We start from the raw sequence: 56,589 nt of genomic DNA, 5'->3' as shown, positions 1-56,589 counted from the left end.
GTCGAGCCCGGCGGATACGTCTCGCGGATCGCCCGGTTGAGCATCGGCCGGTCCGGGTCCGCGGTCAGCCGCCGCCACGCGTCCGCCGCGCCCCGGCCCGTCCCCGCGAACTCCCCGGGGTCGTACGACGGCGTCGACACCAGCGCGAGGATGCGCCCCGTCGACGGCTCCACCGCCGCGACCGCCCCCTTCTTCCCGCCGAGCCCCCGGAACGCGGCCTCCTGAGCGCCCGCGTCCAGCGTCGTCTCCACGTCCCCGCCCGCCTCCCGCGAACGCGACAGCTCGGGCCAGAACGGGAACGGAGCGAGCAGCGGGTCCGTCCCCGACAGGATGTCCTCCTCGGCGCCCTCCACGAACGACGAGCCGTACGTCTGCGAGGCGTACCCGGTGACGGGGGAGTACAGCGGCCCGTTCTTGTACGTCCGCTCGAACCGCAGCGCCTGCCTGCTGTCCCGCGACCCGGTGACCGGCTTGCCCTGCACGAGGATGTCGCCGCGCGGCTGGGCGTAGCGTGCGATGCTGCCGCGCCGGTTGGCCGGGTTGTCGTCGAGGGAGCCCGCCTGGAAGACCTGCACCCGCGCCGCGTTCACCAGCAGCGCGACCAGCAGGACCAGGCAGAAGGCGCAGGCGCGCCGGATGTACCGGGTCATGCGCGGGCCTCCTGCGCGCTCCGCGCCGCGTCCGGCGCGGGCAGCGACCGGTGGGCCGAGTCGCTGAGGCGGACCAGGATCGCCACGATGATCCAGTTGGTGACGACCGACGAGCCGCCCTGCGCGAGGAACGGCATCGCCATGCCGGTCAGCGGGATCAGCCCGGTCACCCCGCCCGCGATGACGAAGACCTGCAGAGCGACGATCGAGGCGAGCCCCGTCGCGAGCAGCCGGCCGAACGGCTCGCGCAGTTCGAGCCCGGCCCGGTACCCCCGCTCCACGAGGAGGGCGTACAGCAGGTAGATGGCGGTCAGCCCGACCAGGCCCAGCTCCTCGCCGGCCGTGGCCAGGATGAAGTCCGACTTCGCCGCGAAGCCGATCAGGACGGAGTGTCCGAGTCCCAGCCCGGTACCGAACATGCCGCCCGCCGCGAACGCGAACAGCGACTGTGCGAGCTGACCGGGACCGTCGCCCGCGGCGATCGACGCGAAGGGGTGCAGCCACACCTCGACCCGCCCGTGCACATGGGGTTCGAACGAGGCCACCACGACCGCGCCCGCCGCCGCGAGCAGCAGCCCGATCGCGATCCAGCTCGCCCGGCCCGTCGCGACGTACAGCATCACCACGAACAGGCCGAAGAACAGCAGCGACGTCCCGAGGTCCGTCTCCAGGACCAGTACACCGACGCTGAGCGCCCAGATCGCGAGGATCGGCGCGAACACCCGCATCGTCGGCAGTTGCAGCAGCCAGATCCGGCGGCCCGTGTACGTGAGCGCGTGCCGGTTCGCCGCGAGGTAGCTGGCGAAGAAGATCGCGAGGAGCACCTTCGCGAACTCACCGGGCTGGATGGACAGGCCGCCGATCCGGATCCAGATCCGGGCGCCGTTCACGGCCGGGAAGAAGCCCGGAAGGATCATCAGGCCGAGCGCCGCGGCCACCGACAGGTACGCGTACCGCTGGAGCACCCGGTGGTCGCGCAGCAGCAGCACGAACACGATGAACAGGGCCACGCCGATCGTCGACCACACCAGCTGGGTGGGGGCCGCGTCGTCGTGCGGGGTCTCCAGGTCGAGGCGGTAGATCAGCACCAGGCCCAGGCCGTTGAGCAGGACCGCGATCGGCAGCAGCAGCGGATCGGCGGCCGGGGCGCGCAGCCGGACCGCGAGGTGCGCGAGGAGGGCGAGCACGCCGAGCCCGGCGCCGTAACCGGCGGCGCCGGGCGGGACCGCGTCGTTCCTGGCGAGGCCCACGGCGCAGTAGCCGTAGACGCTGAGCAGCACCGCCAGGACCAGCAGGGCGAGTTCGGTGCCCCGGCGTCCGGGGACGCGCACGGCGGGCACCGAGGGGGGAGCCTTCGTTCCCGGTGCGCCCGGAGAACCCGTGGGTGCGGTCATACCGGGAACGTAGCAAGCAAGTGCTGGATATCCGGTTATGTCAGCACCAGCGGGGCGCCCGCCCGATGTTGTCGATGTACTTCGCCGAGCCCCAGGCCCAGGTGCCGTCGGTCAGCAGGTACCAGAGGTGGTTGCCGCCGACGTTGTCGCCGCTCGTCTTGCAGTAGATCGGGACGATCGCGTGGTACGGCTCCACGCGGACCACGCGGCTGCCCCGGGTGGGCGCGTCGCGCAGCAGCAGCCCCGACTTGGCGGTGACCCGGCCCTTGTAGACCGGCGGGTGGTGGCCGCCCACCGCGCTGTCGTCCGCCAGCGCGGGCGAGGCGGTGGCCGCGAGCGTGGCGGCGGCGGCGACGGCTATGCCGACGCGGGTGCTGACGGTCCGTACGGACATGCGAGCCATGAGGTCTCCTCCTGGGCGGTCGGTGAGGGGTTCCGGACCGGTTCCCCGCTCTCAGCCAAGCCCCCAGGACGCCCCCGCGCACGGCGGCCGCCGCCGCCGGGGTGACCACCCGGACGGCGGACGGGACGTTCGGAACACGCCTTATCCGGGCCAGGCCGAGGGCTGTTCGTACGGCAGCGTCAGCGTCGCCACCGCGCCGCCGTCCGGCGCGTTCGTGAACCGCAGCCGGGCGCCCAGGACTTCGGCCTGGCCCAGTGCGATCGTCAGCCCGAGCCCGTGCCCGCGCGCGCCGCCCTCCGTACGGAACCGCTGCGGCCCGTGCTCCACCAGGTAGTCCGGGAAGCCGGGGCCGTGGTCCCGCACCGTGATCACCGGTCCGTCCACCGTCAGCCCGACGGGCGGGCCGCCGTGCCGGTGCGCGTTGGCCACCAGGTTGCCGAGCACCCGCTCCAGGCGGCGGCGGTCCGTCACCACGCACACGTCCCGCACCACCGACACCGCGGTCTGCGGGCCCGCCGCCCGCACCACCCGCTCGGCGACCGGGCCGAGCCAGGTGTCGTCCAGGTCGACGCGCTCGCTGCGCGCGTCGAGCCGGGAGATCTCCAGCAGGTCCTCGGTCAGTGTGCGCAGCGCGGCGACCCGGTCGCGCACCAGCTCCGTGGGCCGGCCCGGCGGCAGCAGCTCGGCCGCCGCGTGCAGCCCGGTCAGCGGCGTGCGCAGCTCGTGCGCGACATCCGCCGTGAACCGCTGCTCCGTCAGGATCCGCGCCTGCAAGGACGACGCCATGCTGTCGAGCGCGGCCGCGACGTCCGCGACCTCGTCCTGGTGCCGCGCCGGGTCCCTCGTCCGCCGGTCGCCGACGCGCGCGTCCAGGTCCCCGGCGCTGATCTTGCGCGCCACCCGCGCCGTCGTGTGCAGCCGCCGCGTCACCCGCGTCACCGCGAACGCGCCGACCAGCAACGTCGCCCCGATGGCCAGGACCGACGAGCCGAGGATCGCGTTGTCCAGGCCGTCGATCGTGCGCGCCCCCTGCGAGTAGTCGATCCGCACGGCCAGCGCCCGCCCGCCGGAGGCCGGGCCCGCCGCCCACATCGTCGGCGCCGGGTCGTCGGCGCCGATCATCGTGCCGCGCTCACCGCCCGACGCGAGCTCCCGCAGCGCGCCGGGCAGGCCCGGCGGGTCGACGCCCGCGCCCGGCGGCAGCCGCCCGCCCGACTCGTACCGCTTGCCCGCGTCCTCCAGGAGCGAGAGGGCACGGTCCCGGGCCTGACCCACCGTCTGGTTCGTGACGGAGACGTGCACGAGGACGCCGAGCAGCGCGGTCAGCGTGCAGCACATCACCGTGATGAACGCGGCCGCCTTCCACGTCAGCGACGCCGTCCACGCGGGCAGCCGCAGCCGACGGCGCGTCATGAGCGCCCCGGCGAGGGGGAGGGCGCGGCCGAAGGCGTCAGCGAGCGGGTCGGGCGCGGCGTCGGGGTGCCCGGCGGGCCGGTCCGGATGATCTCGTCGCGGGTCGGCAGCATCGCCTTCTGGTGCGTGTCGTACGACCACGAGGTGCGGTACTCGTACCCGGGCAGGTCGGCCGCGGCCCGGACGACCAGGCTGTGCCCGGCGAGCTGCACGTTGATCACCGCGTCCTTGTCGTCCATGATCTGCGTCAGCCGGCCGCCGGCGTACATGTAGACCTGCGTGTACAGCTGGCGCTTCGGGGCGCGCACGGCGATCAGCAGATCCGGCTTCCCGTCGCCCGTCAGATCCGGGTAGTACGCGCGCAGCACCGGGCAGCCGGACGCGCCGGACGTGTCGCACGAGCCGAGCGCGTCCATGACGTCCGCGTACTCCTTCGGGTCCGCCTCCAGACGGGCCCGTACGACCGCCACCGGATCGGCCCGGCGCAGGTCGCCGCCCGGCACGGCGACGCCCTCGACCCGGGCGGTGTCGCCCGCGCTGTAGTCCTCGGCGGGGCGGGTGGCGGGCGGCAGCGTCGGCCACAGCGTGCGCGGACCCACCGCGGTCGGCGTCGGGCCCGCGCTCTCCAGACCGCCCGCGTCCCCGCAGCCGGCCAGCGCGGCCGATCCGGCCAGGAGCAGGACGCTCGCGGGGACGACACGCACCGCGCCGGTGCGGCGCCCGGACGGGCCTCGGGACGTCACCGCACTCCCGCCCGCACTCCTGGCCGCGCACCCGCCTGCACTCCTACCTGCACACCCGCACTCCCGCCTGAGCTCCCGGCCGCGGACCGCTCGCCGTGCGCCGATCCCGCCTCCGGATCCTAGAGTCCTCTCGCCGGGGCGCCCCGCAGGTCCCGACCGGCCGGTGTCCCACCGAGGCGCCCGCCCGAGTCCTTTGTAGACAGCCCGCCGGTCCCGCGCACCTCGGGCGGGCCCCGGGCGCCCGGGGCGTCAGCGGTCGGCCCGGCCGCGCCGCACCGTCGAGTACACGAGGCCCGCGGCCCCCGCCGCCGTCATCGCGCCGCCTGCCGCCAGGAAGTACGGATTGGTCGCGACGGGGTCGTCCGGCCCGCCCGCGGCAGGGCCCTCCGGCACGGCCCCCTCGTGCGGGGACGTGGTCGTCGCCACCGGCTGCCGTCCCGCGCCGTCCGGCAGCCCGCCGTGCTCCGAACCCTGCGCGAACGCGCTCGCGGGCACCAGCAGGGCACCGGCGGCGGCCGCGGTGACGAGGGCACGGCGCAGCAGGACGACGGCACGCATGACGAGGACTCCTTCCGGGGGCGGTACGTCCACGCTAGAAGCCGGCCGTCACGGCAGCTCGGCGACTGTGTAACAGCGGCCCGTCGCTCCGCACCCGAAGCCGTGACGACGGCGCCCGCCGCCCGCGCGCGCCCCGCCTGCCCCCTTATCCGCCTTCTTGCCCCGCGCCGGGCTTGCTGCTCCCATGGTCGGGGGGTGATGGACATGAGCGGATCGCACCACGGCCCGGGCGGCAGGAGCCGGCTGCGCGTCGTCCCGTCCTGGCGCCACGGCCAGGAGCGGCTGTACGTCCGCGGGAGCGACGGCAGGAACGTCGCCTGGTACGACCGGGACGCGGCCCGGGTCAATCTCCTCGGCCCCGACGAGACCGTCCGCGAGGCGGTGCTCGACGCACTCGGGCCCTTCCTGACCGGTTCCGTGACGGTCGGGCCGCCGCCCGTGCCGACCCCCGCCGAGCTGGCCGTGCTCAGCCTGCACCCCGACGACGACCTCGCGCCGAACCGGCCCGGCGAGGACCTCCTCGTCGCCCTCGACCGCACCCCGGCGCCGCACGCTCGGCTCCGCAGCGACCCGCGCCGCCGGGCGCTCGCCGCCCAGCAGCGGACCGGGGAGATCCTCGACGGGCTCGACCCGGCGGGCTGGCGCGTGCTGCACTCCGTGCCGCTGCCCGGCGCCGGCCGCATCCACCATCTGCTGATCGGCCCGGGCGGACTGTTCGCCCTGCACGCGCTGCCCGCCCGCAAGCGCCGGGTCCGCGTCGACGACCCGCTCGTCGGGTCCGGCCGCGGCGAAGCTCAGCCCCTGCTGCGCCGGGTCCGCGCCGACGCCTCCCGCGCCGCGCTCGCCCTCACCGCGGAGGTCCGCCCCGCGCTCGTCCTGGTGGAACCGGCCGCGGTGGAGACCCCGGGCCCGCCCCGGGACGTCCGCGTCCTGACGGACACGGACCTGCCGTCCCTGGCGCGCACCGGCGGCCTCCTGAAACCGGCGGACGTGGAGGCCCTGTACGCCATGGCCCGCGACCGCCGCGCGTGGGATCGCGTCTGACGTCTGACGTCTGACGTATGGCGTCTGGCGCGGGCGCGGCCCCGAGAGTGCACCGCCACACCCGGCCCGCGACCACCGAAAGCGCACACCCACACCAGGCCCGCGATCACCGACAGCGCACCGCCTCACCGGAAGCGCACCGCCGTCGCCGAGAACGCGCCGTGCCGCGTCGTGCGCTGGGTGACCTCCAGCGTCGGTCTGCCGTCCTCCGGCAGCACCCGGTACGGGACCTCGCCCACCCCGACCGCCGTGACCACCGCCTCCTCGCCCGTCCCCGGCGGCAGCACCCGGGCCGCCTCGGCCCGCAGCCCCGTGGGCAAGGGCGTCGTCAGGACCGGGGTGCCGTCGCCCGGCAGCGCCACCACCAGGGCGCGCGGCCCGCTCGGCGGCCCCGTGAACCCGACCACCACCGCGTCCCGCGTGTCGCTGTGCCGCAGCTTCAGCCAGCCGCGCCGCCCGGCCGGGTAGGGCTCGTCGACCTGCTTGGCCACCAGCCCCTCGATCCCGCTCGCCGTCAGCGTCTCGTACCAGGTCACGGCTGTCTCCCGGTCCGTCGTGGACGGCACCGGCTGCAACGGCGGACCCAGCGGGCCCAGCAGCTCGACCAGACGTTCCCGGCGCTCCGCGTACGGCCGCCGACGCAGATCCGTGCCGCCGAGCACGAGCAGGTCGAACGCGGCGTACGAGGCCGGCAGCTCGCGCGCCAGGATCCTGGCCCGCGCCCCGGACGCCGCCGCCGCGCGCCGCTGCACCGCGGCGAAGTCGGTCCGCCCGTCGTGCCAGACGACCACCTCGCCGTCCAGCACGGTCCCGGCGGGCAGCGCGGTCGCCGCCGCCACGAGATCCGGGAACGCCCGCGCCACGAGCCGCCCCGAGCGGGCCTGGAGCACGACGTCCGCGGACTCCCTGCACACCACCATCCGGTGCCCGTCGAACTTCGGCTCGAACGCCCATCCCGTACCGGCCGGCAGCGCGTCCACCGACCGGGCCAGCGCGACCTCGACCCGCGGGTCGCCGGCGCGCGGCGTCATGGGAGGGGCCTCGCGCGGTTGAGGTTGATCAGCGGGGCGAGCAGATCCCCGTGCGCGGCGAGGCGCGGCGCGATGTCGTCGGGCAGGAAGACCAGCTCCTGCGCGTCCGTGCAGTGCTCGACCTCCGCCCACGTCACGGGCGCGGACACGGTCGGCTCCTGGCGGGCCCGCAGCGTGTACGGGGTGGCCGTCGTCTTCGCGGCCGCGTTCTGGCTGTGGTCCACGAAGACCTTGCCTGGGCGCAGCTTGCGGGCCATCCGGTGCACGACGAGGCCCGGCAGCGCCGCCTCCGCCTCCTGGGCGAGCGCCTTCGCGTAGGCGCTGACGCGGTCGGACGGCGTCGGCACGAGCGGGGTCAGCAGGTGCAGCCCCTTCGACCCGGAGGTCTTCGCGTACGCGTGCAGCCCGTCCGCCGCGAGCCGCTCGCGCAGCCACAGGGCCACCTCGCAGCACTGCACGATGTCGGCCGGCGCCCCCGGGTCGAGGTCGAGGACCAGCCGGTCGGCCCGGCCGGGCGCGTCCGCCTGCCACTGCGGTGTGTGGAACTCGGTGACGAGGTTCGCCGCCCACACCAGCGAGGCGAGGTCCTGGACGAGGATCTGCCGGGCCGGGCCCTGCGCGTGCGGCACCTCGGCGGTCTTCACCCAGGCGGGTGTCCCCGGCGGCACGTTCTTCGCGAAGAACCGCTGGCCGTCGGGCCCGTCCGGGAACCGCAGGAAGGACACCGGCCGGTTGTACAGGTGCGCGAGCAGCGGCCCGGCCGTCGTCGCGTAGTAGTGCAGCAGCTCGCCCTTGGTGAACCCGGACGCGGGGTAGAGCACCTTGTCCAGATTGCTGAGCGTGAGCCGCCGCCCCTCCACTTCTGTGATGGGCGCCATACCGTAATACTCTGGCAATCCGACATTTCGGCACATCTCGTACGGCACGTGCGGCACGGACGCCTCGTGCGGCGGAGCGAGAGCGAACCGGGAGGTACCCCGTGCGCTCCATATGGAACGGCGCCATCTCCTTCGGCCTGGTCAGCATCCCGATCAAGCTGGTCAACGCCACCGAGCACCACGCCATCTCCTTCCGCCAGATCCACCGCGAGGACGGCGGACGCATCCGCTACCGCAAGGTGTGCGAACTGGAGGACAAGGAGGTCGGCGCCGCCGAGATCGCCAAGGGGTACGAGGAGGCGGACGGGTCGATCATCCCGATCACCGAGGACGACCTCGCCCAGCTGCCGATCCCCACCGCCAAGACGATCGAGATCGTCGCGTTCGTGCCGGCCGACCGGATCGACCCGCTCCAGATGGACACGGCGTACTACCTCGCGGCGAACGGCGTCCCCGCCGCCAAGCCGTACACGTTGCTGCGCGAGGCCCTCAAGCGCAGCAACAAGGTCGCCATCGCCAAGTTCGCCCTGCGCGGCCGTGAGCGCCTCGGCATGCTGCGCGTCGTCGACGACGTCATCGCCATGCACGGCCTGCTGTGGCCGGACGAGATCCGGGCCCCCGAGGACGTCGCCCCCGACACCCATGTCACGGTCCGCGACGCCGAACTCGACCTCGCGGACGCCCTCATGGACACGCTCGGCGAGGTCGAGCTCGAGTCCCTGCACGACGACTACCGCGAGGCGGTCGAGGAGATGATCGCCGCGAAGGCGGCCGGCGGCGGCACGGAGGAGACACCCGCCGCACCCGCCGCGGAGGGCGGCGGCAAGGTCATCGACCTCATGGCCGCCCTGGAGAGCAGCGTGCGCGCGGCGAAGGAGGCACGCGGCGCCGACGGCGACGAGCCGTCCGGGGCGGCCGAGCCGGCCGAGGTCACCCACCTCTCCAGCCGCGGCCGCGCCGCCAAGAAGACGGCGTCCTCCGCCGCGAAGAAGAAGACGGCCGCGGGGAGCGGCAAGAAGACCGCGGCGTCGGCCGCGAAGACGGCCAAGGCGAAGCCGCAGCCCGCGAAGAAGCAGACACAGAAGAAGGCGGCCGCGGCCAAGAAGACCACGACCGCCAAGAAGACGACCGCGCCCCGCAAACGGGCGTCCGCCTAGGCCCCGAGGGGCCCTGAGGGGCCTACGACCGGTCCGGACTCCGCCCGGACCCGGCGGCAGCACCCTGCGCGCTGGACCCGCTCCGGCGGAACGCCCACTCCATCTTCGGCTCCATCACGAACCGGAAGGCCCGCTGCACCGGTGGCGTGCACAGCACGGTGATCACCGACATCGCGAACACCGTCACCGTCACCTCGCCCCACGGCGTGTGCACCCAGTCCGCGTCGTACCAGTCCCCGAACCGGGACCCCTTCGCGAGGAACCCGTGCAGCAGGTAGCCGTACAGCGTGCCGGCCCCCAGCGCCGTGAACCACAGCTTCCGCCCCGGCACCCAGGCGAAGAAGCACGCCACGAGCACCACCGAGCAGCCGAACATGGCCAGGGTCATCACGGCCCCGCTCCATCCGGGCGCCGCCAGCTCCTGCGCGCTGTCACGCCGGTAGAACCAGGCCGCGTTCATCCGCGGAGCGGCCCAGTACGCGAACAGCAGCGCCGCGGCGAACACCGGGACCGCCGCGATCCGCGCCTCCTTGCGCCGGACCAGCTGGAAGTGCTCCTGCTTCAGGCACAGACCGAGCACGAAGAACGGCAGGAACTGCAGCACGCGCTGGAGGTCGAGGTCGTCCCCGATGTCGGGGGAGACCGACGCGAGGACGGCGATCGCGAGCGACAGCGGCAGCGGCCAGCGCACGATCTTCCACAGCGGAGTCGACAGCCGCCACACGAACAGGGCGATCAGGAACCAGGTCAGGTACCAGGGGTCCAGCAGGCTGATCGGGTAGTCCGGGTCGTCGCCGGCCGTCCGCTTGAAGAACGTGTACGCGACCTCGAACACTACGTACGGCACGGCCACACCCGTGATCAGCCGCTTCAGCCGCCCCGGGCTCGCGTCGAACGACCGCGAGAAATAACCGGAGATGACGATGAACGCCGGCATGTGGAACGTGTAGACCGTGATGTACAGCGCCGAGGCCGCCCGGCTGTCCCCGCGCAGGGGTTCCCAGGCGTGCCCCATGGCGACCAGCACGATCGCCAGGTACTTCGCGTTGTCGAAGAACGCGTCCCGCTTCTTGCCGGGCCCCCGCGCGGTGCCCGCGGCACCCTGGGCGGCGGCTCCCGGCGGGGAGGGCACCGTGGCGTTGTGCGCGGGCAGCGGGCTCCTCGGAGCCGCGATCCGGACCTGGTCGCTCACGATCCCTCCCGTATGGAACCTCGAATGGAACCTGGGTGCCCGAAAGCTCGTCTTCCAGAGTTTGCGAGGTTCAAGTGGCTGCGAGACATCTCAGGCACCGTAGTCACCGAGGGTGGCCGCCGTAAACCCGAGCCGGTCACGCGTGGCATGCCTCACTACGACGAGCCACCGACGACAAAAAGGGACGACTGGGGCGAACGCGCACCGGCGGGTGACGCCAACCCCGGCGTGGCCAGGGCGAGATCGAGGCGCAGGTGTCGATCGCCCTCGGCGCGACGACCGGCCCGGTCACGCGGGCTCCGACCGGGCGACGGTCCTCGCGGGCGCTCCCATCTGGCGGTCCGTCACCACCGCCGACCCGCGGACCGCCCTCCAGGGGTGAGCCCCGCTCGGCCGAGCCCCCTCTGCAGCCTGTCAGGTGGCCGGCAGCGAGATGGTTCCGTAGAGCGTCCAGTGGTCCGAGGAGCCGGTGGTCGCGGAGACCGCGCACGTGAACGAGGTGTTCCGCGGTGCGAAGATGTAATCGATCTTCTGGGTCGCCTCACCGGCCGCGTTCTTCACCGCAGTGGACGGGCCGGAGCGGGGACTGTTCAGATCCGCGCCCTGGGCGCATTCGCGGTAGGAGGCGTAGGTGCTCACCAGGGCGGTGCGGTTCACGTCGCCGCCGTCGTCCCCGGTCGAATCCGGTGCCACGGAGTTCAGATCTCCACCGAAGACGGCCCGGTACCCCGAGGGCGCCTGATCGGCGAGCTGCATCAGTGCCGCGGCTTGCTTCGTACGGTAAGCGCCCTTCGGGTCGTCGTACCCCTTACCGGCGCTGAAGTGGGACGTGCACACATGAACGGCGTGCTCGGGCAGGTCCGCGCAGAGAGCCGGACGCTGTTCGGCCTTCTTCGTGGGGTCGCGATCCAGCTGCGCGGCAGGCGATTCCAGCGTGAAGCCCCGGTAGTAGGTGTTCGATGCCGGTACGGCCAGTGCGACCCCGAAGGCTCCGCGGTCGAGTCCGTCCGCCTTGGCGCATTCCTTCTGCGCCTTCACGCCACCTGGCAAGGACTGGCCGAGCTTCCCGATGTCGTACTGGGTGGGGGCGAAGCGGACGTCCCACTCGCGGCCGGTTCTGGCCTCCAGGGCCGTCTCCACCGGTTTCGCGTGCTTCTCGCAGAATTCCTGGAAGAAGATCACGTCGGGCAGGACCTCGTGGTCGCTCCCAGGCTGGGCCAGCCGGTCGATGATCTCCGCGGACAACTGGTCCTTTCCGGCCCAGTTGTCATCCCAGCAGTTCGGGTTGTTGTTGGCGCAGACGTTCCAGGTCATGACGTTCAACTTGGACGCGGATCCAGCGGTGGGGGCCGGACTGCCCCCGCTCGTTCCGCGCTGCCCCTGGGGGACCAGCGTGAATCGCTCCCAGCTTCCGACCGTGGTCGACCGGGCTCTGAGCATGTCCTTGTCGTCGCCCAAGGACGCGTGTTCCACGGTGACGTACTTGTCGTTGGCCACCGACTTCAGTGCGACCTGCATCGGCCCATCGGATGCGCGCGACTCGACGACGAACTGCTGCCATCCGCCGATGTCGCCGCCCCGGGCCTGCATCATTCCCTCGTAGGCCCCACTCGCCCCCAGCTCGGACGTGGCGAAGAAGCCGGTCGCCTCGGAGCGCAGAGCGATGTTCCAACCGGCCTGGTTGGTGTGCAGGGTGAACCGCTCCCACGAGCCCACGGACGACGCTTTCGCCGTCATTCTCCCGTTGTTGTCCGGATCCGCAGACACGTACAAGCCATTGGCTTCGGACCGCAATGCATAGCGTTCCCCCGCGGACTTGGAAACGTTCTCGGCATCAGCCGAGACAGTTGCCGCCCGAGCGGGCGCCGCAGGAATTACTGAGATCCCTATCGCCATGGCCAGAACGGAAAAAAGAATCGAGAGTCCTCTTCGCACCGAACCCCTCCCCTGGTCGAGTCGCCCCGCAGCGTACCTCCAAGATCATCTTGGTGTCCGGGGAGGAGGTCCGGAGTTCGCGAATCCGAATCCGCGCCGAGTGATGAACGGCCCGTCCCTGAAAGGGGCCTGTCGAGGACCTGCCGAGGTCGGACTGCAGGGCCGACGTTGTGCGAGCCCTCAGGGGCATGAGAAGAGGGCGGGAGTCAGTGTCACTGACTCCCGCCCTCTTCTTCAGGCATCCGCTCTGGTCGCCTACAGAATTTCGTAGGTGATCCGGCGAGTGCCCCCGGCAGGATTCGAACCTGCGCACACGGCTCCGGAGGGCATTCCTCGCCACAGCCAAAACCGCGCCCTGACCTGCCAACTCTCCAAACCCGCAGCGGCCACGACGCGATCTCTATCGCATACCATGCGCAGGTGCCGTCGAAGGGCACGGTTTCCGGCGAGTACGGTTCCCAGGTGCTAGCACTCTTCGACCTCGACAACACTCTCATCGACCGCCAGGCGGGGCTGGATACCTGGGTGCGCCAGTTCGTTCGGGCCCGGGGCCTTGAGTGCGGAGCCGAAGTCATCATTCGCGAGCGGCTGAGCGAGCGGGCCTACCCCTCAGACTTCGAGACCCTGCGCGCACGGCTGGGTCTCGCGGAGCCCGCAGATGCTCTGTGGCAGGAGTACATCTCGGGCGTCGCCCGGTCGGTGCGGTGCTTCCCCGGTGTCCCTGAGGCGCTCTCCACACTCCGCGCGGAGGGCTGGACCCTGGGCATTGCCACGAACGGCGCTGGAGAGATTCAGCGGGCCAAGCTCGCCGCGACGGGGCTGGCGTCCGCGTTCGACGGGATCTGCGTCTCCGAAGAGATCGGCTCCCGGAAGCCGGAGCTGGCGCACTTTGAGGCGGCAGCTTCGCTGTCCGGCCGGCGCCTCAGCGAGGGCGGTTGGATGATCGGGGACAACCCCACGACGGATATCGGCGGAGCGTGCGCGGCTGGCCTTCGCACCGCGTGGGTGTCGCACGGGTGCGCTTGGGCCGAAGGCCCCCACGTGCCCGACATCGAAGCAGAGAGCGTTGTGGGGGCCATCGAGGCGCTTCGAGCCCGGGAGCGCTAGGACTCGCTCGATTCGTTGTGCAGGCTGGCGATGGCCTGCGACAGGCTTGGAGGCGAATCCCGGAACTCGGTCCACCGGCTCATGGCCGTAGCGGATGCTTCGGCCAACTCGGAGGGGAGCCCTGCCTCGCGCATTGCCTGGGCGACCTCCTGCATTTCGGGGCCCCAACGCCAAGAGCGCGCTGCCACCTTGGGGAAGTAGTCGGTCTCCGCGAGGTAGCTACTCGTACGCTGTTGCGCGATATCGAGCAGTTCACCCTCCACGCCGTGCTCAGCAGCGAGCGCGTACGCAACTGCTGCGAGTACGCGGCTCGACTTCTGGTAACTGCTGTAAGCGAGCTTCAGCGCCGACGCTCTCCCCAGTCCCCCCGCTAGCGGGTAGGGGTGTACGGCGGAGTCGGCGAAGAGGGCGGCCACTACGGAGAGAGCGTCCTGCGGGCCTGAGAGATACAACCGCGTGTTCTTCGACGTGGATGGAGGGGAGCCGACGATCGCCCCGTCGACCACCACGGCGCCTGACCGGCGCATGAGTCCACCGATCCGCTCAACGGTGCCAGGTGCGACCGCGTTGCCATCCACGTACGTTCCCGAGAACCCGCAGGCCGCGACCTCCGCCGCGACCTGCTCCGCATTGGCCGGCGGGCAGATACTGAGGATGATGTCCGCTCGTGCGGTCAGCTCGCCGACGCTGGCCACGGCCTTTAGGCCCTGCTGCCCAGCCCGCCGCATGGTCGCTTCGCTACGCCCTGTTGGGCACCAGAGGACTTCGTACCCGCCGAATGCGGCCTGGCCCGCGACGGCCGCGCCCATGCTGCCGGGGTGGAGAACACCGAGAACGGTCACTGCACAAGTCCTCGGATATCGCGCTCTACCGTGCCGGCGCCATCCTCCACGGCCGCCTCGATGATTCGCGCAGCTTCCGAAGCGGTGAGCCGATCGGTGTGGAGTACCGCCGACCACGGTTCCGCTGCGTGGTCCAAGAGATCCTGTCGGGTCTCGTGCCAGACCTTGAGCCGGGCCTCTACATCCTTGTCGCCACGGCCCTGGCAGCGATCGGCCGTCACTGCGAGCGGGCACCACAGGAGCACCTTCACCCAGCGCAGCGGGAGCTCGCTGACAGCGCTCACGCCTGCCACCTGCCCCATGTGCAGCACAGGGATTCGCCCGGCGCCGGTGAGCGCGGAGAGCTCGGGGCGGTCGATTGCGTATTCAGCGTCGTACCGGGCGTTCCGGTACAGAACCTCACCTGCGCGCGCCAGCTCCTCGATGCGTTCAGATGTGGTGACTCGGTATCCGGTGGTCCTGCCCGGTCCTGCCTTGAGTCGTTGAAACAGGACAAACTCAGGATTCAGAGAGGACAGTTCACCAGAGATGGTGTCCTTTCCGGAGCCTGGCGGACCGTACAGGATGACACCGGAAGCACTCACAGGGTGCCGCCGTTCAGTACGTCCCGGGCTTCGTCCACGAGGGTTACGGCTCCGCCAAGTCGGTTGTCCACCACGAAGTGCGAACCTTGAGGGCGCATATTCAAGTCAAGCGACCCGAGGTAGTCATCCCACGCTTCCATCTTCCACATGTCGCGTGCCGCGCCACGGAACTCGATGTACTCGCGCATGGATTCGGCGTCACATTCGACCCAAATCGTGGAGAGCTGAGCCTGGCGGGGTCGGCAGAAGTTCTCAAATCGCCGCATCCAATCCGCCTGCGAGAACTCTGCGACGAACGGGGCATCGAGGATCACGGAAATTCCGTTGCGGATGTTTTCTTTCGCCACCTCAATGAGGCAGTGATATTCGAGCGGGCGGACCTTCTCGCGGTACAGATCCGAGCTGCGGTCGTGCGCCTCGCCGCCGAGGGCCACGAGGAGCTGATCCACGAGCCGCCGCGTGAGAGTGTCCTTGTCCAGGATGGTCCACCCCGTAAGGCCGCCCAAGAACTTGGCGAATTCCGACTTCCCCGAACCGGCAAACCCTCCGACCAGCACCACCGATGGGCCTGACGCCACACTTCCTGTGCCGGTAGTCCGATGGCGCCACGCGTCGATTACGCACTCTCGGAGGGCGTCAGCATCCGCGTCACCCGTCCCCGGATGAATACTCCCCAGCGCCCTCCTGATTGCCTCAGACGGCTCGACGAGCGTTCGTTCCAAATGTGCGGGAGCACTTATCACTTGAGGTCCTTCTCCGGGGAGCGGCGGTCGGAACCCGAGTTCTGCCTCACTGCGGCGGTAGAGGATGCAATAGGCGCGCCGGTAATGGACGTTGGGGCGGGTACCGTTCTCGTGATTCCAGATGGTTTGGAAGTTCGCGGCGACGTTCAGCTTGTGTCGCTCTGCGATATCCCGCAGCTTGTCCCCCACCTCTTCCAGGGTGAGTTGAAACTCATCCCGAAATTGGCGCAATGGGTTCGTCTTTACCGTGCTAGCCATAGTTCCCCCTGGGGTAGCTGCCTGGAGCCGCGAGTGTAGCGGCCTGTGTAGCTCAGCGAAACCTGGTGATAGAGCGCGTATAAGCGAGCGTTTAAAAGAGCTGAGACTACGTCAAGTAAGAGTTCGTGATACCGAGTTACGGCCTCCCGTTGTGGAATTGAGCACATCCAAACCGGAGGTGCTCATGAACCAAAGCGAGAGTGCAGCGACCGGTCGCCGGCGCCTCGGATGGCAACGGCGGTCACTGAGACTCAAGCCGGGCGAGACGGTCGCGAAGTTCACTGACCGACGTACGGAGCTGCCCGACCTCATCGCGCAGTTCCGCGATGGCGGCCATGGGGTCCGTTCGCTTCGCAGCCTCAGCGGCGTCCGGCGTGAGGAACGCACCTTTCCCCTGGTGGCTGACCACGAGTCCGTCGGTCTTGAGCTGCCGGATCGCCTCGCGAACCGGAGTGACCGTGACTCCGTACTCGTCAATGAGGTCGGCGATCGAAGGAAGCTTCCCGTCCTTCGCGAACTCGCCCTTGGCGATTCTGCCTCGCAGGGCATCCGCCACTTGCTGATAGGCGGGCTTGCCCGTCCACTCGACCATCTGCACCCCAAATCTCCTGACGTTCTCTGCCTCATAGTGCCCAAGCGCAAGAGGTAGAACCAGCGCCCGACGCGGCTTGTTCCGCAGGAGTACTTGACTGACTCTGCCTCACAGTGCACTCTGAGGCAGAGTTAAGTAGTCGCTCAGCCCACCGCGGCAGAGCGCGCTACTAGCCGCTTGACCTGCAAAACAACTGGACAGTGATCGTGCGGGGCTGACGCGAGAGCCGCGGTCGCGGTAGGTGCCTAGGGCGAGGGTCCGGGGGCAAACCGCTGTGATGGACGTGGCTCTCCCCCTACGCGCTTGGCAGCGCCACCTGACTTTTCGGGTGTGGGGAGGTACAGCTGGGTCCCAACGCATGAGGCGGCAAGAGTGAGACCGCCCCCGTGTCGGCCGGGTGATGTCGTCGGCGGCAATGCCAAGCCCATCAGTTCGGAGTACACCCCATTTGATCTCGGGGTTCACCGTCTGGTGTGGGCCGCCCTGCTGACGTCAGAGCAGTGATGCTGACGTGTTTCATCGCCCCGATGGTCGTAGGCCGGGTTCGACTCCCGGCCGGGGCGCTCTCTTTCCGCCCAGGGGCGGGCGCCATCTCTTCCACAAGCCGCGCCCGCCTCTGGATCTCTTCCATCCCTCCAGTGATCAGGAGTTTCGTCATGCGTGCGTACATCAACGGCCAACAGGCCCTGACCGGCAACGACTTCATCGAACTGGCCCTTGGCACCCCGGTTGAGCTGTGGCTGGGGGTGGAGGGCGAGAGCGAGATGGAGCGAGCGGCCCGCCTGGACGCGGCCCGCGACATCCTCGCCGACAACCCCGGCCTGCCGGAGGACGCGTTCCGCCTCGCCGCCACGGCGATCGAGGAGCGCGCCGATGACCTGTTCAACGTCGTTCCGCTCGCCCGTCCCGTCACCCGTGCCCGTCGGGTCCGGAAGGGGGCGGCGGCATGATCCGCATCGTCACCAGGAAGCGTCTCGCGTTGCTGGAGGCGGACAGGCACGCTGCGTTCGAGCGGGCCCGTGAGGCGACCGAGGCAGCGAGGGCGGCGTCCCGCCGGCACATCACGGAGCTGTTCGCCGTCACCGACCGTGCGGAGCGCGCCGAGGCAGCTACCGACGAGATGCGCTATCTCCTGGCCAACGCGGTGAAGGAGGCGAGCGCGGCCGAACAGCGGACGCTGCTCGAACAGATCGAACTGCGTCGGCTGCGTGAGGAGCTGGCGGCTGAACCGGTGGAGGGGCAGGCCATCACCGTGCTGTTCCACTACGGCGAGCCGCACGCCGTCTACGCCTCCCGCGAGGCCGCGTACGCGGACATGTCGGTGCACGGCTACCCGGCCGATCACGTGTGGGGGCCGCGCGGTGAACGCTCGCCGTACGAGTGCCAGTGGTCGTGTGAGGCGTTCATCTACAGCGCCGCCTCGAACGGGTTTCGCCGCGTGTATCGGGCAGTCGCGGAGTCGATGCGGGGGGCGGCATGAACAGTGTTCAGACGCGTTCAGCAGAGCGCGCCCTGTCGGGTGGCACGTGGTTGATCGTGTGCGGGGCGATGCTGTACTCGATCCTCACCGTCACGCCGTTGATGGCTCGGCATACGGCCGATGACTGGGACTGGACCGCGCCGATTCTGCCGCTCGTGGTTGATGCGGCGGTGGTGATCGTGGTCAAGCTCGATGACGTTCTGTCGCGCCTGGGCGGGCACGGTGGCCGTTGGCCGGTCGTGCTGCGCTGGATGACCGGTCTCATGACGTTGGCGCTCAACACGGCGGACTCTGCGCTGAAGAAGGACCTGGTCGGCGTGGCTGTCCACTCGGTCGCCCCGCTGCTGCTGATCGTCACGGCGGAGGCGAGCCTCGCCTACCGCCGGGCCATCGCCGCCGCTGAGGCGACGCACAAGGCAGCGGAGGATGCGGAGCGCGAGCGGCGCGCACAGCAGCGTCTGGCGGATGCCGAGCGGCGCCGTCAAGACGAGCGGGAGCAGCGCGAGAACGCCGCCGCGCTGGCTCGTGAACAGCGAGAACATGAGGCCGCTTTGGCCCGTGAGCAAGCGGAGCGGGAGGAGCGTCGGGCCCGCGAGGAGCGCGAGGCCCGCGAGCGGGCGGAAGCCCTGGAGCGGGAGGCTCGTGAACGCCGTGAACACGAGCGTGAACAGCGTGAACACGAACGGCAGATGCTTGAACGCCAGGTCCGCGAGCGGGCCGAGGCCGAGCAGCAGGAGCGGGATCGGGCCGCGGCTCGTGAACAGCGTGAACGCGAGGACCGGATCACCCGTGAACGCGCCGCGCTCCTGGAGCGCGGGCCCGCCGCGGGCAAGCTGGACGAGGGCGAGGCGCGCCGGATCGTGACCGTGGCGTTCGGGGCTGGTCTGTCGGTGCGGCAGGCGGCCGAGTTGTGCGGCTGGTCGGTCGGCTGGGTCTCCGGTCGCTACGCCGGCCTGCGCGACCCGGAGCACACCGGGGCGCCGCTGGCCATCGCGAGCCAGTGATGGCCACGGATCTCAAGCCTCGGTGGCGCCGGCCGCGTGTGCTGGATCTGTTCTGCTGCGCAGGCGGCGCCTCGATGGGCTACTGGCGGGCCGGGTTCGACGTCGTCGGCGTCGATATCGTCCGGCGCTCTTCGTACCCGTTCCCGTTCGTCGAGGGTGACGCGCTGGACGCGGCGCGGGAGCTGTGCCAGGACTTCGACCTGGTCCACTACTCCCCGCCGTGCCAGGCGTCGTGTGCCCTGACCAAGGGCACCAACCGGGGTCGCCGCTCACACATCGACCTCATCCCGCAGGTCCGGCAAGTGTGCGAGTGGTACGGCGTCCCGTACGTCATCGAGAACGTCCAGGGCGCCGACCTGCGCAAAGACCTTCTGCTGTGTGGGGAGATGTTCGGGCTGGCGGTCCTGCGCCACCGCTACTTCGAGCTGGGCCTGTACTGGCAGCCCACCGCCGCGCCGCACAAGCCGCATCGTGGCCCGGTGCGGGGCTGGCGGCACGGCGTGTGGCGCGATGGCCCGTACATCGCCGCGTACGGAAAGGGCGGTGGCAAGGGCAGCATCCGCGAGATGCAGCAGGCCATGGGCATCACGTGGACCGACGTCCACGAGGAACTCACCGAGGCCATCCCGCCCGCCTACACCGAACACATCGGACGGGACTTCATCGCTGACGGATGGGGAGCACGAGCCGTCCCGAACCAACCGGCTCGGCTCCGTCATCTCGCCCGCCGCGAGCATCATCCCGCCGAAGTGGAGGTGGCTGCCTGATGGCCTCGCTGCCCGTCTACCGGTGGCGCCTGGCCCCGGATGGCTACGCCACGGTGCGGCAGTTGCGGGCGCTTGGTCTACGCCCGGGAGGCCAGGACGTAGCCGCACAGCTAGAGCGCCCGCGCCGCCGCCGTGGCCCGCTGGTCGCGCATTTGTACCGGATCGACCTGGCCAAGCCGGTGCGTCCGATGACGCCGGCCCGGTGGGCGGCCCTGGCGAAAGCGAATGCCGCCCGCCGGCGGTGCCCGGAGTGCGCGCGTGATGCCGGATACGTCATCCCGCCCTCGCGCCGCATGTGCGGCCTGTGCATCGCTGCCAAGGAACAGCGCGCTGCCTGAAATCCCTTCACTGACCTGGGAGTTTCCTCATGGCACAGAACACGAACCGGCTCCGTGTCTTGGAGGCCGTCACCCTGCTGTTCACGCTCGCCCTGGCGGTGTGGATCGGGGTGCGCCTCGACTCGTTCGGCGTACCGATCGGCCTGATCATCCCGTGCAGTCTGGCGATCCTGTCCTCGGGCTTGCAGATGCTGGCGCAGCTCACCCGCGCACTGGCCGGGACGCTGCACCGCTGCACGGAGCCGGGCTGCTCCTTCGAGGTCCGCGTGCAGAACGTGGACGCCGCGGAGAACCGCCGCTGGCAGGAGATCGCCGCCGCCCATCCCGCTCACGACTACGTCTGAACAGCGCATCCCTCATACCGGCGCAGGACCCGAACGCCACCTTCTCACCAGCGCGTTCGGGTCCTGCTGTTCACTCCGGAAGGAGTGCTCTCAGCATGACCGACACCCACACGGAAGCGGTAGTGGCCCCCGCCGCCACCGACACCCCGCCCGCCCCGCCGCCTGCACAGGCTGTGGACAAGGCGAGCGAGAAGAACCCGCAGGTAGAAGACTCGCCGGGCGGCTGGCCGGTCGCCCCGCTCGCCCTGTCCGGCGCGAACGCCACCGTGTCCACGATCGCCGCCGCCGGACTGGCCGGCGGCCCGATCGGCGCAGTGGTCGCCGCGACCGGCATGGCCGTGCTCGGCACGGTTGCCTCCTACCGCAGCCGCAACCCGCGCCCGAAGCGGGCCGCACGGCGAGCCGCTGCTCGCACCGCGGCCCGGCAGCACGCCGCCCGCCATCGCTCCGGTGGCCTCAACGCCGCCGGACGCCAGCACGGTTCGGGTGGCGGGCGCGCAGCTGGCAGCGGGGGCAAAGTCCCCGGCCAGAAGCACCGCAAGACCCCGGCCGGTCCGGGGCAGGGCCGGTCGGGGGCGGGCAAGCACCGCGCCCCGGCCTCCCTGCACAAGTCCGGCGCCGCCAAGACCAGTCGCGGCGGCGCGGGAGGCGGGCTCGCCGCCAAGGCGGGGCAAGTCAGGGCGCTGCGGAAAGCGAGTCAGCAGGCCGGTGCCTCGCGGGCGCAGAAGCGTGCGCAGACGTCCGCGGCCCGCCGCGCGGTGGCCGACGCGCGCCGCAACACCACCAAGCCGCACACGCCGAAGAACAGCGCGAACAAGCCCGGTGGCAAGAGGCGTTCGCGTACGGGCGGCCTGGCCGGGCGGATACTCGGGGGCGCGAGTCGCAAAGCGCGTGCGGTGCAGCAGGCGGCGATCGCCAAGCATCGGGCGCGCCGCGATGCTGGCGCCGCGCGGAAGGTAGCCGGTGGCCGCTCGAACGTGCGCAAGGCCCCCGCCAGGCAGGCCGCCCGCAAGGCGCTGCGCCGTTCTGCAGCACGGTTCCACGGGCGCCGCGCGCTCGCGACTCTGCTCGCGCTGCCGCTCGGTCTGCTCGGTCTCCTGACCAGCCCGCTGGGCCGGAAGTTGGGCTGGTCCTGGCTCGTGCACCCCGGCCGGCGCCTGTACCGGCGCCTGACCGGATCGGCTCGTGAGGAGCGCGGCCGGCGGGATGCGGCGATCCGCGACGAGCAGGCCGCGGCTGAGGACGCCACAGAGAGGGCGGCCACCGAGGACAGCACCGATGGGATCGGCGACCAGGTGGCACGACCCGCCGTACCGGTCGCGAACAGCACCGACACCACGTCCACCAGCGAAGGAGAGCACGTGTCTGGGTTCCAGTTCGAAGAGCACGCGGCGGAAATGGAGCAGGCCGCGCAGTCCTACGACCCCGAGAACGCCATGGAGATCCTCGCCATGGTCGAGTCCCTGCCCGCCGCGATCACGTCGGTCGCGAACGTGATGAAGACGCTCGCGGAGCGCTCCGACTCGGAGTTTCCGCTGGAGAAGGAGGTCGCGGACGGCTTCAACGACATCTTCGGCGCCCTGATGAGCGCGGTCGCGGTCGCTGAGGACATGGGGCCGCTGTTCCGCCAGGCCCACGAGCAGGACATCGCCCGCCACGAGGACCCCCGCAACGGTCCGGAGGCCGAGAAGGGTTGGAACGTCTGACATGAGCGCTGCCGCTACCGCCAAGAAGAACCAGGCGAGCGGCCCGGTGCTGGACTGGAGCGCCGGTCACGGACCCGTGACCGGCGCCCTGTCCGCCACCACCGGAGCCCTCGCCGTTGCCACCACCGGAGCCGCCACCGGCATGCCGCCCATGTGGGCGCTCGCCGTCGGCGGCGCCGGCGCCCTCGGCCACACTGTGGCTGGACTCAAGGTCCGCAACGCGGGCCGCACCCTCGCCTTCAAGGCCGCATCCTGGCTGGTCGGCGCCGGGTGGACCACCTGGGCCATGACAACCGGCCCCCTCACCTGGGCCGCCCTCGGCTCCCTCGCCACCATCGGCGTGGGCATGGGCGCCGGCGCCCGGTCGGTCGCCCTGTACGAGGAGGCCCGCGAGGAGGAAGCCCTCGCGGCCGAACGCCGCGCGATCGCGCAGGAGATGAGCGCGGAGCGCCGTGCAATCGCCGCGGAATGGGTGGAGCGGATCGCCCGGATCTGCTCGATCACGGTGAAGGTGAAGGCTGTGGAAATGTGGGAGACCGGCAACGGCTACTCCCTCGACATCGAACCCCAGGGCGGCATCACCTACGACCGCATCGCCCAGCACTCCGGCGCCCTGTCCGCCGATGCCAAGCTCCCGCACGGCTGCACCGCCGCCGTGGGCCCGGGAGTTCACCAGGGCCGGGCGATTGTGGACGTCACCACCCGCAACGTCCTCTCCGAGGCCCGCACCTACCCCGAGGACTACAGCCCGCTCTCGATCCTGACAGGCATCCCGTGGGTATTCCGGACGAACGGTGACGACGTGCTCGCCTATCTGCGCGAGCAGTGCGCGCTAGTGGTCGGACCGACCGGATCAGGCAAAACCAACCTGCTCCACACGATCCTGGCCGGGTTCGCCCGTACCACGGACGTACTGACGTGGGTGATCGACCTGAACGCCGGATCGGCCGGCCTGCCCTGGGTACGCCCCGCACTGACCGGTGAACTCAAGCAGGAGGACGGCTCCCCGGTGCGGCCCGGCGTGGACTGGCTGGCCGGGACGTACGAGGAAGCGCTGAAGCTTCTGGATGCGGCCATCGCCATCGGGCTGGCCCGCAAGCGCGGCTATCAGGACCTGATGGCCAAGCACGACACCGACCTGCTTCCGGTAAGCGCGAAGATTCCCCAGATCATGCTGGTCATCGACGAGGGCGCCGAAATCCTGGTGTCCACGGACCGGCAGATGAAGGAACTCGCCAAGCGGATCTACGAGTTCATCCGCATGCACCGCTCCATGGGCGGGCGCACGGTCATCACCGCTCTCGGGGCTACCGGAAGTGTGCTGGGCAACCTCCTCATCCGCCGCGAGGCCAAGGTGAGGGTTGCCCTGACCGGCGGCGAAACCGAGGGCATGGACCTGTCGAAGATGTTCCCGGGCCGCCGCGGACTGCGCGTGGATCAGGCGCCGTTCAAGGGCGCCGGATTCATGGGCACTCCCGAGTCCCCGGGCGCGCTGTGCAAGGCGTGGCGGATCAAGCCCTCGCAGATCCGCGACATCACCGTCGCCACGTCCGACCGGCACCCGCGGCTGGACGATGTGTCCGCCAGGGCCGCCGGGCCCGACTACGCGCGGCGCTGGGATGCGGAGCGCACCGCGTGGATGCGCGATCTCACCCCGCACACGCCCGAGCAGGCGGCCGGCGGAGCGGCGGGCGGGCTGAATCTGTCCGCGCACCGCACCGAGCGGGCGCAGAAGCCGGGTGGCGAGGATGAGCTGCTGCGTCGGTTCCGTGAGGAGATCGACGCCCAGTTCGCCACCGCACCCGACCCTGATGCGCCGCCGCCAGCGTCGGGACTGAACCTGTCCGCGCTGCGAGGCCAGGCGGAGCAGGACAGCCCGGCGCAACAGGCCGCGCTCGCCGCCTTGCGCGCGGCCGGACCCGAGGGCACCGGAGCATCCGCGATCGCCCGCGCCCTCGCGGACGAGTTCGGCACGACCCGTCAGACGGTCGTCGGCTGGCTCAAGACGTGGACCGAGAACGGCACGGCGGTACGGATCGGAGAGGGCACCAAAGCCCGCTACGTCCACCGCGACCACGCTCCCGAACAGCCCTCGGACGAGTAGCGCTTGTCGCTTGTCGCGCGCCCACACGAACACCCGCCCGCGGGTTGTCGTGAGGGGTCTCAAACGGCTTGTGACCTGGGAGGCGACAAGCGACAAGACAAGCAAGACGACAAGACAAGCGACAAGCCACACGACAAGTCAGACGACAAGCCATCGGCGGGCAGCACCGAACTTCAGGGGGCTGCCCGCCGGCCGTTTCTGGGAGGTCCGTTCGTGATCGTGACCCTGTCCGCCGTCGCCCTCTTCGGGCTCCTCACCTTCGTACTGATCCGCTCCCGCTACGTCGGGGCGGGTGCCGCGCTCGCGGTGTTCCTCTTCGGGTTCTTCACCGCCGACACCGGAGCGTCCACCACGATCCGCCAGGCGATACAGGCCGTGCTCGACACCGCATCCAACATCACCTGACCGACCCGACCGGAGGCCCTGCCGTGAGCGACACCGAGCACACCACCGACTGGTGGCGGCGGATGAGCGACGCCGCGGCCAACGCCGAAGCCCGCCGCATTATCGACGACGTCTACCGCCCCGCGCCGCCCCGGCCGCCGATCCCGACGTCCTACCGCGACACCACCGAGTCCCCGACCGTCGGCGACGCCGCACCGGTCTGGCAGGACGACAAGCGGATCGTGCCTGCGTGGGCGGCCGGGACCGCGGTCGCCTCCATTGGTATCGGCGCCGGCAGCACCGGGATCGGCTGCGGGATCTGGCTCGTGCTGAAGGGATTCGCCTCCATGAGCGTGACCGGCGTCGTCTCCATGGGCGTGCTCGTCACCGGAGCGGCGTTCTTCGCGCTGTCCATTGGCGCCGCGGTCTCCCGCGCCCGCCGCTCCGTCTCCCACCACACGTACACCGGGCCGGTCACCAAGAACACCCACGTGACCAGCCACACCCGCGGCGCGTTCGCCCGCTCCCACACTCACCTGCACAACTGACAGGAGCCCTCACGTGACCACCCAGACCATGAACGCCGCCGCGCTGACGGATCAGGCAGCGGAGACCATCCGTTCCCTGAACTACGCCACCCTTCCCGAGGCAAGCGGCCTGGCCTTCCCCGGCGACGCCTACAGCACCGTCGGCAACCTCTCCATGCTCGCCATGCGCCTTCCGCAGGCGCTTCACCAGGTCCAGGCGTTCATCGACCGTCAGCACGAGAGCGGTGATCTGTACAGCGACCAGGGTCCCGATGACCTCTCGGCCCGTATCGCCAGTCTCCGTGCCGCCACGGACGACGCCGCTCGGGCCGCCCACACGCTGTACGCCGCGCTCGAACAGGCCCACGTCGCACTGAGCCCCATCGGCGCCCGCGGCCACGACCTCGACGACGAAGAGGACGAGTTCGACTACTGCGACCGGTGCGAGGAGGAGGGCGAAACCGGCGAGGTCTATCCGCACTGCTGCAGGTGCGGCGCCGACGGCAGCGGCGAACGTCCCGACTGCCTCTGCGACTAGCTGCGCCCGGGGCGGGCGCCATCTCTTCCACAAGCCGCGCCCGCCCTGGGTTCTCCCATCCCTCCAAGAGAGCAGGAGATACCCCAGCATGACCCATCCCGCCCTGATCCGGCGAGATCAGCTCAGCATTGCGCTCCTTCTCGCGGCGGACGGCCTGCCTATCCTGCCGCTGCGCCGGGGCAAGGTGCCCTTCGCGAACTGCCCCACCTGCACCGACAATGCGTGCGGCGGCCGACCGAACATGAAGACCCCCGGCCCCTGCACCTGCCCGCACCCCTGCCACGGCTGGGCCGCAGCTACCACCGATCCGTGGACCCTCAACTCCCCCCAGTGGGCGGCGGCGTGGCGGGAGGCGGCGGCGGTCGCCTATCACCCGGGCGGTGCCGGTCTGACCGTCGTGGACCTGGACCACGCGGACGCGATCGCCTGGGCCCGCGACACGTTGCCCGCCACACAGGCAGTGCCGACCACCCGCGGTGAGCACTGGCTCTACGCCGGGGCCATGCCGTCCGCGAACGGTGTACGGCCCGGGGTGGACATCAAGTCCACGATGTCCTACGCCCGATGGGTCGGCCCCGGCACCGGCCGCATCACCGTGCTGCCCGACGTCGTGCGGGCGCTCACCGCGGCCAAGCCAGCGGTACCCGCGCCGGTCACGGTTTCCGTGCCGGCTGGGGGCGGGGAGTGCCGCCACCGCACACCCGTCTACCTCGAACGTGGGATCTCCATGGCCGAGCAGCGCATCACCGACGCGACAGGCGGCGTGCATAACGCCGTGTACGCGACGTTCCTTGCAGTGCTCTCCACCCACGGCCGGTGCGGATGCCTCACCGAGGACCACATCGCCCGCCTGTTCACCGCCGCGCAGGTCAAGGGCGAGAGCCCCAGGCACTGCACCGACGCGTGGACCAACGCGCGTACTCGGTTGGGGCTTTGAGCATGGAAGACGACGACAAGAACCCGGCCAGGAAGGTCATCGCGGACTACGCGCAAGAGCGCTTCCGCTACTTCCGCACCGCCGACGGAACCGTCTACGCCCAGCGCAAAGGGCACCCCGTGGCCCGCCCGATCCGCTCTCAGGGCACCACCGGAAGCCACCGCCAGGAACTCATGGTCGGCCTGTTCAAGGACGGCATCGGCATGTTCAACGGCACTGCGATGAAGGAGGCGCTCGACTTGATCGAGGCACTCGCACTCACCGAGAACGTTCAGTCGGTCCACATCCGCGTCGCCCCCGGATTCGACGGGGCCACCTGGTTGGACCTGGGGCGCGTGGACGGACAGTCCGTCCGCATCCACCCCACCGGTTGGGACATCTGCGTCCCTGATCCGGAGGAAGTGTGCTGGCGGCGCACTCAGCTCACCGGCGAACTCCCCCTGCCTGCCACGGACACGAACGGCAAGGGCATCGACCTGCTGTTTCGGCTCTGCAACTTCGTCAACGCCGAAACCGAATGCCTGGCCATGGCCTGGCTGATCGGCTGCCTGGAACCCTCCGTGCCCGTCCCCGCCCCGTTCCTCACCGGCCCCCAGGGCGCGGGAAAGTCCACCGCCGGCCGGATGCTCATCCGGCTCATCGAAGGCATGAGCAGCGACCTGCGACGGGCACCGAAAGACGAGGACAACCTGATCGCCGCGGTCGCCGCAGGATGGGTCACCGCGCTCGACAACCTCTCCCACATGACGCCGGACCTGTCCGACGCCATGTGCTGCATCGTCACCGGCGCCGAGTCCGTCAAACGGGCCCTGTTCACCGACGGAGACGTCTTCCGCGCCCGCTACCGCCGCCCGCTCCTGCTGACCGGCATCGACGTCGGCGTCATCCGCCCCGACCTTGCCGAACGACTCCTGCCGCTCCGCCTGGAACGGCCCAAGGTGCGGCGCACAGAGGCGGAGCTGTGGGCGGAGTACGCCCCTGCCCTGCCCGTCATGCTCGGGTCCCTGCTCGATCTCGCGGTCAAGGTCCGCGCTGCCGCCGCGGAGACGCCGACGGACCTGCGCATGGCGGACTTCGCGCACCTGTGCGCGCAGCTCGACATCGCGATGGGCCTGGGGGCCCTGCCCGCCTACCGGGCCGGACTCGATGACCTGAACGACGACGTGATCGAGGGGGATCTGCTCGCCCAGACCGTGCTTGAGTACGCGGCCGGCATGCCGCCCGGGGCACAGGAGCGGATGACGTCCGCGGAGTGGCTGCACCTGCTCACCCGGTTGTACAGCGGCGAGGACTGCCGGCCGCTGCCCAAGGGCTGGCCGACCACCGGCAAAGTGCTCTCGGACCGGCTCAAGCGGCTTCAGCCCACCCTCGCCGCTCGCGGCCTGAACGTGGACTGGGGACGCACCCGCGAGGCCCGCTACATCGAACTCACCGAGCCCGCCCCGGCACCCGGGGAGCAGCAGGAGGCCGCGTTCTGAGCGCGAAGTCACCGCACAACAGCAAGAAGAGCACCCGGGGCGACGCCGCGCCAGGTGCTCCTCTTGCTGTTCGGTGCGCAGCACCGCCCGAAGGACGTGCCGCGCAGCGGCTCCTTCTTCAAGTCCTGAGCCGCGCACAACAACAGACACCACCCCCTCCTTTTCCTAAGTAGGGGAACGCTGCGTCACCTGCGTCACGCGCGACGGAAACCGCCACCTGACCAGCCAAAATAGGCGTGACGCAGAACCCGATCGGCTGCGTCATCCTGCGTCACCTGCGTCACGCCCCAGTGACACAGGTGACGCAGCCGTGACGCACTCCCGTCCCTCTCCGTCACGGATACCCGCAGGTCAACGGCATAGATGACGCACGTGACGCTGTGACGCAGAAATCCGAACCTCGGACAAGCACGCCTCGAAGAAGCCCGCAGTCGCTTCCCTCCCCGTGCAAGGAGTAGTCGTGTCCAACCCTCGCGACGAAATGCTGACCATCCCCCAGGTGATCGCCGAAATCGGCGTACCGCGAGCGACGTTCTACCGCTGGCGGCAGTGCCGAAAGGGCCCCAAGTCCATCAAGCTCCCTAACGGCGCCGTGCGCATCCGTAGGTCCGAGCTGAACCGCTGGCTGACCTCCCTGGAGGAAGCCGCATGAGCAACGCCAACCGTGGGGCCGGGCACATCGACAGCCCGGCCCCGGAGGGGTTCTCCCTCGACGTACGGCTGTGGAAGGTGGGCCGGATCAACAGCAAGACGCGGCCCTACCAGCTCCGTTGGAAGGTCGGCGGGAAGGTCAGCAGCGCGACCTTCGCCACGGTCACGCTCGCGGACAGCCGCCGCTCCCAGCTCCGGCAGTGCATGAACAAGGGCGAGCCGTTCCGAATCTCGGATGGCCTGCCGGCGTCGGAGGTTCGCGCCGCTGAAGCCGCTGCCCAGGTCCGCCGGGACCCGACCTGGTTCGACTTCTCCCGCGAGTACATGGCCACGCGCTGGCGCGGAGACGCGGCGAAGACCCGCGAAGGGCTGGCGGACAGCCTCGCTTCCGTCGCGCTCGCGATGTTCGGGGACGCGAGCGGTCAACCGAGCCTCGAAGACGTACGGCTCGCCGTGCGCTGGAACGTCGTACCGGCTCACGAGAAGGAGGAGCCACCAGAGGAACTGGGCCCGGTCTGCACGTGGCTCGAAGAGCACTCGCTGCGCGTATCCGCGCTCAACGACCCCAAGGTGGTGAGGGAGGTGCACTACCGGCTGTCGTTCAAGCTGGACGACAGCCCGGCCGCCTCGGACACGTACAAGCGTCGCCGCCGCGGGTTCAACACCGCGATGGAGTACGCGATCCAGGAGGGCTATCTCGAAGAGAACCCCCTCGCAGGTCTCAGGCGCCCTACTGCGTCAGGTAGCGACCAGGTGGACCCCCGAGTCCTGGTCAATGAGGTTCAAGGCAGACAGCTCCTCACAGCGGTGTCGTATATCGGCTCAGTCAACCGAAACCGTGGGCGGCGCCTGGTCGCGTTCTTCGGCTGCATCCTGTACGCCGCAATGCGGCCGGCAGAAGGCGTGGGACTGAAGCGGACGGACTGCGACCTGCCAGAGAAGGGCTGGGGGACGCTCACCCTGCGCGAGACGCGGCCGGTCTCTGGCAAAAAGTGGACCGACTCCGGCGAGCGCCACGACCGCCGCGGGTTGAAGTCCCGAGAGCGCGGAAAGGAACGCGTAGTCCCGATCCCGCCCGTCCTCGTGGCGATGCTCCGGGCTCACCTGAAGGAGTTCGGGACAGCCAAGGACGGGCGCGTCTTCCACAACGAGCGCGGGGGCGTGCTCGGGTCATCGAGCTACTGGCGGGTCTGGCAGGAAACCCGTCCCCTGGCACTCCCTCCGAACAAGGTCGCCTCGCCCCTGGCTCAGAAGCCGTACCACCTGCGGAGCACATGCATCACAAACTGGCTCCGCGCGGGCCTGCCGGTCGCGGAGGTGGCACGCCGAGCGGGGAACTCCCCCGAGGTGATCCACCGCCGGTACGCCGGCGTCATCGACGAGACCGAGGCGGAGAACAACGCGAAGATCGAGCGGGCGATGGGCTGGGGCTGACCGGAGCCGGGAGCGCGAGGGCTCTATCGCAGGTCTATCGCGATCAATGCACAACAACGCGAAAGAGCGGGACCCAGTGAGACTGGTTCCCGCTCTTCGTTGTCGGCATCCGCCCTGGTCAGCGCATGATTTCTGCTGATCCTAGGCGAGTGCCCCCGGCAGGATTCGAACCTGCGCACACGGCTCCGGACGCCGTTGCTCTATCCCCTGAGCTACGGGGGCGTGCGCCTCGCGGTGCGGGGCGACGGGTAGAACCCTACCAGCTCACATCGGGTCCTCATGAACAGGTATTTCGCCGGGGGAGTGTGCCGTCGGGGGCGCCTGTACGGGGCGGAAGTGGGGAAAACCCGGACGCGGTGGCCCGGGCCGACCTACTCTCGAGAGGTGCCAGGCGTGTCCGGCCGGGTCCTTGTGGTGGATGACAACAAGGTGATCCGGCAGCTGATCAGGGTCAATCTCGAGCTGGAGGGCTTCGAGGTCGTGACCGCGGCCGACGGTGCCGAATGCCTGGAGGTCGTGCAGCAGGTGCGGCCCGACGTCGTCACGCTCGACGTGGTCATGCCCCGGCTCGACGGACTGCGGGCCGCCGCCCGGCTCCGGGCCGACGCGCGCACCAGCGACCTGCCCATCGTCGTGATCAGCGCCTGCACCCAGTACGAGGTGGAGAGCGGGCTCGACGTCGGGGTCGACGCCTTTCTGTCCAAGCCCTTCGAGCCGGGGGAACTGGTGCGCGTCGTACGGCGGTTGGCCGAGAGCGGCCGGGCGCGGGGCGAGCAGCGTCCGGTGAGCGGGTCGGAGGAGACCGAGCGGGCCGGGCGGACCGGCGGCTGAGCGGCCCGCAGGACGGGGCGTCCGCATCGCGGACCATCGGGTAAACCGACTCGCCTACCCACCCCCCTCCTCGCCTACGCTTACCCCGTGACCCCCACCGAGCTCACCGATACCGTCCTGCGCGCCGTGCGCCGCGCGGTCGAGGACGGCGAGCTCGGCATGGACGCGGCCGCGAGCGTGGAGTCCGGGCGGGCGCGGGTGGTGGTCGAGCCGCCGCGGCCCGGCGGACACGGGGACTACGCGACGAACGTCGCCCTCCAGCTGGCCGGCCCCGCCGCCCTCCCGCCGCGCCGGGTCGCCGAGACCCTGCGCGCGTACCTGGGGGACGCGGACGGCATCGCCGAGGTCGCGATCACCGGTCCCGGCTTCCTGAACTTCAGCCTCCGCCCGTCCGCGGCCGGTGACCTGGTCGCCGGGATCCTCCGCTCCGGCGAGCGCTACGGACATGCGGACGGCCTCACGGGCGAGCCGGTCCGGCTGCATGCGCCGTGCGAGGTCCGCGCCGTCGTCGCCATGGACGCCGCCGCCCGCGTCCTGCGCGCCCAGGGCGCCCTCGTCCGGACGAGCTGCGCGGCCGCGCCCCCGCGTGCGTGGACCGACGTCCTCGGCGCCGAGGTCGCCGCCTGGGGCACCCCGGAGCGGCCCGTCCCCCTCGAGGTGAACGTCCGCCCCGTGCCCGCCCCCGCCGACCCCGTCCCGCTGGGCCGGGACGCGGCCCGCTGGGCCCTGCTGCACCCCGCCGCGCACGACCACCCGCACCTGGCGGACGCCGAGGACCGCGCCGCGCACCTCGCCCAGCGCGCGTCCAACCCCCTCTTCCGCGTCCGGTACGCACACGCCCGCACCGCCGCCCTCGGCCGGAACGCGGCGGCGCTCGGTCTCGCCGCCGAGCCCGGCGACGTACCGGAGCAGGCCGCGCTGACCGCGCTCCTCGCCGACCACCCGCGGGTGCTGCTCGCCGCGGCCCGGCACCGCGCGCCCGACCGGCTGACCCGGCACCTGGTCCAGGTGGCCGACACGTTCCTGTCCGATCTGCACCCCGCCGTGCTGCCGGCCGGTGAGGAGAAACCCTCGGCCGCCCACCGTGCCCGGCTCGCGCTCGCCGAAGCGACCGGGACGGTGCTGGCCGGCGGCCTGACCCTGCTCGGCATCGACGCCCCCGCACATCTCTGAGATCAAGAAGTGAGCGCCCCGCAGCCATGAGCCGTTCCGCACACCCCGCAGGCCCCCGCCACGCCGATGTCCTGCCCGAGGGCCACTACACCGCGCCGCCCACCGACCTGAACGCCCTCGACCCCAAGGTGTGGTCGGACACCGTCACCCGGGACGCGGACGGCGCGCTGCGCGTCGGCGGCGTCGAAGTCGCCCGGCTGGCCGAGGAGTTCGGCACTCCCGCCTACTTCCTCGACGAGGCGGACTTCCGCGCCCGGTGCGCCGCGTGGCGCGACGCGTTCGGGCCCGACGCCGACGTCTTCTACGCGGGCAAGGCGTTCCTGTCCCGTGCCGTCGTCCGCTGGCTGCACGAGGAGGGCCTCAACCTCGACGTCTGCTCCGGCGGTGAACTGAGCACGGCCCTGTCCGCCGGCATGCCCGCCGAGCGCATCGCCTTCCACGGCAACAACAAGACGGAGGACGAGATCCAGCGGGCCGTCGAGGCGGGTGTCGGCCGCATCGTCCTCGACTCCTTCCAGGAGATCGTGCGTGTCGCGCACATCGCCCAGAGCCTCGGCCGGCGCCAGCGCGTGCAGATCCGGGTGACGGTCGGCGTGGAGGCCCACACCCACGAGTTCATCGCGACCGCGCACGAGGACCAGAAGTTCGGCATCGCGCTGGCCGGCGGTCAGGCGGCGGAGGCCGTGCGCCGCGCCCTGGGCCTCGACGGCCTCGAGCTCATCGGCATCCACAGCCACATCGGCTCGCAGATCTTCGACATGGCCGGTTTCGAGGTCGCCGCCCGCCGGGTCGTGGGCCTGCTCGCCGAGATCCGCGACGAGCACGGCATCGAGCTGCCCGAGATCGACCTCGGCGGCGGTCTCGGCATCGCGTACACGAGCGACGACGACCCGCGCGAGCCGCACGAGATCGCCAAGGCGCTGAACGAGATCGTGACCCGCGAGTGCGAGGCCGCGGCCCTGCGGACCCCGCGCATCTCCGTCGAGCCCGGGCGCGCGATCGTCGGTCCGACCGCCTTCACGCTCTACACCGTCGGCACGGTCAAGCCGCTGGAGGGCCTGCGCACGTACGTGTCCGTGGACGGCGGCATGTCGGACAACATCCGCACCGCGCTGTACGACGCCGAGTACACGGTCGCGCTCGTCTCGCGCCGCTCGGACGCCGAGCCGATGCTGGTCCGCGTCGTCGGCAAGCACTGCGAGAGCGGGGACATCGTGGTGAAGGACGCGTTCCTGCCCGCGGACACCGCCCCCGGCGACCTGATCGCCGTACCGGCCACCGGCGCGTACTGCCGCTCCATGGCCAGCAACTACAACCACGCGCTCCGTCCGCCCGTCGTCGCCGTCCGTGACGGCGAGGCCCGGGTGATCGTCCGGCGTGAGACGGAGGAAGATCTCCTGCGTCTCGACGTCGGATAAATGAAATAGCTGTCTCATCATCCGGACCGGGCGCAGAAAGCCCGGTCCGGTGGGTGAGACTGGACCCACCGTAGAGATACGTCGACACGTCGTCGCACAGACGGCGCGGTAGTAGAGGGAATCGAGGTCGGATGATGCGTACGCGTCCGCTGAAGGTGGCGCTGCTGGGCTGTGGGGTTGTCGGCTCAGAGGTGGCGCGCATCATGACGACGCACGCCGACGACCTCACGGCCCGCATCGGTGCCCCCGTCGAGCTCGCCGGCGTCGCCGTCCGCCGCCCCTCCAAGGTGCGCGAGGGGATCGACCCCGCCCTCGTCACCACCGACGCCACCGCGCTCGTCAAACGCGGCGACATCGACGTCGTCATCGAAGTCATCGGAGGGATCGAGCCCGCGCGCTCCCTCATCACCACCGCGTTCGAGCACGGCGCCTCGGTCGTCTCGGCCAACAAGGCGCTGCTCGCCCAGGACGGCGAGGACCTGCACGCGACCGCGCTCGACCACGACGCGGACCTGTACTACGAAGCCGCCGTCGCGGGCGCGATCCCGCTCATCCGGCCGCTGCGCGAGTCCCTCGCGGGGGACAAGGTCAACCGGGTGCTCGGCATCGTCAACGGCACGACGAACTTCATCCTCGACAAGATGGACAGCACCGGCGCCGGCTACCAGGAGGCCCTCGACGAGGCCACCGCGCTGGGCTACGCGGAGGCCGACCCGACCGCCGACGTCGAGGGCTTCGACGCCGCCGCGAAGGCCGCCATCCTCGCCGGGATCGCCTTCCACACCCGGGTCCGCCTCGACGACGTGTACCGCGAGGGCATGACCGAGGTGACCGCCGCCGACTTCGCGTCCGCGAAGGAGATGGGCTGCACCATCAAACTCCTCGCGATCTGCGAGCGGGCGGCCGACGGAGGTTCCGTCACGGCCCGCGTGCACCCCGCGATGATCCCGCTCGACCATCCGCTGGCCTCCGTCCGCGGCGCGTACAACGCCGTGTTCGTCGAGTCCGAGGCGGCCGGCCAGCTCATGTTCTACGGCCCCGGCGCGGGCGGCGCCCCGACCGCCTCGGCCGTGCTCGGCGACCTCGTCGCCGTCTGCCGCAACCGACTGAACGGCGCGACGGGACCGGGCGACTCCGCCTACACCAAGCTGCCCGTCTCGCCCATGGGCGAGGTCGTGACGCGGTACCACATCAGCCTCGACGTGGCCGACAAGCCCGGCGTTCTCGCGCAGGTGGCGACGGTCTTCGCCGAGCACGGTGTCTCCATCGACACCGTGCGCCAGTCGGGGAAGGACGGCGAGGCCTCCCTCGTCGTCGTCACCCATCGCGCGGCGGACGCGGCCCTCACCGGGACCGTGGACGCGCTGCGTCAGCTCGACACCGTGCGCGGTGTCGCCAGCATCATGCGTGTTGAAGGGGAGTAGCAGGGATGACCGGAATGACCCATCAGTGGCGCGGCATCATCGAGGAGTACCGGGACCGGCTCCCGGTGACCGGCACCACGCCGGTCGTGACGCTGCGCGAGGGCGCCACGCCGCTGGTCCCCGCGCAGATGCTCTCCGAGCGCACGGGCTGTGAGGTCCACCTGAAGGTGGAGGGCGCCAACCCCACCGGCTCCTTCAAGGACCGCGGCATGACCATGGCCATCACCAAGGCCAAGGAGGAGGGCGCCCAGGCCGTCATCTGCGCCTCCACCGGCAACACGTCGGCCTCCGCCGCCGCGTACGCGGTGCGCGCCGGCATGGTCTGCGCCGTGCTCGTCCCGCAGGGCAAGATCGCGCTCGGCAAGATGGGCCAGGCGCTCGTCTACGGTTCGAAGATCCTCCAGGTCGACGGCAACTTCGACGACTGCCTGAACCTGGCCCGCGCGCTCTCCGAGAACTACCCGGTCGCGCTGGTCAACTCGGTCAACCCGTACCGCATCGAGGGCCAGAAGACGGCCTCGTTCGAGATCGTCGACGCGCTCGGCGACGCGCCCGACATCCACGTCCTGCCGGTCGGCAACGCGGGCAACATCACGGCGTACTGGAAGGGCTACAAGGAGTACGCCGCCGACGCGGTGTCGACGCGCACCCCGCGCATGTGGGGCTTCCAGGCCTCCGGTTCCGCGCCGATCGTGCGCGGCGAGGTCGTCAAGGACCCGTCGACGATCGCAACCGCAATCCGGATCGGGAACCCGGCCTCGTGGCAGCACGCGCTCGCCGCGCGGGAGGAGTCCGGCGGCTTCATCGACGAGGTGACGGACCGTGAGATCCTGCGCGCCTACAAGCTGTTGGCCTCCCAGGAGGGTGTCTTCGTGGAGCCCGCGTCCGCCGCGTCCGTGGCGGGCCTGCTGAAGGCCGCCGAGCAGGGCAAGGTCGACCCCGGCCAGAAGATCGTGTGCACCGTCACGGGCAACGGCCTGAAGGACCCCGACTGGGCCGTCGCCGGCGCCCCGCAGCCGGTCACGGTGCCGGTGGACGCCGCGTCCGCGGCCGAGCGCCTCGGTCTCGCCTGACCCCGGCGACGACGCGCCCGGAGTGAAGTCGGGGATTTTTGCTCCGCGCTGACCTCACGTCAACCGGGCGTCTCGGCACAGGGGGTGCACAGGGGGCTTACGACACGCATCGTGCGCCTCCTGTGCGCCCTATGTCGCCACAGAACCTTCCTTCGATAGGCTGTACCGAGAGCCCGCCCACCGCATGTGCCGTGGTGCTGCCGCCGTTCCCGTCGTGCGGCCCGGGTTGTGACGTACCCCCTCACCAGACATCGGAAGTCTCGGAAGTTCCCGAACGTCCCGCAGCTCAAGGAGAGTCATCTAGCGATGGCCGGTCCCGCGTTCCGCGCCGCCGCCGTCAGGGTGCGCGTCCCCGCCACCAGCGCCAACCTCGGCCCGGGCTTCGACAGCCTCGGCCTCGCGCTGGGGCTCTACGACGACGTGGTCGTCAGGGTCGCCGACTCCGGGCTGAACATCGACATCGCGGGTGAGGGCTCCGACACCCTGCCGCGCGACGAGTCGCACCTGCTCGTACGGGCCCTGCGCACCGCCTTCGACACCCTCGGCGGACAGCCCCGCGGCCTCGAGATCGTGTGCGCCAACCGCATCCCGCACGGCCGGGGCCTCGGCTCCTCCTCCGCGGCCATCGTCGCCGCGGTCGTGGCCGCCCGCGCCGTGACGATAGGCGGGGACGCACGGCTCGACGACGCCGCGCTGCTCGCCCTCGCCAGCGAGATCGAGGGCCACCCGGACAACGTGGCGCCCTGCCTCCTCGGCGGCTTCACCATCGCCTGGACCGACGCCGGCGCCGGACGCGCCGTCCGGCTCGAGGCCGCGCCGACCGTCGTCCCGGTCGTCTTCGTCCCCGGCAAGCCGCTGCTCACCGAGACGGCCCGCGGACTGCTCCCGCGCACCGTCCCGCACGTCGACGCCGCCGCCAACGCGGGCCGCGCGGCCCTGCTCGTCGAGGCACTCACCCGCCGCCCCGAGCTGCTGCTCCCCGCGACCGAGGACCGGCTGCACCAGGAGTACCGCGCCCCGGCCATGCCGGAGAGCGCCGCCCTCGTGGAGCGGCTGCGCGCGGACGGCGTCCCCGCGATGATCTCCGGAGCGGGGCCCACCGTGATCGCCCTGGTGGAGGACGCGACGGCCGACAAGGTCGCCCAGCTCGCCGGCGACGGCTGGGCCGCGAACCGGCTGGCACTGGACGCGGACGGGGCCTGTGTCCTGCCGCTCGGCACCGGCCCGGACTGACCGCATGCACACGGTTGCCGGATACGAGAGGGGGAATATTTGTTGGATCCGGTAGTGTTAACCTCAAGTCTGCACCCGACCCCACCATGGCGAGGTGCTGTGTGTCCCTGTCAGGGACGACCTTTCTTCCGGGAGCCTCTCCAGCAGTTCCGTGCAGTGTCCTCGTATGTCGGGACGTGGCACTGACGGCTGTAGAGCACGCTCCGGAACCGGCGTGACCCAGCCGCGTGACACAGAATTCCAGTGCACCAGCGGCCACGGGGAACGCCGTCACCACCGCATTCTTCCGCCTCATCGGCGGACAACCGCCCCGGCACGGTCCGTACAGGCAGGACCACCGCCGGACAGCACAACCGGTCGCCGAGCCAGACAGGCCGACGTCCGCTCCAGGGAAGGACCCTTCGTGAGCGACACCACCGATCTGATGGGCGTGACTGCCGACAGCTCTGCTGCCGCGCCCGCCGCGTCCTCTGCGGACGCCTCCGCCGCGCCCGCCTCCGGTGCTTCGGGCTCCCGGCGGCGCCGCGGTACCGGCCTCGAGGGCATGGTGCTGGCCGAGCTGCAGCAGGTCGCATCCGGCCTCGGTATCAGGGGCACCGCGCGCATGCGCAAGAGTCAGCTGATCGAGGTCATCAAGGAGGCGCAGGCGGGCGGCGGATCCGCCCCCGCGAAGAGCGCCGAGGCCGCCGACAGCAAGCCGAAGCGCCGTGCGGCCACCAAGGCCCGCAGCGGTGACGAGGCCGCTTCCGACGGCGGCTCCGCGAAGGCGGACGCCAAGGCGGAGAAGGCCGAGGCCGGCGACAGCAAGGCCAAGAAGGCCGCCGCCCAGCAGCAGATCGACATCCCGGGCCAGGGCGCGGGCGACGAGCAGCCGGCCGGCGAGCGCCGCCGTCGCCGTGCCACCGCCGAGGCGGGCAGCCCCGAGGGCGCCGAGGCCGGCGACAACAAGGCCGACAGCAAGGCCGACGGCAAGTCCGAGGGCCGCTCCGAGGGCAAGAACGAGTCCAAGGGCGACGGCCAGGACAACGGGGGCAACGAGGGCCGCCGTGACCGCCGTGACCGTCGGGAGCGGGGCGGCCGTGACCGCGACCGTGACCGCCGCGGCAAGGGCGACGAGCAGGGCAACAAGGACCAGGGCGGACGCCAGCAGCAGGGCGGCGGCCGGGGCCGGGACAACGGCCCGCAGGACGACGGATTCGACGACGACGGCGGCGGTCGCCGCGGTCGCCGCGGCCGGTACCGCGACCGCCGTGGCCGTCGGGGCCGCGACGAGTTCGGCGCCGAGCCGCAGGTCTCCGACGACGACGTCCTGATCCCCGTCGCGGGCATCCTCGACATCCTCGACAACTACGCGTTCATCCGGACCTCCGGCTACCTGCCCGGCCCGAACGACGTGTACGTCTCGCTCGCCCAGGTCCGCAAGAACGGCCTGCGCAAGGGTGACCACGTCACCGGCGCCGTCCGGCAGCCGAAGGAGGGGGAGCGCCGCGAGAAGTTCAACGCGCTCGTCCGCCTCGACTCGGCGAACGGCATGGCGGCCGAATCCGGCCGCGGGCGCCCGGAGTTCAACAAGCTGACGCCCCTGTACCCGCAGGACCGGCTCCGCCTGGAGACCGACCCGGGTGTGCTGACGACCCGCATCATCGACCTCGTCGCGCCCATCGGCAAGGGCCAGCGCGGTCTGATCGTGGCCCCGCCGAAGACCGGCAAGACCATGATCATGCAGGCGATCGCCAACGCGATCACGCACAACAACCCCGAGTGCCACCTGATGGTCGTCCTGGTCGACGAGCGTCCCGAAGAGGTCACCGACATGCAGCGGTCGGTCAAGGGCGAGGTCATCTCCTCGACCTTCGACCGTCCGGCCGAGGACCACACGACGGTCGCCGAGCTCGCCATCGAGCGCGCCAAGCGTCTCGTCGAGCTCGGTCACGACGTCGTCGTGCTGCTCGACTCCATCACGCGCCTCGGCCGCGCCTACAACCTGGCGGCGCCGGCCTCCGGCCGCATCCTGTCCGGTGGTGTCGACTCGACCGCCCTGTACCCGCCGAAGCGCTTCTTCGGTGCGGCCCGCAACATCGAGGACGGCGGCTCGCTGACCATCCTCGCGACGGCTCTCGTCGACACCGGGTCCCGCATGGACGAGGTCATCTTCGAGGAGTTCAAGGGCACCGGCAACGCCGAGCTCAAGCTCGACCGCAAGCTCGCCGACAAGCGCATCTTCCCCGCGGTGGACGTCGACGCGTCCGGTACCCGTAAGGAAGAGATCCTGCTCGGCAGCGACGAGCTCGCGATCACCTGGAAGCTGCGCCGCGTGCTGCACGCGCTCGACCAGCAGCAGGCGATCGAGCTGCTCCTGGACAAGATGAAGCAGACGAAGTCCAACGCGGAGTTCCTGCTGCAGATCCAGAAGACGACGCCGACCCCGGGCAACGGCAACGACTGACCCGGTCCCGCGACCGTCGAAGGGCTGAGCCCCGCCGCCACCGTGCGACGGGGCTCAGCCCTTTCTCCGTCCCGCCCTCTTCCCGGAGACCTTCACCACACGTGCAGGCGCGCGGGCACTGTGTGAGCCATCCGCTGATCCGCCGCAAAAGGGCAGGTCACAGGGGTATGGGACGTTGGTCCCTTAACGTTCCGTGCGCGTATGTGCACAAGGCGGGCACAGGGGGCTGTGCAACCCTTCAGGGCGATCCACCGTCACACCGAGTGAACGGGACGACCCCAGCGAGGAGCACATGCCGGACAGTGACAGCAACCCCGGGCGCAGGCGCGCCAAGGGGCGCCGCCGCAAGCCGCGCAGCGCGGGCAGCAAGGCCCTGCGCGTCGTGGCATGGAGTGCCGCGGGAGTCGTCGTCCTCGGGGGCACCGGTCTCGGCTACGTCTACTTCAAGCTCAACGGCAACCTCAAGAGCGTCGACATCAACGCCGCGCTCGGCACCGACCGCCCCGACGACGTCGACAACGGCTCGCAGGACATCCTCGTCCTCGGCTCCGACAGCCGCGCCGGCGCCAACCGGAAGGCCGGCGGCGGCACCGACGACGGCTCGGCCCGCTCGGACACCGCGATGGTCGTCCACCTCTACAAGGGCCACAAGAAGGCGAGCATCGTCTCGATACCCCGCGACACCCTGATAGACCGGCCGGAGTGCACCGACGCCGACGGCACCGTGCACCCGGCCGTCCACCAGGCCATGTTCAACTCCGCCTACTCGACGGGCGGCGCCGCCTGCGCCGTGAAGACCGTCGAGTCGATGAGCGGCATCCGCATGGACCACTACGTCGAGGTCGACTTCGCGGGCTTCCAGAAGCTGATCGACGACCTCGGCGGCGTCGAGGTCACCACCGGCAAGCCCATCGACGACCCCGACAGCCACCTGAAGCTCGACGCGGGCACCCACCGGCTGGACGGCGAGCAGTCGCTCGGCCTGGTCCGCACCCGGCACGGTGTCGGCGACGGCAGCGACCTCGGCCGCATCCAGCTCCAGCAGGCGTTCATGAAGGCCCTCATGGACCAGGTCAAGCACGTCGGGGTGTTCACCAGCCCGAAGAAGCTCTACGACCTCGCCGACACCGCCACCAAGACCGTCACCACCGACTCCGACCTCGGCTCCGTCACCGAGCTGACCGCTTTCGCCGACGGGCTCAAGGGCCTCGGCTCGCACGCGATGAACATGGTGACGCTGCCGGTGCAGTACGACCCCGCGGACGCCAACCGCGTCCTGGTCGACAAGGACAAGTCCGAGCTGGTCTGGAAGGCGCTCGGGGCCGACCGCCCGGTGCCCCGGTCCGCCACGGCGGACACCGCCACCGGCACCGCCGACGGCGTCGTCCGGCAGGGCTCGGCGGGCTCGCGGGAATAGTTGCGGGCTCACCCCGGTTTTGGGGGATGCGGCCAGTCCTGGCAGACTGGTACGTCGGCCCCGGTTCACGCTCCCGCATCCCGCGTCAGCGACCCGGTGCCCTCCCGAACCTAGGAGACACCTTGAAGCGCGACATCCACCCCGAGTACGTCGAGACGCAGGTCAGCTGCACCTGTGGCGCGACGTTCACCACCCGCAGCACGATCCAGTCCGGCACCGTCCGTGCCGAGGTCTGCTCCGAGTGCCACCCGTTCTACACGGGCAAGCAGAAGATCCTCGACACCGGTGGCCGCGTGGCCCGCTTCGAGGCCCGCTTCGGCAAGGCTGCCGCTGCCAAGAAGTAGCGAGGCCCGAGCGCCGGTCTCCGGTGCCCCCGTTCCGACGGGGGCACCGGGACCGGCGCTTTGCGGTGCAGCCCCCTTTTTTGACCCCCGTACACGCAGGAGCCGGAGATGTTCGAGGCCGTCGAGGACCTGATCGGTGAGCACGCCGATCTGGAGAAGAAGCTCGCTGACCCGTCGGTCCACGCCGACCAGGCCAACGCGCGCAAGCTCAACAAGCGCTACGCCGAGCTGACCCCGATCGTCGCGACCTACCGCTCCTGGAAGCAGACCGGCGACGACATCGACACGGCCCGTGAGCTGGCCGCCGACGATCCGGACTTCGCGGCCGAGGTCAAGGAGCTCGAGAAGACGCGCGAGGACCTCACCGAGAAGCTGCGGCTGCTCCTGGTGCCGCGCGACCCGTCCGACGACAAGGACGTGATCCTCGAGGTGAAGGCCGGCGCCGGCGGCGACGAGTCCGCCCTGTTCGCCGGTGACCTGCTGCGCATGTACCTGCGCTACGCGGAGCGCGTCGGCTGGAAGACCGAGATCATCGACGCCACCGAGTCCGAGCTGGGCGGCTACAAGGACGTCCAGGTCGCCGTGAAGACCAAGGGCGGCAACGGCGCGACCGAGCCCGGCCAGGGCGTCTGGGCCCGCCTCAAGTACGAGGGCGGTGTCCACCGCGTGCAGCGCGTGCCCGCGACCGAGTCGCAGGGCCGCATCCACACCTCCGCCGCCGGCGTCCTCGTCACGCCCGAGGCCGAGGAGGTCGACGTCGAGATCAACATGAACGATCTGCGCATCGACGTCTACCGCTCCTCCGGCCCCGGCGGCCAGTCCGTCAACACGACGGACTCCGCCGTCCGCATCACCCACATCCCCACGGGCGTGGTCGCTTCCTGCCAGAACGAGAAGAGCCAGCTGCAGAACAAGGAGCAGGCGATGCGTATCCTGCGCTCCAGGCTCCTCGCCGCGGCTCAGGAGAAGGCCGAGGCCGAGGCGGCCGACGCCCGCCGCAGCCAGGTCCGCACCGTCGACCGCTCCGAGAAGATCCGCACGTACAACTTCCCGGAGAACCGCATCTCGGACCACCGCGTCGGGTTCAAGGCGTACAACTTGGACCAGGTGCTCGACGGTGACCTCGACGCCGTGATCCAGGCGTGCGTCGACGCGGACTCGGCCGCGAAGCTCGCCGCCGCGTAACGCACCGCGCACCACCCGTACGCCCAGAGCTCAGCCCCGGAGGACCAGGTGAACCTGCTGCTAGCTGAAGTGGCCCAGGCCGCCCAGCGGCTGGCCGACGCCGGCGTGCCCTCGCCGCGCAACGACGCGGAGGAACTCGCCGCGTTCGTGCACGGCGTCAAGCGGGGCGAGCTGCACACCGTCAAGGACGCGGACTTCGACGCCCGGTACTGGGAGGTGACCGCGCGCCGCGAGGCGCGCGAGCCGCTCCAGCACATCACCGGGCTCGCCTACTTCCGCTACCTGGAGCTCCAGGTCGGCCCCGGTGTCTTCGTGCCCCGCCCCGAGACCGAGTCGGTCGTCGGCTGGGCCATAGACGCCGTGCGCGCCATGGACGTCGTCGAGCCGCTCATCGTCGACCTGTGCACCGGGTCCGGCGCCATCGCGCTCGCCCTCGCCCAGGAGGTGCCCCGCTCGCGCGTGCACGCCGTGGAGCTGTCCGAGGACGCGCTCAAGTGGACCCGCAAGAACGTCGAGGGCTCCCGCGTCGACCTGCGCCAGGGCAACGCCCTGGACGCCTTCCCCGACCTCGACGGCCAGGTCGACCTCGTCGTCTCCAACCCGCCCTACATCCCGCTCACCGAGTGGGAGTACGTGGCGCCCGAGGCCCGCGACCACGACCCGGACATGGCGCTGTTCTCCGGCGAGGACGGACTGGACCTGATCCGCGGCATCGAGCGCACCGCCCACCGGCTCCTGCGCCCCGGCGGTGTCGTCGTCATCGAGCACGCCGACACGCAGGGCGGCCAGGTCCCGTGGATCTTCACCGAGGAGCGCGGCTGGGCCGACGCCGCGGACCACCCGGACCTCAACAACCGGCCGCGGTTCGCGACCGCCCGCAAGGCGATGCCGTGAGCACCGACCCCACTTCCGTCCAGGCACTTGAGCAGGAGGCTCGCTAGATGGCACGGCGTTACGACACCAACGACGCGACCGACCGCACCACCGGTCTGCGCGAGGCCGCGTCCGCCGTCCGCCGCGGCGAGCTGGTCGTGCTGCCCACCGACACCGTCTACGGCATCGGTGCCGACGCGTTCACCTCCGAGGCCGTCCAGGACCTCCTGGAGGCCAAGGGCCGCGGCCGCACCATGCCCACCCCGGTCCTCATCGGCTCGCCGAACACGCTGCACGGCCTGGTCACCGACTTCTCCGAGATGGCCTGGGAGCTCGTCGACGCGTTCTGGCCCGGCGCCCTGACGCTCATCGCCAAGCACCAGCCGTCCCTCCAGTGGGACCTGGGCGACACCCGCGGCACCGTCGCCATCCGGATGCCGCTGCACCCCGTCGCCATCGAACTGCTCACCGAGGTCGGCCCGATGGCCGTGTCCTCCGCCAACCTGTCCGGCCATCCGGCCCCCGAGGACTGCGACGCCGCCCAGGAGATGCTCGGCGACTCCGTCTCCGTGTACCTCGACGGCGGTCCGACCCCCGGCATCGTCCCCTCGTCCATCGTCGACGTGACGGGCAAGGTGCCGGTCCTGCTGCGCGCGGGCGCCCTCGGCGCCGACGAGTTGCGCAAGGTCGTACCCGACCTCGAGGTGGCGAATTGACAGCCCCTGAGACGGGGCGTGGCATAGGCACCGGGTACGGGGAGTCGGTCGTGCTCCCCGGAGACTCCTTCCGCATCCTCCACGTCAGCACCGGCAACGTGTGCCGCTCGCCGATCACCGAGCGGCTGACCCGGCACGCCCTCGCGGACCGGCTCGGCGACCCTCTGGCCGGCGGGCTGGTCGTGGAGAGCGCGGGCACCTGGGGACACGAGGGCGCGCCCATGGAGGCGAACGCCGAGACGGTCCTCACCGACTTCGGCGCCGACCCCTCGGGCTTCGTCGGCCGCGAGCTCCTGGACGACCACGTCATCCGGGCCGACCTCGTGCTCACCGCGACCCGGGACCACCGCGCCCAGGTCATCTCCATGGGCCACAGCGCGGGCCTGCGGACCTTCACGCTGAAAGAGTTCACGCGCCTCGTGCAGGCCATAGACCCCGCGACCCTGCCCGACCCCCGGGAGTTCCCCGCGGGCGGCGTGGTGGAGCGTGCACGGGCCCTGGTGCGCGCCGCGGCGGCTCTACGCGGGTGGCTTCTCGCGCCGAGCGTCGAGGCCGACGAGGTGTACGACCCGTACGGGGCGCCGCTGCCGTTCTTCCGCTCGGTCGGCTCGGAGATCAGCGAGGCGCTCGACCCGGTGGTCAGCGCCCTGACCGGCGTCCGCCGCTAGGACCCCTCGCAGGACCCGCAGCCGGGCTCCGTCGCCAGGACCTGTCCGGACGCACGACCGGGCGGCGCGCACCCGGCGGATCTACATTGGAGGCACCCCCTCCCACCGCGAGGCCCCGGAGCCGAAGATGCCGGTGATCACCGATCCAGCCCCTCTGGCGGAGCTGCTGCGCCACGATCCCGAGATGGCCGAGGTCATCCTCGCCGAGGCCGCCCGTCAGGCCGACTCCCTCCAGCTGATCGCCGCCGAGAACTTCACCTCGCCCGCGGTCCTCGAGGCCCTCGGCTCCCCGCTCGCCAACAAGTACGCGGAGGGCTACCCCGGAGCCCGCCACCACGGCGGCTGCGAGCTCGTCGACATGGCCGAGCGCATCGCCGTCGAGCGGGCCCGCGCGCTGTTCGGCGCCGAGCACGTCAACGTGCAGGCGCACAGCGGCTCCTCCGCCGTGCTCGCCGCCTACGCCGTGCTGCTGCGCCCCGGCGACACGGTGCTCGCGATGGGCCTCGAGTCCGGCGGCCACCTCACGCACGGGTCCCCGGCGAACTTCTCCGGCCGCTGGTTCGACTTCGTGCCCTACGGCGTCGACCCGGAGAGCGGCCTGATCGACCACGACCAGGTGCACTCCATCGCCCGGGCCCACCGGCCCAAGGCGATCGTGTGTGGCTCGATCTCGTACCCCCGGCACATCGACTACGCGGCCTTCCGCGCGATCGCCGACGACGTGGGCGCCCACCTCATCGCGGACGCCGCGCACCCCATCGGGCTGGTCGCCGGGGGAGCGGCGCCCAACCCGGTCCCGTACGCCGACATCGTCTGCGCCACCACACACAAGGTGCTGCGCGGTCCCCGCGGCGGGATGCTGCTGTGCGGCGCCGAGCTCGCCGACCGGGTGGACCGCGCGGTGTTCCCGTTCACACAGGGCGGTGCGCAGATGCACACGATCGCGGCGAAGGCCGTCGCGTTCGGGGAGGCCGCGAGCCCGGCGTTCAGCGGGTACGCGCATCAGGTCGTGGCCAACGCGCGCGTGCTCGCGGCCGCGCTGGGGGCGGAGGGCTTCGGCGTCACCACCGGCGGCACCGACACGCATCTGGTCACCGTCGACCCGGCCCCGCTCGGCGTGCCGGGCGCCCTCGCCCGGGGCCGGCTCGCCTCGGCCGGCCTGGTGCTCGACACCTGCGCGCTGCCGCACGGTGACGGACGCGGACTGCGGCTGGGCACCGCCGCCGTCACCACGCAGGGCATGGGCGAGGCCGAGATGGCCCGGATCGCGGTGCTCCTCGGCGGCGTCGCCCGGGACGACGTGGACGCCCGCGCGGCCCGCGAGGAGGTGCGTGAGCTGGCCGGATCCTTTCCCCCGTACCCCGCGTACCGGGCCGGTGAGGACGCCGCCGACGGCACCTGAGCCCCACGTGGACGTCACAGCACCGTCACTCGTGCAACCATCGTCGCTACCCGGAAGTCCTCAACCCCAACCACGCGAAGCTAGGGTGTGGGGCTGAGATGGCCAGCGATATCTGTGGGGAAGCCCGTGCGTGAATACCTGCTGACGCTCTGCATCACGGCCGCGGTGACCTATCTGCTCACCGGCCCGGTGCGGAAGTTCGCGATCGTGGCCGGCGCCATGCCGGAGATCCGGGCACGTGACGTGCACCGGGAGCCCACGCCGCGGCTCGGCGGTATCGCCATGTTCTTCGGCCTGTGCGCGGGCCTCCTGGTGGCCTCCCACCTCAGCAACCTCGACCAGGTCTTCGAGTCCTCCAACGAGCCGCGCGCCCTGCTCTCCGGCGCCGCGCTGATCTGGCTGATCGGCGTCCTGGACGACAAGTTCGAGATCGACGCCCTGATCAAGCTCGGCGGCCAGATGATCGCCGCCGGCGTCATGGTCATGCAGGGACTGACGATCCTGTGGCTGCCGATCCCGGGTGTCGGCACGGTCTCGCTGACCCAGTGGCAGGGCACCCTGCTCACGGTCGCGCTCGTGGTCATCACCATCAACGCGGTCAACTTCGTCGACGGGCTCGACGGCCTGGCCTCCGGCATGGTGTGCATCGCCGCCGCCGCGTTCTTCCTGTACGCCTACCGCATCTGGTACGGCTACGGGATCGAGGCGGCCGCGCCCGCGACCCTGTTCGTGGCGATCCTGATGGGCATGTGCCTGGGCTTCCTGCCGCACAACATGCATCCCGCGCGCATCTTCATGGGCGACTCCGGGTCGATGCTGATCGGCCTGGTGCTCGCGGCGGGCGCCATCTCCATGACCGGGCAGATCGACCCCGACGCGCTCCGGCTGAACCTCGGCGGCAGCACCCGGGACACCACCCACGCGATGCTCCCGGTCTTCATCCCGCTCGTGATGCCGCTCACCGTGATCGCCATCCCGTTCGCGGACCTCGTGCTCGCGATCGTGCGCCGCACCTGGAACGGGCAGTCGCCGTTCGCCGCGGACCGCGGGCATCTGCACCACCGGCTCCTCGAGATCGGGCACTCGCACTCGCGCGCGGTCCTCATCATGTACTTCTGGTCGGCGCTCATCGCGTTCGGCACGGTCGCCTACTCGGTGCCCTCCACGTCGGGCATGTGGGTCATGCTGACGATCGCCGGACTCTGCTTCGTCGGGCTCGTGCTGCTCCTGCTGCCCCGGTTCACGCCGCGGGCACCGCGCTGGGCCCAGCATCTGGTCCCGCCCCGCTACCGCCGTACGGCGCAGCCGGCCGTGCCCGAGGAGGCCGCCGCCGAGACGGCCGAGGCGCCCGGACCGGATCCGACGCCGATCCCCGCGGGCGTCAACGGAGCGACCGCGATCGGCGCCCGTTCGCGTTTCACGGACCGGCACCGGGCGCAGTCCCCGCGTTGACGGCGCCGGGTGAATCGGCCCAATACCAGACAAGTCGGCCGCCCGCTTGCACAGACGCGCAGAATCCCCCTCACGTGTGACGGTTGGCACACCATCTAGGTAAAGACCGCATCAAATAGTTTGTGATACCGTTCACGAGAACCGGGGATAGAGCCGAAAGACCGTAGTGCGACGGTCTCTTGGCCCGGAGAACCCTCTCGGCCCCGGACTACGCTCGTCCATGACGACACCTGCCCCCACCAGCAAGCGGAGCTGCCGCCATGCCGTCCAATGACGCACGGACTCTTGTCCACACCGCTGTGCCCACAGCCGCCGTCGGCGCGATCGCCGTCGTCGTCAGTGCTGCGCTCGCCGGTGGCAAGGGTGCGCTCGGTGCGGTCATCGGCACGCTGGTCTCGCTGGTCTTCATGGGGCTCGGTCTCGTGGCGCTGCAGCGCACTGCCAAATCGCTTCCGCACCTGTTCCAGATGATGGGACTCCTGCTGTACGTAGCGCAGTTGCTGCTCATGGTGGTGTTCGTCGCACTCTTCAAGGACGCGACCTTCTTCAACCCCAAGGCGTTCGCGTTCACGCTGGTGGCCACCACGCTCGCGTGGATCGCCGCACAGACGCGGGCCCATATGCAGGCCAAGATCCTCTACGTCGAGCCCGATACCCAGAAGGGCGAGAAGCCCGAGAACTCGGGGTCGAAGTCGTGAACCGTAGGGGTGGGATAAATGCACGTTCACGACCCTGCTATCGTCCGGTGCCAACTGCGGCATCGCGGGCGCGGGCATCCGAGCTGACGCCTGCACTAGCGCGAGGCTCGAAGCCCAACTGCCGCCCCCACATCCGTAACACCAGTCCCGTGCCGAACCGCGGCTGCATGCCGCGCCGACACAACGAGGTTGCCGTACCTATGCGCCACGCTGAAGGAGCCCGCGGTGAGTGCTGACCCGACGCAGGTGCTCGCCTTCGAGACCGACTGCCACATTTTCGACGGGTGTGGCTTCCCGGCTCCCGGCCTGCACTCGTTCCTGTTCGAGCCCCTCTGGGGCGACGCGGACAGCAACTTGTACTTCAACAAGCCGATGCTCCTCGCGCTGCTCGGCTCGATCATCATCGTCGGTTTCTTCTGGATGGCCTTCGGCAAGCCGAAGGTCGTCCCGGGCAAGCTGCAGATGGTCGCCGAGGCGGGTTACGACTTCATCCGGCGCGGTGTCGTCTACGAGACCATCGGCAAGCGCGAGGGCGAGAAGTACGTCCCGCTGGTCGTGTCGCTGTTCTTCTTCATCTGGATGATGAACCTCTGGTCGATCATTCCGGTCGCCCAGTTCCCGGTCACCTCGATCATCGCGTACCCCGCGGTGCTCGCCGTGATCGTCTACATCCTCTGGGTCTCGCTGACCTTCAAGCGGCACGGCTTCGTCGGGTTCTTCAAGAACGTCACCGGCTACGACAAGTCGCTCGGTGCGGTGCTGCCGCTCGCCATGGTCATCGAGTTCTTCTCGAACCTGCTGGTGCGTCCGTTCACGCACGCCGTGCGACTCTTCGCGAACATGTTCGCGGGTCACACCCTGCTGCTGCTCTTCACGATCGCCAGCTGGTACCTGCTGAACGGCATCGGCATCGCCTACGCCGGCGTCAGCTTCATCATGACGATCGTGATGACGGCCTTCGAGCTCTTCATCCAGGCACTTCAGGCGTACGTCTTCGTCCTTCTGACGTGCACCTACATCCAGGGCGCGCTCGCCGAGCACCACTGAGCGTCCCGTACCTCGACCCCCTCAGACGTCCGGTGGCCAACCCCCACCGGTTCGCACAGAAAAGGAATAACTGGCATGTCCCAGACCCTTGCCGCTGTTTCCGGCTCGCTCGGCTCCGTCGGCTACGGCCTTGCTGCCATCGGTCCCGGCGTCGGCGTCGGCATCATCTTCGGTAACGGCACCCAGGCCCTTGCCCGTCAGCCCGAGGCCGCCGGCCTGATCCGCGCCAACCAGATCCTCGGCTTCGCCTTCTGTGAGGCGCTCGCCCTCATCGGTCTGGTCATGCCGTTCGTCTACGGCAAGTGATCCACGGATCATCCACCTGCTGACTAGACGAAAGGCACTGACATGAGCCAGCTGCTCACGGTTGCGGCCGAGGAGATGGAAAATCCCCTCGTCCCGCCGATTCCCGAGCTTGTCATCGGCCTGATCGCCTTCGTCATCGTCTTCGGCTTCCTCGCCAAGAAGCTCCTCCCGAACATCAACAAGGTTCTGGAAGAGCGTCGCGAGGCCATCGAAGGCGGTATCGAGAAGGCCGAGGCCGCTCAGACCGAGGCCCAGAGCGTGCTCGAGCAGTACAAGGCTCAGCTCGCCGAGGCCCGGCACGAGGCCGCGCGCCTGCGCCAGGAGGCGCAGGAGCAGGGCGCCGCTCTCATCGCCGAGATGCGTGCGGAAGGCCAGCGGCAGCGTGAGGAGATCATCGCCGCCGGTCACGCGCAGATCGACGCCGACCGCAAGGCCGCCGCTCAGTCGCTGCGCCAGGACGTGGGCCAGCTGGCCACCGACCTGGCCGGCAAGCTGGTCGGCGAGTCCCTCGAGGACCACGCCCGGCAGTCGCGCACGATCGACCGCTTCCTCGACGGGCTCGACGAGACCGCGACGAAGGCAGAGGCCGCTCGATGACCGCCCACGGAGCGAGCCGCGAGGCTCTCGCCACCGCGCGTGAGCGCCTGGACGCGCTGACCGACTCGACGTCGGCCGACGCCAAGGCGCTCGCCGGTGACCTGGCCGCGGTGACCGCGCTGCTGCACCGCGAGGTGTCGCTGCGCCGGGTCCTGACCGACCCGGCGCAGGCCGGCGAGGCCAAGGCCGAGCTGGCGACCCGCCTGCTCGGCGGCCAGATCAGCGGCCCCGCCGCCGACCTGGTGGCCGGCCTGGTCCGCTCCCGGTGGTCGGCGTCGCGCGACCTGGTCGACTCCCTCGAGGAACTCGCGAACATCGCGGACCTGACCGCGGCGCAGAAGCGCGGCGAGCTGGACGACGTCGAGGACGAGCTGTTCCGCTTCGGCCGGATCGTCTCCTCGAACACCGAGCTGCGTGCCGCGCTGACCGACAAGGCCGCCACAGCCTCGGCGCGTGGCGAGCTCGTGACGCGTCTGCTCGGCGGCCGGGCCATGCCCACCACCGAGCGCCTCGTCGAGCGTCTTGTGACCGCGCCGCGTGGACGTAGCCTGGAAGGGGGACTCGAGTCCCTCTCCAAGCTCGCCGCCGAGCGCCGGGAGCGCATGGTGGCGGTCGTCACCACCGCGGTTCCGCTGAGCGACGCGCAGAAGCAGCGCCTGGGTGCGTCCCTGGCGAAGCTCTACGGGCGCCAGATGCACCTGAACCTGGACGTGGACCCCGAGGTCCTCGGCGGGATCAAGGTGCAGGTGGGCGACGAGGTCATCAACGGCTCGATCGCGGACCGCATCGAGGAGGCCAGCCGCCGTATGGCCGGCTGACCGACTCACCACGTACTACCTACGGCCCTAGTTGGCCGTGCAGAGAATTCCTGGGGGCTGACCCCAGACCCCCCAAGAAGACTTTCGGGCCCAACAAGGAGAGCAGGGAACCCAGATGGCGGAGCTCACGATCCGGCCGGAGGAGATCCGGGACGCGCTGGAGAACTTCGTCCAGGCGTACAAGCCGGACGCGGCCTCGCGCGAGGAGGTCGGTACGGTCACCCTTGCCGGCGACGGCATCGCGAAGGTCGAGGGTCTGCCCTCGGCCATGGCCAACGAACTGCTGAAGTTCGAGGACGGCACCCTCGGTCTCGCCCTCAACCTCGAGGAGCGCGAGATCGGTGCGATCGTCCTCGGCGAGTTCAGCGGCATCGAGGAGGGTCAGCCGGTCTCCCGTACCGGTGAGGTCCTCTCCGTCGGCGTAGGCGAGGGCTACCTGGGTCGCGTCGTCGACCCGCTCGGCAACCCGATCGACGGCCTCGGCGACATCGAGACCGTCGGCCGCCGCGCCCTCGAGCTGCAGGCCCCCACGGTCATGCAGCGCAAGTCGGTGCACGAGCCGATGGAGACGGGCTACAAGGCCGTCGACGCGATGACCCCCGTCGGCCGTGGCCAGCGTCAGCTGGTCATCGGTGACCGCCAGACCGGCAAGACCGCCCTGGCCGTCGACACGATCATCAACCAGCGTGACAACTGGCGCACCGGCGACCCGTCGAAGCAGGTCCGCTGCATCTACGTCGCCATCGGTCAGAAGGGCTCCACCATCGCCTCCGTGCGCGGTGCCCTCGAAGAGGCCGGCGCGCTGGAGTACACGACCATCGTCGCCGCCCCGGCGTCCGACCCGGCCGGCTTCAAGTACCTGGCGCCGTACACCGGTTCGGCCATCGGCCAGCACTGGATGTACGAGGGCAAGCACGTCCTCATCATCTTCGACGACCTGTCGAAGCAGGCCGACGCCTACCGCGCCGTGTCCCTGCTCCTCCGCCGCCCGCCGGGGCGCGAGGCCTACCCGGGTGACGTCTTCTACCTGCACTCCCGTCTGCTCGAGCGCTGCGCGAAGCTCTCGGACGACATGGGCGCCGGTTCGATGACGGGTCTGCCGATCGTCGAGACGAAGGCCAACGACGTCTCCGCGTTCATCCCGACCAACGTCATCTCCATCACCGACGGCCAGTGCTTCCTGGAGTCGGACCTCTTCAACGCCGGTCAGCGCCCCGCGCTGAACGTCGGTATCTCCGTCTCCCGAGTCGGTGGTTCCGCGCAGCACAAGGCGATGAAGCAGGTCTCCGGCCGTCTGCGCGTGGACCTGGCCCAGTTCCGTGAGCTCGAGGCGTTCGCCGCCTTCGGTTCCGACCTGGACGCCGCGTCGAAGGCGCAGCTGGAGCGCGGTCAGCGCATGGTCGAGCTACTCAAGCAGGCTCAGTACCAGCCGATGGCCACCGAGGACCAGGTCGTCTCCGTCTGGGCCGGCACCACCGGCCGGATGGACGACGTCCCGGTCTCCGACATCCGCCGCTTCGAGAAGGAGCTCCTTGAGTACCTGCACCGCAAGGAGCAGGGCCTCATGACCTCCATCAAGGAGGGCGGCAAGATGTCGGACGACACGCTTCAGGCCGTCGGCGACGCCATCGCGGACTTCAAGAAGCAGTTCGAGACCTCGGACGGCAAGCTTCTCGGCGAGGACGCTCCGGCCGTCAACGTCTCCAAGTGACGTAAGGAAGGGACCTGACTCATGGGAGCCCAGCTCCGGGTCTACAAGCGTCGCATCCGATCCGTCACCGCGACCAAGAAGATCACCAAGGCGATGGAGATGATCGCCGCCTCGCGCGTCGTCAAGGCGCAGCGCAAGGTGGCGGCCTCCACGCCGTACGCGACCGAGCTCACCCGCGCGGTCACGGCGGTGGGTACGGGTTCGAACACCAAGCACCCGCTGACCACCGAGGCCGAGTCGCCGACCCGTGTCGCGGTTCTGCTCCTCACGAGCGACCGCGGCCTGGCCGGTGCCTTCAACTCCAACGCCATCAAGGGCGCGGAGCAGCTCACCGAGCGCCTCGAGGCCGAGGGCAAGCAGGTCGACTCGTACATCGTCGGCCGGCGCGGTGTCGCCCACTACAACTTCCGCGAGCGCAAGATCGCGGAGTCGTGGTCGGGCTTCACCGACGAGCCCACGTACGCGGACGCCAAGAAGGTCGCGGGACCGCTGATCGAGGCCATCGAGAAGGACACGGCGGAGGGCGGCGTGGATGAACTCCACATCGTCTACACCGAGTTCGTCTCGATGATGACGCAGACGGCCGTCGACGGCCGACTGCTGCCGCTCAGCCTCGAAGAGGTGGCGGCGGAGGCTCCGTCCAAGGACGAGATCCTTCCGCTGTACGACTTCGAGCCGTCGGCGGAGGACGTCCTCGACGCCCTGCTGCCGCGCTACGTCGAGAGCCGCATCTACAACGCGCTGCTGCAGTCGGCTGCCTCCAAGCACGCCGCCACCCGCCGCGCGATGAAGTCGGCCACCGACAACGCGGGCGACCTCATCAACACGCTTTCCCGGCTGGCCTCCGCGGCCCGCCAGGCGGAGATCACCAACGAAATCAGCGAGATCGTCGGCGGCGCTGCCGCTCTGGCCGACGCGACCGCGGGGAGTGACAAGTAATGACGACCACTGTTGAGACGGCCGCTGCCACGGGCCGCGTCGCCCGGGTCATCGGCCCGGTCGTCGACGTGGAGTTCCCCGTCGACGCGATGCCGGACATCTACAACGCCCTGCACGTCGAGGTCGCCGACCCGGCTCAGGACGGCGCCAAGAAGACCCTGACGCTCGAGGTCGCCCAGCACCTCGGTGACGGCCTGGTCCGCGCGATCTCGATGCAGCCCACCGACGGCCTGGTCCGCCAGGCTGCGGTGACGGACACCGGTGCCTCGATCACCGTGCCCGTCGGTGACTTCACCAAGGGCAAGGTGTTCAACACCCTCGGCGAGGTCCTCAACGTCGACGAGACGTACGAGGGCGAGCGCTGGGGCATCCACCGCAAGGCCCCGAACTTCGACGAGCTCGAGTCGAAGACCGAGATGTTCGAGACCGGCGTCAAGGTCATCGACCTTCTCACCCCGTACGTCAAGGGTGGAAAGATCGGTCTGTTCGGTGGTGCCGGCGTCGGCAAGACGGTGCTCATCCAGGAGATGATCTACCGCGTCGCCAACAACCACGACGGTGTCTCCGTGTTCGCCGGTGTCGGTGAGCGCACCCGTGAGGGCAACGACCTCATCGAGGAGATGTCCGACTCGGGCGTCATCGACAAGACCGCGCTGGTCTTCGGTCAGATGGACGAGCCGCCGGGCACCCGTCTGCGCGTGGCCCTCGCGGGTCTGACCATGGCGGAGTACTTCCGCGATGTGCAGAAGCAGGACGTGCTGTTCTTCATCGACAACATCTTCCGCTTCACGCAGGCCGGCTCCGAGGTCTCGACCCTGCTCGGCCGCATGCCGTCCGCGGTGGGTTACCAGCCGAACCTGGCCGACGAGATGGGTCTCCTCCAGGAGCGCATCACGTCGACCCGTGGTCACTCGATCACCTCGATGCAGGCGATCTACGTCCCCGCGGACGACCTGACCGACCCGGCCCCGGCCACCACGTTCGCCCACCTCGACGCGACGACGGTGCTCTCCCGTCCGATCTCCGAGAAGGGCATCTACCCGGCCGTGGACCCGCTGGACTCCACGTCCCGCATCCTGGACCCGCGCTACATCGCGCAGGACCACTACGACGCCGCCATGCGCGTCAAGACGGTGCTGCAGAAGTACAAGGACCTCCAGGACATCATCGCGATCCTCGGTATCGACGAGCTCGGCGAGGAGGACAAGCTCACTGTCCACCGCGCCCGTCGCGTGGAGCGCTTCCTGTCCCAGAACACCCACGTCGCCAAGCAGTTCACCGGCGTCGACGGGTCGGACGTCCCGCTGGACGAGTCGATCGCGGCCTTCAACGCGATCATCGACGGCGAGTACGACCACTTCCCGGAGCAGGCGTTCTTCATGTGCGGTGGCATTGAGGACCTCAAGGCCAACGCCAAGGAGCTGGGCGTCTCCTGAGCCCCGTGCTCGCAGGGAGGGCCGGGGGTATGTCCCGGCCCTCCCGCAACGCCCACTAGACTTTGACCCAACACCCGGCAGCGAGTGCCGCCGGGTGGTGACCCGAGGAGCCCACCTTGGCTGCTGAGCTGCACGTCGAGCTCGTCGCCGCGGACCGCAGTGTCTGGTCCGGCGAGGCCACCCTGGTCGTCGCGCGCACCGCGTCCGGCGACATCGGCGTCATGCCCGGTCACCAGCCGCTGCTCGGTGTGCTGGAGTCGGGCCCTGTGACGATCCGTACGAGCGACGGAGGGACGGTCGTGGCTGCGGTCCACGGCGGTTTCGTCTCGTTCGCGGACAACAAGCTGTCCCTGCTGGCCGAGATCGCCGAGCTGTCGGACGAGATCGATGTCCAGCGTGCGGAGCGGGCCCTGGAGCGCGCGAAGTCGGACGCGGACGCGTCCGCCGAGCGTCGCGCCGATGTCCGACTGCGTGCGGTGGCGGCCCGCTGATTCCAGCGAGCCCCAGGACGTGCCTCAGCCGCGGCCCGGTCCGGAGTTGATCTCCGGACCAGGTCGCGGCTGAGGCGGTCTACAACTGTTTTTGCTGTTCCGTTATCAGGCGTTTGATTCCGTCGCGAAGCGAGGAGGTCGGTACCGATGGTCCTCGTTGTCGTGCTGTGTGTGGTGGCGGTCGTCGTCCTGGTACTGGCGGGGCTGTTCGTCTTCGGACTGCGCCGGCGGCTCATCCAGCGGTCGGGCGGGACGTTCGACTGCTCGCTGCGGTGGGACGTGTCCGGACCCGGTACGGAGGGTGCCTCCGGGAAGGGCTGGGGCTACGGCATCGCCCGCTACAACGGTGACCGGGTCGAGTGGTTCCGCGTCTTCTCCTACGCGCCCCGGCCGCGGCGGATCCTCGAGCGGGCGGCCATCGAGGTCACGGGGCGGCGTGCGCCGGAGGGCGAGGAGGAGCTCGCACTCCTGTCCGACGCGATCGTTCTCGCCTGTACGCATCGTGGCGCTCGGCTCGAGCTGGCGATGAGCGAGGATGCGCTGACCGGTTTCCTCGCCTGGCTGGAGGCGGCGCCTCCGGGGCAGCGGGTGAACGTGGCCTGAGCGCCGCTCGGGTGCCGGTTTCTTCGTCTGCGGCCCCGGTGGGGGCTGGTCGCGCAGTTCCCCGCGCCCCTG

The 56,589-nt window shown here is 70.4% G+C and carries 57 protein-coding genes and 1 tRNA gene (1 of these 58 only partly in view); 43 read left to right on the top strand and 15 right to left on the bottom strand.

What is annotated here, in order from left to right:
• From GTW43_RS29185 to GTW43_RS29160, 6 genes are all read right to left on the bottom strand, one after another.
• Positions 1-650 carry the beginning of a penicillin-binding protein 2 gene (locus tag GTW43_RS29185; RefSeq protein WP_161304985.1) on the bottom strand. It extends 826 nt beyond the left edge of the window, so the window shows 650 of its 1,476 coding nt (coding positions 1-650); it begins with the start codon at positions 648-650; its stop codon lies beyond the left edge, outside the window.
• The gene (locus tag GTW43_RS29180; RefSeq protein ID WP_161304984.1) at positions 647-2,044 is read right to left on the bottom strand and encodes an FtsW/RodA/SpoVE family cell cycle protein; all 1,398 of its coding nucleotides are present in this window, start codon (positions 2,042-2,044) and stop codon (positions 647-649) included. The genes GTW43_RS29185 and GTW43_RS29180 overlap by 4 nt, the downstream gene beginning before the upstream one ends.
• 40 nt (positions 2,045-2,084) lie before the next feature.
• Complete coding sequence (locus GTW43_RS29175) at positions 2,085-2,438, bottom strand: SH3 domain-containing protein (protein WP_161304998.1); 354 nt, start codon at positions 2,436-2,438, stop codon at positions 2,085-2,087.
• A gap of 150 nt (positions 2,439-2,588) precedes the next feature.
• The gene (locus GTW43_RS29170) at positions 2,589-3,860 is read right to left on the bottom strand and encodes a HAMP domain-containing sensor histidine kinase (RefSeq protein ID WP_161304983.1); all 1,272 of its coding nucleotides are present in this window, start codon (positions 3,858-3,860) and stop codon (positions 2,589-2,591) included.
• A complete protein-coding gene (locus GTW43_RS29165) occupies positions 3,857-4,603 on the bottom strand; it encodes a hypothetical protein (RefSeq protein WP_343246146.1) in 747 nt (248 codons plus the stop codon). Before GTW43_RS29165 ends, GTW43_RS29170 begins: the two co-directional genes overlap by 4 nt.
• A gap of 249 nt (positions 4,604-4,852) precedes the next feature.
• Positions 4,853-5,161 (bottom strand): hypothetical protein, encoded by a 309-nt coding sequence (locus GTW43_RS29160; RefSeq protein ID WP_161304982.1) that lies wholly within the window; start codon positions 5,159-5,161, stop codon positions 4,853-4,855.
• A 204-nt stretch (positions 5,162-5,365) separates the two neighbouring features.
• Between GTW43_RS29160 and GTW43_RS29155 the strand changes: the two genes are divergently transcribed.
• Complete coding sequence (locus GTW43_RS29155; protein WP_161304981.1) at positions 5,366-6,205, top strand: nuclease-related domain-containing protein; 840 nt, start codon at positions 5,366-5,368, stop codon at positions 6,203-6,205.
• A gap of 125 nt (positions 6,206-6,330) precedes the next feature.
• Here GTW43_RS29155 and GTW43_RS29150 read toward each other — a convergent pair whose 3' ends face one another.
• Together GTW43_RS29150 and ligD are read right to left on the bottom strand one after the other, a co-directional pair.
• Positions 6,331-7,236, bottom strand: coding sequence for an ATP-dependent DNA ligase (locus GTW43_RS29150; RefSeq protein WP_161304980.1), 906 nt, complete (start codon positions 7,234-7,236; stop codon positions 6,331-6,333).
• The gene (gene ligD, locus GTW43_RS29145) at positions 7,233-8,114 is read right to left on the bottom strand and encodes a non-homologous end-joining DNA ligase (protein ID WP_161304979.1); all 882 of its coding nucleotides are present in this window, start codon (positions 8,112-8,114) and stop codon (positions 7,233-7,235) included. The genes GTW43_RS29150 and ligD overlap by 4 nt, the downstream gene beginning before the upstream one ends.
• Positions 8,115-8,215: 101 nt before the next feature.
• Between ligD and GTW43_RS29140 the strand changes: the two genes are divergently transcribed.
• A complete protein-coding gene (locus GTW43_RS29140; protein ID WP_161304978.1) occupies positions 8,216-9,271 on the top strand; it encodes a Ku protein in 1,056 nt (351 codons plus the stop codon).
• A gap of 22 nt (positions 9,272-9,293) precedes the next feature.
• On the opposite strand, the gene GTW43_RS29135 is transcribed toward GTW43_RS29140, so the two are convergent.
• Both GTW43_RS29135 and GTW43_RS29130 read right to left on the bottom strand, forming a co-directional pair.
• Positions 9,294-10,403, bottom strand: coding sequence for an acyltransferase family protein (locus GTW43_RS29135; protein ID WP_343246148.1), 1,110 nt, complete (start codon positions 10,401-10,403; stop codon positions 9,294-9,296).
• A gap of 474 nt (positions 10,404-10,877) precedes the next feature.
• Positions 10,878-12,200 carry an endonuclease/exonuclease/phosphatase family protein gene (locus GTW43_RS29130; protein ID WP_161304976.1) on the bottom strand — a complete coding sequence of 441 codons (1,323 nt, stop codon included), beginning with the start codon at positions 12,198-12,200 and terminating at the stop codon, positions 10,878-10,880.
• Between the two features lie 618 nt (positions 12,201-12,818).
• On the opposite strand from GTW43_RS29130, the gene GTW43_RS29125 reads away from it, so the two are divergent.
• Positions 12,819-13,505, top strand: coding sequence for an HAD family hydrolase (locus GTW43_RS29125; RefSeq protein ID WP_343246145.1), 687 nt, complete (start codon positions 12,819-12,821; stop codon positions 13,503-13,505).
• On the opposite strand, the gene GTW43_RS29120 is transcribed toward GTW43_RS29125, so the two are convergent.
• From GTW43_RS29120 to GTW43_RS29105, 4 genes are all read right to left on the bottom strand, one after another.
• Entirely contained in the window at positions 13,502-14,347 is an 846-nt protein-coding gene (locus GTW43_RS29120; protein WP_161304975.1) for an NAD(P)-dependent oxidoreductase, read from the bottom strand. The genes GTW43_RS29125 and GTW43_RS29120 overlap by 4 nt on opposite strands.
• Positions 14,344-14,931: a guanylate kinase gene (locus GTW43_RS29115; RefSeq protein ID WP_161304974.1), complete on the bottom strand. Its 588-nt coding sequence runs from the start codon at positions 14,929-14,931 to the stop codon at positions 14,344-14,346. Before GTW43_RS29115 ends, GTW43_RS29120 begins: the two co-directional genes overlap by 4 nt.
• Positions 14,928-15,932: an ATP-binding protein gene (locus tag GTW43_RS37715; RefSeq protein ID WP_202502081.1), complete on the bottom strand. Its 1,005-nt coding sequence runs from the start codon at positions 15,930-15,932 to the stop codon at positions 14,928-14,930. The genes GTW43_RS29115 and GTW43_RS37715 overlap by 4 nt, the downstream gene beginning before the upstream one ends.
• A gap of 241 nt (positions 15,933-16,173) precedes the next feature.
• Positions 16,174-16,524: a winged helix-turn-helix domain-containing protein gene (locus GTW43_RS29105; RefSeq protein ID WP_237536876.1), complete on the bottom strand. Its 351-nt coding sequence runs from the start codon at positions 16,522-16,524 to the stop codon at positions 16,174-16,176.
• A 656-nt stretch (positions 16,525-17,180) separates the two neighbouring features.
• On the opposite strand from GTW43_RS29105, the gene GTW43_RS29100 reads away from it, so the two are divergent.
• From GTW43_RS29100 to GTW43_RS29030, 15 genes are all read left to right on the top strand, one after another.
• Positions 17,181-17,474, top strand: a complete 294-nt coding sequence (locus GTW43_RS29100) for a hypothetical protein (protein ID WP_161304972.1) — start codon at positions 17,181-17,183, stop codon at positions 17,472-17,474.
• Complete coding sequence (locus GTW43_RS29095) at positions 17,471-18,004, top strand: hypothetical protein (protein ID WP_161304971.1); 534 nt, start codon at positions 17,471-17,473, stop codon at positions 18,002-18,004. Before GTW43_RS29100 ends, GTW43_RS29095 begins: the two co-directional genes overlap by 4 nt.
• Positions 18,001-19,008: a DUF2637 domain-containing protein gene (locus GTW43_RS29090; protein WP_161304970.1), complete on the top strand. Its 1,008-nt coding sequence runs from the start codon at positions 18,001-18,003 to the stop codon at positions 19,006-19,008. The genes GTW43_RS29095 and GTW43_RS29090 overlap by 4 nt, the downstream gene beginning before the upstream one ends.
• Complete coding sequence (locus tag GTW43_RS29085; protein ID WP_161304969.1) at positions 19,008-19,775, top strand: DNA cytosine methyltransferase; 768 nt, start codon at positions 19,008-19,010, stop codon at positions 19,773-19,775. Before GTW43_RS29090 ends, GTW43_RS29085 begins: the two co-directional genes overlap by 1 nt.
• Positions 19,775-20,113: an RRQRL motif-containing zinc-binding protein gene (locus tag GTW43_RS29080; RefSeq protein WP_161304968.1), complete on the top strand. Its 339-nt coding sequence runs from the start codon at positions 19,775-19,777 to the stop codon at positions 20,111-20,113. Before GTW43_RS29085 ends, GTW43_RS29080 begins: the two co-directional genes overlap by 1 nt.
• Before the next feature lie 29 nt (positions 20,114-20,142).
• Positions 20,143-20,457, top strand: coding sequence for a hypothetical protein (locus tag GTW43_RS29075; protein ID WP_161304967.1), 315 nt, complete (start codon positions 20,143-20,145; stop codon positions 20,455-20,457).
• Positions 20,458-20,552: 95 nt separating this feature from the next.
• Positions 20,553-22,163, top strand: a complete 1,611-nt coding sequence (locus GTW43_RS37710; protein WP_202502080.1) for a hypothetical protein — start codon at positions 20,553-20,555, stop codon at positions 22,161-22,163.
• A 1-nt stretch (position 22,164) separates the two neighbouring features.
• Positions 22,165-24,267 (top strand): hypothetical protein, encoded by a 2,103-nt coding sequence (locus GTW43_RS29065; RefSeq protein ID WP_161304966.1) that lies wholly within the window; start codon positions 22,165-22,167, stop codon positions 24,265-24,267.
• Positions 24,268-24,480: 213 nt separating this feature from the next.
• A complete protein-coding gene (locus GTW43_RS29060) occupies positions 24,481-24,672 on the top strand; it encodes a hypothetical protein (RefSeq protein WP_161304965.1) in 192 nt (63 codons plus the stop codon).
• Between the two features lie 23 nt (positions 24,673-24,695).
• Entirely contained in the window at positions 24,696-25,199 is a 504-nt protein-coding gene (locus tag GTW43_RS29055) for a hypothetical protein (RefSeq protein ID WP_343246144.1), read from the top strand.
• Between the two features lie 13 nt (positions 25,200-25,212).
• Entirely contained in the window at positions 25,213-25,716 is a 504-nt protein-coding gene (locus GTW43_RS29050) for a hypothetical protein (RefSeq protein WP_161304964.1), read from the top strand.
• Between the two features lie 88 nt (positions 25,717-25,804).
• Positions 25,805-26,653, top strand: coding sequence for a bifunctional DNA primase/polymerase (locus tag GTW43_RS29045; protein ID WP_161304963.1), 849 nt, complete (start codon positions 25,805-25,807; stop codon positions 26,651-26,653).
• A 2-nt stretch (positions 26,654-26,655) separates the two neighbouring features.
• The gene (locus tag GTW43_RS29040; RefSeq protein ID WP_161304962.1) at positions 26,656-28,131 is read left to right on the top strand and encodes an ATP-binding protein; all 1,476 of its coding nucleotides are present in this window, start codon (positions 26,656-26,658) and stop codon (positions 28,129-28,131) included.
• A 460-nt stretch (positions 28,132-28,591) separates the two neighbouring features.
• The gene (locus tag GTW43_RS29035; RefSeq protein ID WP_161304961.1) at positions 28,592-28,783 is read left to right on the top strand and encodes a helix-turn-helix domain-containing protein; all 192 of its coding nucleotides are present in this window, start codon (positions 28,592-28,594) and stop codon (positions 28,781-28,783) included.
• Positions 28,780-30,216: a site-specific integrase gene (locus GTW43_RS29030; RefSeq protein ID WP_202502079.1), complete on the top strand. Its 1,437-nt coding sequence runs from the start codon at positions 28,780-28,782 to the stop codon at positions 30,214-30,216. Before GTW43_RS29035 ends, GTW43_RS29030 begins: the two co-directional genes overlap by 4 nt.
• Before the next feature lie 150 nt (positions 30,217-30,366).
• Here GTW43_RS29030 and GTW43_RS29025 read toward each other — a convergent pair.
• A tRNA-Arg gene (locus GTW43_RS29025) sits at positions 30,367-30,438 on the bottom strand.
• Between the two features lie 57 nt (positions 30,439-30,495).
• On the opposite strand from GTW43_RS29025, the gene GTW43_RS29020 reads away from it, so the two are divergent.
• The 25 genes from GTW43_RS29020 to GTW43_RS28900 all read left to right on the top strand — a co-directional run bounded on the left by GTW43_RS29020 (position 30,496) and on the right by GTW43_RS28900 (position 56,517).
• Positions 30,496-31,047, top strand: coding sequence for a response regulator (locus GTW43_RS29020; RefSeq protein ID WP_161304960.1), 552 nt, complete (start codon positions 30,496-30,498; stop codon positions 31,045-31,047).
• An 87-nt stretch (positions 31,048-31,134) separates the two neighbouring features.
• The gene (gene nrtL, locus GTW43_RS29015; protein WP_161304959.1) at positions 31,135-32,220 is read left to right on the top strand and encodes an ArgS-related anticodon-binding protein NrtL; all 1,086 of its coding nucleotides are present in this window, start codon (positions 31,135-31,137) and stop codon (positions 32,218-32,220) included.
• Between the two features lie 26 nt (positions 32,221-32,246).
• On the top strand, positions 32,247-33,638 hold the full coding sequence (gene lysA, locus GTW43_RS29010; RefSeq protein ID WP_161304958.1) for a diaminopimelate decarboxylase: 1,392 nt from the start codon (positions 32,247-32,249) through the stop codon (positions 33,636-33,638).
• Between the two features lie 131 nt (positions 33,639-33,769).
• Positions 33,770-35,062 (top strand): homoserine dehydrogenase, encoded by a 1,293-nt coding sequence (locus GTW43_RS29005; protein WP_161304957.1) that lies wholly within the window; start codon positions 33,770-33,772, stop codon positions 35,060-35,062.
• A gap of 14 nt (positions 35,063-35,076) precedes the next feature.
• Positions 35,077-36,135 (top strand): threonine synthase, encoded by a 1,059-nt coding sequence (gene thrC, locus GTW43_RS29000; RefSeq protein WP_161304991.1) that lies wholly within the window; start codon positions 35,077-35,079, stop codon positions 36,133-36,135.
• Positions 36,136-36,441: 306 nt separating this feature from the next.
• Entirely contained in the window at positions 36,442-37,368 is a 927-nt protein-coding gene (gene thrB / locus GTW43_RS28995; protein WP_161304956.1) for a homoserine kinase, read from the top strand.
• A 403-nt stretch (positions 37,369-37,771) separates the two neighbouring features.
• Positions 37,772-39,814 (top strand): transcription termination factor Rho, encoded by a 2,043-nt coding sequence (gene rho / locus GTW43_RS28990; RefSeq protein WP_161304955.1) that lies wholly within the window; start codon positions 37,772-37,774, stop codon positions 39,812-39,814.
• Positions 39,815-40,106: 292 nt separating this feature from the next.
• The gene (locus GTW43_RS28985) at positions 40,107-41,231 is read left to right on the top strand and encodes an LCP family protein (protein ID WP_161304954.1); all 1,125 of its coding nucleotides are present in this window, start codon (positions 40,107-40,109) and stop codon (positions 41,229-41,231) included.
• A 122-nt stretch (positions 41,232-41,353) separates the two neighbouring features.
• Positions 41,354-41,575, top strand: a complete 222-nt coding sequence (gene rpmE / locus GTW43_RS28980) for a 50S ribosomal protein L31 (protein WP_161304953.1) — start codon at positions 41,354-41,356, stop codon at positions 41,573-41,575.
• A gap of 108 nt (positions 41,576-41,683) precedes the next feature.
• Positions 41,684-42,760: a peptide chain release factor 1 gene (prfA, locus tag GTW43_RS28975; RefSeq protein WP_161304952.1), complete on the top strand. Its 1,077-nt coding sequence runs from the start codon at positions 41,684-41,686 to the stop codon at positions 42,758-42,760.
• Between the two features lie 48 nt (positions 42,761-42,808).
• On the top strand, positions 42,809-43,654 hold the full coding sequence (prmC, locus tag GTW43_RS28970; RefSeq protein WP_161304951.1) for a peptide chain release factor N(5)-glutamine methyltransferase: 846 nt from the start codon (positions 42,809-42,811) through the stop codon (positions 43,652-43,654).
• A 47-nt stretch (positions 43,655-43,701) separates the two neighbouring features.
• Positions 43,702-44,349 (top strand): L-threonylcarbamoyladenylate synthase, encoded by a 648-nt coding sequence (locus GTW43_RS28965; RefSeq protein ID WP_161304950.1) that lies wholly within the window; start codon positions 43,702-43,704, stop codon positions 44,347-44,349.
• Positions 44,346-45,017 (top strand): protein-tyrosine-phosphatase, encoded by a 672-nt coding sequence (locus GTW43_RS28960; RefSeq protein ID WP_161304949.1) that lies wholly within the window; start codon positions 44,346-44,348, stop codon positions 45,015-45,017. The genes GTW43_RS28965 and GTW43_RS28960 overlap by 4 nt, the downstream gene beginning before the upstream one ends.
• A 127-nt stretch (positions 45,018-45,144) precedes the next feature.
• Positions 45,145-46,419, top strand: a complete 1,275-nt coding sequence (gene glyA, locus GTW43_RS28955) for a serine hydroxymethyltransferase (RefSeq protein WP_161304948.1) — start codon at positions 45,145-45,147, stop codon at positions 46,417-46,419.
• A gap of 126 nt (positions 46,420-46,545) precedes the next feature.
• Positions 46,546-47,871, top strand: a complete 1,326-nt coding sequence (locus GTW43_RS28950) for an MraY family glycosyltransferase (RefSeq protein ID WP_161304947.1) — start codon at positions 46,546-46,548, stop codon at positions 47,869-47,871.
• 260 nt (positions 47,872-48,131) lie between these two features.
• Positions 48,132-48,569 carry a hypothetical protein gene (locus tag GTW43_RS28945; RefSeq protein ID WP_161304946.1) on the top strand — a complete coding sequence of 146 codons (438 nt, stop codon included), beginning with the start codon at positions 48,132-48,134 and terminating at the stop codon, positions 48,567-48,569.
• Positions 48,570-48,779: 210 nt separating this feature from the next.
• The gene (atpB, locus tag GTW43_RS28940; protein ID WP_161304990.1) at positions 48,780-49,616 is read left to right on the top strand and encodes a F0F1 ATP synthase subunit A; all 837 of its coding nucleotides are present in this window, start codon (positions 48,780-48,782) and stop codon (positions 49,614-49,616) included.
• A gap of 75 nt (positions 49,617-49,691) precedes the next feature.
• Complete coding sequence (atpE, locus tag GTW43_RS28935; protein WP_030672351.1) at positions 49,692-49,922, top strand: ATP synthase F0 subunit C; 231 nt, start codon at positions 49,692-49,694, stop codon at positions 49,920-49,922.
• A 42-nt stretch (positions 49,923-49,964) separates the two neighbouring features.
• Positions 49,965-50,519 carry a F0F1 ATP synthase subunit B gene (locus GTW43_RS28930; RefSeq protein WP_161304945.1) on the top strand — a complete coding sequence of 185 codons (555 nt, stop codon included), beginning with the start codon at positions 49,965-49,967 and terminating at the stop codon, positions 50,517-50,519.
• A complete protein-coding gene (locus tag GTW43_RS28925; RefSeq protein WP_161304944.1) occupies positions 50,516-51,337 on the top strand; it encodes a F0F1 ATP synthase subunit delta in 822 nt (273 codons plus the stop codon). The genes GTW43_RS28930 and GTW43_RS28925 overlap by 4 nt, the downstream gene beginning before the upstream one ends.
• 115 nt (positions 51,338-51,452) lie before the next feature.
• A complete protein-coding gene (atpA, locus tag GTW43_RS28920) occupies positions 51,453-53,048 on the top strand; it encodes a F0F1 ATP synthase subunit alpha (protein WP_161304943.1) in 1,596 nt (531 codons plus the stop codon).
• A gap of 21 nt (positions 53,049-53,069) precedes the next feature.
• Positions 53,070-53,987: a F0F1 ATP synthase subunit gamma gene (locus GTW43_RS28915; RefSeq protein WP_161304942.1), complete on the top strand. Its 918-nt coding sequence runs from the start codon at positions 53,070-53,072 to the stop codon at positions 53,985-53,987.
• Positions 53,987-55,423 (top strand): F0F1 ATP synthase subunit beta, encoded by a 1,437-nt coding sequence (atpD, locus tag GTW43_RS28910; protein WP_161304941.1) that lies wholly within the window; start codon positions 53,987-53,989, stop codon positions 55,421-55,423. The genes GTW43_RS28915 and atpD overlap by 1 nt, the downstream gene beginning before the upstream one ends.
• Before the next feature lie 116 nt (positions 55,424-55,539).
• Positions 55,540-55,914 (top strand): F0F1 ATP synthase subunit epsilon, encoded by a 375-nt coding sequence (locus GTW43_RS28905; RefSeq protein ID WP_161304940.1) that lies wholly within the window; start codon positions 55,540-55,542, stop codon positions 55,912-55,914.
• Positions 55,915-56,061: 147 nt separating this feature from the next.
• Complete coding sequence (locus GTW43_RS28900) at positions 56,062-56,517, top strand: DUF2550 domain-containing protein (RefSeq protein ID WP_161304939.1); 456 nt, start codon at positions 56,062-56,064, stop codon at positions 56,515-56,517.
• Positions 56,518-56,589 lie beyond the last annotated feature (72 nt).

Origin of the sequence: Streptomyces sp. SID5785, from assembly GCF_009870065.1 — a bacterium.
GTDB lineage: Bacteria > Actinomycetota > Actinomycetes > Streptomycetales > Streptomycetaceae > Streptomyces.
The sequence above is the reverse complement of the archived record's forward strand: the minus strand, read 5'-3'. Positions and strand labels throughout refer to the sequence as shown.

What these genes read in the sequence shown, in the direction of transcription:
- GTW43_RS29095 (WP_161304971.1), top strand. Translation starts at nt 17,471, where the DNA reads ATGATCCGCATCGTCACCAGGAAGCGTCTCGCGTTGCTGGAGGCGGAC.
- GTW43_RS29065 (WP_161304966.1), top strand. Translation starts at nt 22,165, where the DNA reads ATGAGCGCTGCCGCTACCGCCAAGAAGAACCAGGCGAGCGGCCCGGTG.
- GTW43_RS28915 (WP_161304942.1), top strand. Translation starts at nt 53,070, where the DNA reads ATGGGAGCCCAGCTCCGGGTCTACAAGCGTCGCATCCGATCCGTCACC.
- GTW43_RS37715 (WP_202502081.1), bottom strand. Translation starts at nt 15,932, where the DNA reads ATGGCTAGCACGGTAAAGACGAACCCATTGCGCCAATTTCGGGATGAG.
- thrC (WP_161304991.1), top strand. Translation starts at nt 35,077, where the DNA reads ATGACCCATCAGTGGCGCGGCATCATCGAGGAGTACCGGGACCGGCTC.
- GTW43_RS29175 (WP_161304998.1), bottom strand. Translation starts at nt 2,438, where the DNA reads ATGTCCGTACGGACCGTCAGCACCCGCGTCGGCATAGCCGTCGCCGCC.
- GTW43_RS29170 (WP_161304983.1), bottom strand. Translation starts at nt 3,860, where the DNA reads ATGACGCGCCGTCGGCTGCGGCTGCCCGCGTGGACGGCGTCGCTGACG.
- GTW43_RS29045 (WP_161304963.1), top strand. Translation starts at nt 25,805, where the DNA reads ATGACCCATCCCGCCCTGATCCGGCGAGATCAGCTCAGCATTGCGCTC.
- ligD (WP_161304979.1), bottom strand. Translation starts at nt 8,114, where the DNA reads ATGGCGCCCATCACAGAAGTGGAGGGGCGGCGGCTCACGCTCAGCAAT.
- GTW43_RS29040 (WP_161304962.1), top strand. Translation starts at nt 26,656, where the DNA reads ATGGAAGACGACGACAAGAACCCGGCCAGGAAGGTCATCGCGGACTAC.
- GTW43_RS28930 (WP_161304945.1), top strand. Translation starts at nt 49,965, where the DNA reads ATGAGCCAGCTGCTCACGGTTGCGGCCGAGGAGATGGAAAATCCCCTC.
- GTW43_RS29180 (WP_161304984.1), bottom strand. Translation starts at nt 2,044, where the DNA reads ATGACCGCACCCACGGGTTCTCCGGGCGCACCGGGAACGAAGGCTCCC.
- glyA (WP_161304948.1), top strand. Translation starts at nt 45,145, where the DNA reads ATGCCGGTGATCACCGATCCAGCCCCTCTGGCGGAGCTGCTGCGCCAC.
- GTW43_RS28945 (WP_161304946.1), top strand. Translation starts at nt 48,132, where the DNA reads ATGCCGTCCAATGACGCACGGACTCTTGTCCACACCGCTGTGCCCACA.
- GTW43_RS29020 (WP_161304960.1), top strand. Translation starts at nt 30,496, where the DNA reads ATGAACAGGTATTTCGCCGGGGGAGTGTGCCGTCGGGGGCGCCTGTAC.
- lysA (WP_161304958.1), top strand. Translation starts at nt 32,247, where the DNA reads ATGAGCCGTTCCGCACACCCCGCAGGCCCCCGCCACGCCGATGTCCTG.
- GTW43_RS28985 (WP_161304954.1), top strand. Translation starts at nt 40,107, where the DNA reads ATGCCGGACAGTGACAGCAACCCCGGGCGCAGGCGCGCCAAGGGGCGC.
- atpD (WP_161304941.1), top strand. Translation starts at nt 53,987, where the DNA reads ATGACGACCACTGTTGAGACGGCCGCTGCCACGGGCCGCGTCGCCCGG.
- GTW43_RS28965 (WP_161304950.1), top strand. Translation starts at nt 43,702, where the DNA reads ATGGCACGGCGTTACGACACCAACGACGCGACCGACCGCACCACCGGT.
- GTW43_RS28900 (WP_161304939.1), top strand. Translation starts at nt 56,062, where the DNA reads ATGGTCCTCGTTGTCGTGCTGTGTGTGGTGGCGGTCGTCGTCCTGGTA.
- atpE (WP_030672351.1), top strand. Translation starts at nt 49,692, where the DNA reads ATGTCCCAGACCCTTGCCGCTGTTTCCGGCTCGCTCGGCTCCGTCGGC.
- GTW43_RS29090 (WP_161304970.1), top strand. Translation starts at nt 18,001, where the DNA reads ATGAACAGTGTTCAGACGCGTTCAGCAGAGCGCGCCCTGTCGGGTGGC.
- GTW43_RS29155 (WP_161304981.1), top strand. Translation starts at nt 5,366, where the DNA reads ATGAGCGGATCGCACCACGGCCCGGGCGGCAGGAGCCGGCTGCGCGTC.
- GTW43_RS29150 (WP_161304980.1), bottom strand. Translation starts at nt 7,236, where the DNA reads ATGACGCCGCGCGCCGGCGACCCGCGGGTCGAGGTCGCGCTGGCCCGG.
- GTW43_RS29105 (WP_237536876.1), bottom strand. Translation starts at nt 16,524, where the DNA reads ATGGTCGAGTGGACGGGCAAGCCCGCCTATCAGCAAGTGGCGGATGCC.
- GTW43_RS28925 (WP_161304944.1), top strand. Translation starts at nt 50,516, where the DNA reads ATGACCGCCCACGGAGCGAGCCGCGAGGCTCTCGCCACCGCGCGTGAG.
- GTW43_RS37710 (WP_202502080.1), top strand. Translation starts at nt 20,553, where the DNA reads ATGACCGACACCCACACGGAAGCGGTAGTGGCCCCCGCCGCCACCGAC.
- GTW43_RS29160 (WP_161304982.1), bottom strand. Translation starts at nt 5,161, where the DNA reads ATGCGTGCCGTCGTCCTGCTGCGCCGTGCCCTCGTCACCGCGGCCGCC.
- prfA (WP_161304952.1), top strand. Translation starts at nt 41,684, where the DNA reads ATGTTCGAGGCCGTCGAGGACCTGATCGGTGAGCACGCCGATCTGGAG.
- atpA (WP_161304943.1), top strand. Translation starts at nt 51,453, where the DNA reads ATGGCGGAGCTCACGATCCGGCCGGAGGAGATCCGGGACGCGCTGGAG.
- GTW43_RS29100 (WP_161304972.1), top strand. Translation starts at nt 17,181, where the DNA reads ATGCGTGCGTACATCAACGGCCAACAGGCCCTGACCGGCAACGACTTC.
- GTW43_RS29005 (WP_161304957.1), top strand. Translation starts at nt 33,770, where the DNA reads ATGATGCGTACGCGTCCGCTGAAGGTGGCGCTGCTGGGCTGTGGGGTT.
- GTW43_RS29075 (WP_161304967.1), top strand. Translation starts at nt 20,143, where the DNA reads ATGGCACAGAACACGAACCGGCTCCGTGTCTTGGAGGCCGTCACCCTG.
- GTW43_RS29085 (WP_161304969.1), top strand. Translation starts at nt 19,008, where the DNA reads ATGGCCACGGATCTCAAGCCTCGGTGGCGCCGGCCGCGTGTGCTGGAT.
- GTW43_RS29130 (WP_161304976.1), bottom strand. Translation starts at nt 12,200, where the DNA reads ATGACGGCGAAAGCGTCGTCCGTGGGCTCGTGGGAGCGGTTCACCCTG.
- GTW43_RS29030 (WP_202502079.1), top strand. Translation starts at nt 28,780, where the DNA reads ATGAGCAACGCCAACCGTGGGGCCGGGCACATCGACAGCCCGGCCCCG.
- GTW43_RS29080 (WP_161304968.1), top strand. Translation starts at nt 19,775, where the DNA reads ATGGCCTCGCTGCCCGTCTACCGGTGGCGCCTGGCCCCGGATGGCTAC.
- thrB (WP_161304956.1), top strand. Translation starts at nt 36,442, where the DNA reads ATGGCCGGTCCCGCGTTCCGCGCCGCCGCCGTCAGGGTGCGCGTCCCC.